At 49.7% G+C, this 57671-nt stretch carries 44 protein-coding genes (1 of these 44 running past the window's edge); 22 read left to right on the plus strand and 22 right to left on the minus strand.

The annotated features are described in order from the left end of the window. Positions 1-84: 84 nt before the first annotated feature. The 5 genes from BWI97_RS19490 to BWI97_RS19510 form a co-directional block, all read right to left on the minus strand. A complete protein-coding gene (locus BWI97_RS19490) occupies positions 85-831 on the minus strand; it encodes an SDR family NAD(P)-dependent oxidoreductase (RefSeq protein WP_102202418.1) in 747 nt (248 codons plus the stop codon). A 7-nt stretch (positions 832-838) separates the two neighbouring features. Beyond that, positions 839-1672 (minus strand): universal stress protein, encoded by an 834-nt coding sequence (locus BWI97_RS19495; protein WP_102202419.1) that lies wholly within the window; start codon positions 1670-1672, stop codon positions 839-841. A gap of 333 nt (positions 1673-2005) precedes the next feature. After that, positions 2006-2905, minus strand: coding sequence for a glycerophosphodiester phosphodiesterase family protein (locus BWI97_RS19500; protein ID WP_102202420.1), 900 nt, complete (start codon positions 2903-2905; stop codon positions 2006-2008). Between the two features lie 282 nt (positions 2906-3187). Further along, positions 3188-4018 carry an AraC family transcriptional regulator gene (locus tag BWI97_RS19505; protein ID WP_102202421.1) on the minus strand — a complete coding sequence of 277 codons (831 nt, stop codon included), beginning with the start codon at positions 4016-4018 and terminating at the stop codon, positions 3188-3190. Between the two features lie 22 nt (positions 4019-4040). Then, entirely contained in the window at positions 4041-5012 is a 972-nt protein-coding gene (locus BWI97_RS19510; RefSeq protein WP_102202422.1) for an aldo/keto reductase, read from the minus strand. A 1131-nt stretch (positions 5013-6143) separates the two neighbouring features. On the opposite strand from BWI97_RS19510, the gene BWI97_RS19515 reads away from it, so the two are divergent. The 7 genes from BWI97_RS19515 (at position 6144) to BWI97_RS19540 (ending at position 16521) form a co-directional block, all read left to right on the plus strand. Further along, positions 6144-6803: an RNA polymerase sigma-70 factor gene (locus BWI97_RS19515; RefSeq protein ID WP_102202423.1), complete on the plus strand. Its 660-nt coding sequence runs from the start codon at positions 6144-6146 to the stop codon at positions 6801-6803. A 45-nt stretch (positions 6804-6848) separates the two neighbouring features. Continuing rightward, positions 6849-7325, plus strand: a complete 477-nt coding sequence (locus tag BWI97_RS27725; RefSeq protein WP_158242798.1) for a hypothetical protein — start codon at positions 6849-6851, stop codon at positions 7323-7325. Beyond that, the gene (locus tag BWI97_RS19520) at positions 7304-7855 is read left to right on the plus strand and encodes a FecR family protein (protein ID WP_158242799.1); all 552 of its coding nucleotides are present in this window, start codon (positions 7304-7306) and stop codon (positions 7853-7855) included. The genes BWI97_RS27725 and BWI97_RS19520 overlap by 22 nt, the downstream gene beginning before the upstream one ends. Positions 7856-7870: 15 nt before the next feature. Next, on the plus strand, positions 7871-11302 hold the full coding sequence (locus BWI97_RS19525) for a SusC/RagA family TonB-linked outer membrane protein (protein ID WP_102202425.1): 3432 nt from the start codon (positions 7871-7873) through the stop codon (positions 11300-11302). 21 nt (positions 11303-11323) lie between these two features. Continuing rightward, positions 11324-12934, plus strand: a complete 1611-nt coding sequence (locus BWI97_RS19530) for a RagB/SusD family nutrient uptake outer membrane protein (RefSeq protein ID WP_102202426.1) — start codon at positions 11324-11326, stop codon at positions 12932-12934. Between the two features lie 174 nt (positions 12935-13108). Then, positions 13109-15319 (plus strand): alpha-N-acetylglucosaminidase, encoded by a 2211-nt coding sequence (locus tag BWI97_RS19535; RefSeq protein WP_102202427.1) that lies wholly within the window; start codon positions 13109-13111, stop codon positions 15317-15319. Positions 15320-15342: 23 nt separating this feature from the next. Beyond that, positions 15343-16521, plus strand: a complete 1179-nt coding sequence (locus BWI97_RS19540; protein ID WP_199182044.1) for an acyltransferase family protein — start codon at positions 15343-15345, stop codon at positions 16519-16521. Between the two features lie 262 nt (positions 16522-16783). On the opposite strand, the gene BWI97_RS19545 is transcribed toward BWI97_RS19540, so the two are convergent. The 4 genes from BWI97_RS19545 to BWI97_RS19560 form a co-directional block, all read right to left on the minus strand. Continuing rightward, positions 16784-17809, minus strand: a complete 1026-nt coding sequence (locus BWI97_RS19545) for a hypothetical protein (protein WP_102202428.1) — start codon at positions 17807-17809, stop codon at positions 16784-16786. A 327-nt stretch (positions 17810-18136) separates the two neighbouring features. Further along, complete coding sequence (locus BWI97_RS19550) at positions 18137-19360, minus strand: PQQ-dependent sugar dehydrogenase (protein WP_102202429.1); 1224 nt, start codon at positions 19358-19360, stop codon at positions 18137-18139. Positions 19361-19745: 385 nt separating this feature from the next. After that, entirely contained in the window at positions 19746-21617 is a 1872-nt protein-coding gene (locus BWI97_RS19555; RefSeq protein WP_102202430.1) for a RagB/SusD family nutrient uptake outer membrane protein, read from the minus strand. An 18-nt stretch (positions 21618-21635) separates the two neighbouring features. Then, positions 21636-24683: a TonB-dependent receptor gene (locus tag BWI97_RS19560; RefSeq protein ID WP_094815483.1), complete on the minus strand. Its 3048-nt coding sequence runs from the start codon at positions 24681-24683 to the stop codon at positions 21636-21638. Between the two features lie 1141 nt (positions 24684-25824). On the opposite strand from BWI97_RS19560, the gene BWI97_RS19565 reads away from it, so the two are divergent. Further along, entirely contained in the window at positions 25825-26685 is an 861-nt protein-coding gene (locus tag BWI97_RS19565; protein ID WP_094815481.1) for an AraC family transcriptional regulator, read from the plus strand. 147 nt (positions 26686-26832) lie between these two features. Here the strand turns inward: BWI97_RS19565 and BWI97_RS19570 are convergent, their stop codons facing one another. From BWI97_RS19570 to BWI97_RS19580, 3 genes are all read right to left on the minus strand, one after another. Continuing rightward, the gene (locus BWI97_RS19570; protein WP_102202431.1) at positions 26833-27969 is read right to left on the minus strand and encodes a PepSY domain-containing protein; all 1137 of its coding nucleotides are present in this window, start codon (positions 27967-27969) and stop codon (positions 26833-26835) included. A 94-nt stretch (positions 27970-28063) separates the two neighbouring features. Then, complete coding sequence (locus tag BWI97_RS19575) at positions 28064-30427, minus strand: TonB-dependent receptor (RefSeq protein WP_102202432.1); 2364 nt, start codon at positions 30425-30427, stop codon at positions 28064-28066. Positions 30428-30744: 317 nt separating this feature from the next. Next, positions 30745-31152 carry a hypothetical protein gene (locus BWI97_RS19580; RefSeq protein ID WP_102202433.1) on the minus strand — a complete coding sequence of 136 codons (408 nt, stop codon included), beginning with the start codon at positions 31150-31152 and terminating at the stop codon, positions 30745-30747. A gap of 305 nt (positions 31153-31457) precedes the next feature. Between BWI97_RS19580 and BWI97_RS19585 the strand changes: the two genes are divergently transcribed. Both BWI97_RS19585 and BWI97_RS19590 read left to right on the plus strand, forming a co-directional pair. Further along, the gene (locus tag BWI97_RS19585; RefSeq protein ID WP_102202663.1) at positions 31458-32258 is read left to right on the plus strand and encodes an SDR family oxidoreductase; all 801 of its coding nucleotides are present in this window, start codon (positions 31458-31460) and stop codon (positions 32256-32258) included. A 331-nt stretch (positions 32259-32589) separates the two neighbouring features. After that, positions 32590-33165, plus strand: a complete 576-nt coding sequence (locus BWI97_RS19590; RefSeq protein WP_146010981.1) for a hypothetical protein — start codon at positions 32590-32592, stop codon at positions 33163-33165. Positions 33166-33279: 114 nt separating this feature from the next. Here the strand turns inward: BWI97_RS19590 and BWI97_RS19595 are convergent, their stop codons facing one another. Further along, complete coding sequence (locus BWI97_RS19595; RefSeq protein ID WP_102202435.1) at positions 33280-34299, minus strand: glycosyl hydrolase 53 family protein; 1020 nt, start codon at positions 34297-34299, stop codon at positions 33280-33282. Positions 34300-34635: 336 nt separating this feature from the next. Between BWI97_RS19595 and gldJ the strand changes: the two genes are divergently transcribed. Next, on the plus strand, positions 34636-35871 hold the full coding sequence (gene gldJ / locus BWI97_RS19600) for a gliding motility lipoprotein GldJ (RefSeq protein WP_102202436.1): 1236 nt from the start codon (positions 34636-34638) through the stop codon (positions 35869-35871). Positions 35872-35949: 78 nt separating this feature from the next. Here gldJ and BWI97_RS19605 read toward each other — a convergent pair whose 3' ends face one another. The 4 genes from BWI97_RS19605 to BWI97_RS19620 all read right to left on the minus strand — a co-directional run bounded on the left by BWI97_RS19605 (position 35950) and on the right by BWI97_RS19620 (position 38321). Beyond that, complete coding sequence (locus BWI97_RS19605; protein ID WP_102202437.1) at positions 35950-36570, minus strand: NAD(P)-dependent oxidoreductase; 621 nt, start codon at positions 36568-36570, stop codon at positions 35950-35952. Next, on the minus strand, positions 36567-37382 hold the full coding sequence (locus BWI97_RS19610) for an inositol monophosphatase (protein WP_102202438.1): 816 nt from the start codon (positions 37380-37382) through the stop codon (positions 36567-36569). The genes BWI97_RS19605 and BWI97_RS19610 overlap by 4 nt, the downstream gene beginning before the upstream one ends. A gap of 77 nt (positions 37383-37459) precedes the next feature. Next, complete coding sequence (locus BWI97_RS19615; RefSeq protein ID WP_102202439.1) at positions 37460-37918, minus strand: AraC family transcriptional regulator; 459 nt, start codon at positions 37916-37918, stop codon at positions 37460-37462. A 22-nt stretch (positions 37919-37940) separates the two neighbouring features. Further along, positions 37941-38321: an AraC family ligand binding domain-containing protein gene (locus tag BWI97_RS19620; protein WP_102202440.1), complete on the minus strand. Its 381-nt coding sequence runs from the start codon at positions 38319-38321 to the stop codon at positions 37941-37943. Between the two features lie 389 nt (positions 38322-38710). On the opposite strand from BWI97_RS19620, the gene BWI97_RS19625 reads away from it, so the two are divergent. From BWI97_RS19625 to BWI97_RS19645, 5 genes are all read left to right on the plus strand, one after another. After that, complete coding sequence (locus tag BWI97_RS19625; RefSeq protein WP_102202441.1) at positions 38711-39709, plus strand: alpha/beta hydrolase; 999 nt, start codon at positions 38711-38713, stop codon at positions 39707-39709. A gap of 23 nt (positions 39710-39732) precedes the next feature. Continuing rightward, complete coding sequence (locus tag BWI97_RS19630; RefSeq protein ID WP_102202442.1) at positions 39733-40512, plus strand: alpha/beta fold hydrolase; 780 nt, start codon at positions 39733-39735, stop codon at positions 40510-40512. Between the two features lie 101 nt (positions 40513-40613). Then, complete coding sequence (locus tag BWI97_RS19635; RefSeq protein WP_102202664.1) at positions 40614-41555, plus strand: ring-cleaving dioxygenase; 942 nt, start codon at positions 40614-40616, stop codon at positions 41553-41555. Between the two features lie 74 nt (positions 41556-41629). Continuing rightward, on the plus strand, positions 41630-42631 hold the full coding sequence (locus tag BWI97_RS19640; protein ID WP_102202443.1) for a type I glyceraldehyde-3-phosphate dehydrogenase: 1002 nt from the start codon (positions 41630-41632) through the stop codon (positions 42629-42631). 373 nt (positions 42632-43004) lie between these two features. After that, positions 43005-45341: a sensor histidine kinase gene (locus tag BWI97_RS19645; RefSeq protein ID WP_102202444.1), complete on the plus strand. Its 2337-nt coding sequence runs from the start codon at positions 43005-43007 to the stop codon at positions 45339-45341. Here BWI97_RS19645 and BWI97_RS19650 read toward each other — a convergent pair. After that, positions 45338-47878 (minus strand): sigma 54-interacting transcriptional regulator, encoded by a 2541-nt coding sequence (locus BWI97_RS19650; protein ID WP_102202445.1) that lies wholly within the window; start codon positions 47876-47878, stop codon positions 45338-45340. The two genes, BWI97_RS19645 and BWI97_RS19650, sit on opposite strands and share 4 nt — an antisense overlap. A 231-nt stretch (positions 47879-48109) precedes the next feature. Here BWI97_RS19650 and BWI97_RS19655 point away from each other — a divergent pair, with 231 nt between their 5' ends. The 3 genes from BWI97_RS19655 (at position 48110) to BWI97_RS19665 (ending at position 50874) form a co-directional block, all read left to right on the plus strand. Continuing rightward, a complete protein-coding gene (locus BWI97_RS19655) occupies positions 48110-48952 on the plus strand; it encodes an AraC family transcriptional regulator (RefSeq protein WP_102202446.1) in 843 nt (280 codons plus the stop codon). Positions 48953-49116: 164 nt separating this feature from the next. Further along, positions 49117-49971, plus strand: coding sequence for a helix-turn-helix domain-containing protein (locus BWI97_RS19660; protein WP_102202447.1), 855 nt, complete (start codon positions 49117-49119; stop codon positions 49969-49971). Between the two features lie 72 nt (positions 49972-50043). Next, entirely contained in the window at positions 50044-50874 is an 831-nt protein-coding gene (locus BWI97_RS19665; RefSeq protein WP_102202448.1) for an NAD(P)-dependent oxidoreductase, read from the plus strand. A 24-nt stretch (positions 50875-50898) separates the two neighbouring features. On the opposite strand, the gene BWI97_RS19670 is transcribed toward BWI97_RS19665, so the two are convergent. Next, positions 50899-52368, minus strand: coding sequence for a S41 family peptidase (locus BWI97_RS19670; protein WP_102202449.1), 1470 nt, complete (start codon positions 52366-52368; stop codon positions 50899-50901). A gap of 247 nt (positions 52369-52615) precedes the next feature. Between BWI97_RS19670 and BWI97_RS19675 the strand changes: the two genes are divergently transcribed. Next, complete coding sequence (locus tag BWI97_RS19675; protein ID WP_102202450.1) at positions 52616-52963, plus strand: nuclear transport factor 2 family protein; 348 nt, start codon at positions 52616-52618, stop codon at positions 52961-52963. Positions 52964-53056: 93 nt separating this feature from the next. Here BWI97_RS19675 and BWI97_RS19680 read toward each other — a convergent pair whose 3' ends face one another. Both BWI97_RS19680 and BWI97_RS19685 read right to left on the minus strand, forming a co-directional pair. Further along, positions 53057-54457, minus strand: a complete 1401-nt coding sequence (locus BWI97_RS19680; RefSeq protein WP_102202451.1) for a Gfo/Idh/MocA family protein — start codon at positions 54455-54457, stop codon at positions 53057-53059. Between the two features lie 17 nt (positions 54458-54474). Then, a complete protein-coding gene (locus BWI97_RS19685; protein ID WP_233207916.1) occupies positions 54475-55356 on the minus strand; it encodes a transporter in 882 nt (293 codons plus the stop codon). A 211-nt stretch (positions 55357-55567) separates the two neighbouring features. On the opposite strand from BWI97_RS19685, the gene BWI97_RS19690 reads away from it, so the two are divergent. Beyond that, complete coding sequence (locus BWI97_RS19690; protein ID WP_102202452.1) at positions 55568-56302, plus strand: NUDIX domain-containing protein; 735 nt, start codon at positions 55568-55570, stop codon at positions 56300-56302. Positions 56303-56484: 182 nt separating this feature from the next. Next, positions 56485-56958 carry a DUF2911 domain-containing protein gene (locus BWI97_RS19695; RefSeq protein WP_233207917.1) on the plus strand — a complete coding sequence of 158 codons (474 nt, stop codon included), beginning with the start codon at positions 56485-56487 and terminating at the stop codon, positions 56956-56958. Positions 56959-57026: 68 nt separating this feature from the next. Here the strand turns inward: BWI97_RS19695 and BWI97_RS19700 are convergent, their stop codons facing one another. Continuing rightward, positions 57027-57671, minus strand: partial view of an SDR family NAD(P)-dependent oxidoreductase gene (locus tag BWI97_RS19700; RefSeq protein ID WP_102202454.1) — the 3' portion only. It continues 117 nt past the right edge of the window; 645 of the gene's 762 nt are visible here — the last part of the coding sequence; its start codon lies off the right edge, out of view — the gene reads right to left on this strand; the stop codon is at positions 57027-57029.

Consider the following 57671-nt stretch of genomic DNA (forward strand, 5'->3'; position numbering starts at 1 on the left):
TGAAAACTTCTTTCCGGGAAGTCTAGACAACAGTAGGGATTTTTTAAGGTGTAAGATTAGCTAATGCAAGAAAGACCGGTAGCCCTATTGAGCCAGGTAGCCGCCGTCTACGGGATAGTACGACCCAGTCACGAAGGAGGCTTTATCGGAAGAAAGCCAAATGACTAATTCAGCGACCTCTTCCGAACGCCCCAGTCTACCCATCGGATGCATTCCGATGAGCAACTGCCGGGCTTCGGCTGGTAAATTTTTGAGCAGGGGCGTATCAATGTAAGCCGGGCCAACGGTATTGATGCGGATGCCTTTGGGGGCGTATTCCAGGGCCGCCGTTTGCGTTAACCCTACTACGGCGTGTTTCGCCGCTACGTACCCGGGCGAGTGAGCGGTGGCCACCTGACTTAAAATCGAACCCATGTTTACGATCGATCCCGAGCCCTGGGTCAGCATTACTTCCAGCTCATATTTCATGCAGTAAAACACGCTGTTCAGGTTCACATCCATGATTTTTTGCCAGCCTTCCAGCGAATAATCGGCCGTAACATTCAATTCACCACCAATACCGGCATTGTTACAGGCAAAATCCAGCTTTTTAAACCGACGAACGGTCTCCTGTACCAGTTGCTGACACTGCCGGGGATCCGCTACGTCAGCCTGATAGAAATGAGCAATACCTCCGGCTGCGGTTATCTCTTCAACCACGGCCTGTCCATCGGCCAAATCAGATACCATAACCTGGGCTCCGTACTGGCTGTAGAGCAGGGCTACTGCTCTGCCGATGCCCGAAGCGGCACCGGTTACTAAAGCCGTTTTTCCTTGAAATAGCTTTTCCATAGGTAATTTAAGATAAATGAATGATCAAGACGGGTAACTCAGCCCGGTTTAGTACGGTTTCGGCCACACTACCGTAGAGGAAGTGTTGGATTCCTTTGCGGGCGTGTGTAAACAGGACCAGTACATCGGCGGATACTTCCGTCGCATATTCGAGAATGCCTTTGGCCGTGGACGAATGGCGGCCGATGTGCAAACGGTAGGAGTCCAGCTGCTGCTTTTGAGCCCAAAGGTTCATCAACTGCTGAATTTCTTCTTCCGAACGCGTATCGAAGGGTTTCATCACAAAAAGGTAATCGTCCCGTTCGCGGATATTCAGGAAAAAAGGTTTGGGTAGGATAGCGGGCACCCGGTTGTCTACATCCACGGCCGTTAGGATTCGTCTGGGATGAAAAGGTCTGATCGGTTCTTTCAGAATCAATACCGGACAATGGGCCTGCTGCATCACGGCTTCCGCGTGGGAGCCCCCAGCCAATTCCTTGAGGCCGGATGCTCCTTTCGAAGCCATAATGATCAGGTCGGGGTGATAATCGGAGAGGCACTCCAGGAATCCTTTCAACGTTTTTCCTGCTTCAATCTGAATGTCGATTCCCGCATAGAGCGGATGGCTGATCCAGGCTTCTAATTCAGCTTCGTCGCGGTAACGGGCTTTCTCGAAAGCAGGTTCTAATTCTTCCGAGAACTGTAACGCCGAATCGTTAGCAGATAAATAAGCCAGGTCTTCATCCAGAACCGTATGAAGCAGAAGGATGCGGGCTGGATGCGTTCGAGCCAGCTCAGCGGCCACTTCCAAAGCTTGTAAGGAAAAGGGACTTAGATCCGTCGGAACCAGAATCGTTTTCATGGCATCGCAGGTTGGTTTGACGGACCAAAGTACGTGGTTTTCCAGGACTCCTGAGCTGAGACAGGTCGGGGTTTTAACTGATTGAAATCACTTTTTACCAGTTGGTATCTTTTTAGATAAGGTATTGATTTATATCATTTTATAAGAGCTAAGTTGTTCATCTTATAGGGAAAGCCGAGATCTTTTTTTAAGCAGGAAGTTGATACGTTCCAGGTACAAAAATCAGTAGTTTAAGAAGACAAAAAAATCCGTTCGTCCTTCACTCGCTTGTAAGTCATATCACATGCGTTGAACTCCGATCGAAACGATCAAGCGGGTGCAAACCCAGAGAATTTAAGGGTGTAATCCCTTTTTGCGAAGGTAAGCCAGCAACTCCTGGGGTCGGTCGGTTTGAATGAGCGTGGCTCCGTGGGCAATCAGCCAGCCCCAACCCGCTTCAGGATCGTTTTCTTCGATACTTTTCTCATCATCGTGCCCGCCATTCAAACTAGCCCAAAGACTATTGAGCCAGAGTTTGGAGCCGCTTTTGCGAATGGATTGATAGTTGGAGTGAAGCAGAACGCTATCTGTTGCGAAGTTGAGTTCGTACGCCACGGGTTTTAGATGCTTTTCGTAGGATTCAATCACCGACTGAGCCTCGGGCTTCGCCAGATTTACAATCGGCATAAAAGCCAGCTTGCCGCCCAGCAGTTCCCCGTTTTCGGCTTTTACCGTCTCATAAGATTTACCGGCTTTGATGATGGCGTGATCCATCGTACCCGTTGCCTCCAGAATTTGGTGGGCTTCTTTAAAGTAATCGTACCCTTTATCGATGTTGATCATCACCCGGCCCTTGGCTCGTTTCATGCAGTCTTCGAAGGTCATGATCTTTTGGCGGGTCGGTCCACCGTGCTCATTTTTAAGCGTAAGCTGCTGGAGTTCAGCCCAGGTATACTCACTGGGTTTGCCATGGCCGGTAGTGGTACGATTGAGCGTAGCATCGTGTAAGAGAATCAGTACCCCGTCTTTGGTTTTCTTCAGATCAATTTCGACGATATCCACGCCCATTTGAATGGCGTGTTCGAGGCTAAGCACGGAGTTTTTGGGGGCATACCGCCAATCGCCCCGGTGAGCTACCACCAGTACTTCCGTAGATTTGGGATTGTGTAATTGACGAATAATGTCCTGAACGGGCCGGGTTTGCCCCTGAACCGAAAAAGCAAGGATCCAGAAAAGGAAGGTAAAACGAAGCATAGGGATGAAGCAACTATTGTTTCTTGGGATGATGGGATTCTATACACGCGGTTTTTACGCCGACTGGATACGTTCCCAACGGTTGCCCCGAAAATAGAGTTTAGCTACTCTACCTGCACGCTTCATCCGTATACTTCACAATATGATAACATCTTTCATGACAACTAGACAAGCCGTAAGATGCTCTACTAATTACGGGTATCGTCAATTACAAATACGCATGGACCGGAGTACCGTACTAGGTATGAAACAAAAGAAGTCTGATACATAGACTTCTGTGTATTAAAGGTACTCGTTCCCTTGTACACTCCATTCCGTAGGAGCCTTGCCGAATTTCTTTTTGAAGGCGTGAGAAAAATGCGAAAGGCTTTCAAAGCCCAGGTCAAGATAGATGGCCGAGGGTTTCCTGTGCTTGGATTCGATCAGATGCCGGGCTTCCGTCAGTCTGCGTTCCTGTAACCAGTGCCGGGGAGCCATCCCGAAGGTTTTCTGGAAATCACGCTTGAATCCGGCCAGGCTCCGCCCCGTCAGTCGGGCGAATTTTTCGACGGGAACGTTGTAGTGAAAGTTCGTAAGCATGAATTTTTCCAGGTCCATCTTGTAAGGTTCCGAAAAATCAAACAGCAACTCCCGGAGTTCGGGTAACGTGTAAAGGAGGAGGTGTACCGCCTCCTTTACTTTTAGCATACCCAGCGTGTGCGTTATTTTCTCCTCCGGGTGACGAACGTAGGGAATGATGGACTGAAAGAAAGCCCGCAGAAAATCGTTTCCCGGAATCAAGAGATTGGCCGGACCTGCGTACTTTCGGTTACTTTCCCATTGCTCTTCCAGGGCAATGGTACGAAGAACATCTTCCGGTAATCTGATTACAATGGTCTGATAATCTTCGCCTTCCAGGGGCATTTTTGTGATTTCTGCTAACTGATTTTTCTGAATCAGCAGCATTTCACCCCGACCCATCGTGATGTGCTGATGAGCCGTTTGCATGGAGAAATGACCCGAAACCACAAATACCAGGGTGTTGTGTTCAAGGAAGGCCACTTTCTCCTTCTTCAGCTTGGATAAATACGAGAAGAAAATCAGTCCTGGAAATAATTCAGTTGGATTCGTCACGGAGCAAAGCTACAAAATGGATCTATCGCTGCAGGTAGGTACTGCCCAGAATTGCACCCGGTGCAAACGTGGTGTTGAGGGTGTGCATTTCCTCGGGCGTAAATGTAATGGACATCGCCGCCAGGTTTTCGGGAAGCCGGGACCGTCGGCTCATACTTACCAGGGGCATAATAGATTCGCCCTGAGCATTGACCCAGGCAATCGCTAGCTGCGTGGGCGTACAGCCTTTGTCTCGAGCCAGTTGCTTGAGTACTTCCACTTTTTCCAGGTTTTTGATCAGATTTTCTCCCTGAAAACGCGAGAAGTGGTTGTGGTAATCGTCGGCAGGGAGGGGAGCTTGCATGGCTCCGGTAAGTAAGCCTTCCGCCGTATTGGCAAAAGCCACCACGCTGATGCCTAATTCCTTAGCCGTTGGGAGCAGGTCGCTTTCAATCTGACGATCCGCCAGGGAGTAACCAATTTCCAGAGCCGTGACCGGATATACGCTATGGACTTTGCGTAACTGATCCGCCGTAATTTCCGAAACACCCAGGTGGCGAACCTTGCCTTCTTTGATCAGGTCGGCCACAGTTCCAATCACGTCTTCTACCGGAACGCTGTCATCCAGCCGGCAGGGCTGGTAGAGATCGATGGTATCAATTCCCAGCCGTACTAACGAATAATTGATGAAATTTTTGATGGCAATGGGACGCAGATCCAGGCCAATCCATTGGCCGTTATAGAAAATCGCCCCGAATTTGACGCTAATGAAAGCCTGATCGCGTCGGCCTTTAATGGCTTTTCCTACCAGCATTTCGTTGTGACCGCTACCGTAAAAGTCTCCGGTGTTGAGAAAGTTAATACCGTTGTCCAAGGCCAGTTGAATGGTGGCCAGACTTTCAGTTTCGTCCGGAGTAGGGCTTCCCCACACCGACGACATACGCATACAGCCTAGGCCGAGTTTAGAAACCAAGGGACCCTCGTTACCAAGTTTGATTTGGGGTATCGTTGTCATCGTGTTTGTTTTTAGAGTTTGACGTGACAAAAGTCGGTACGGTTTCTAGTTGCTTTATTTCCTCTACGGCTCAAAAAACTTGTCTGTACGGATCAGTCCTTGCTGGCTCCCTTCCGAAAAGCCAGCGTGGTATAACCCGTATGCTTCTTGAAAAAGTTGTTGTAATAAGTAGGGTCAGCAAAGCCCAGACTATAGGCTAAAACAGGATTCAAACCAAAAAGTATCAATATCAAGTAAGGGGTGGTAGGGGGAGTTGTTTTACGTATTCGTTTCTCTTAACAGGATAAATAGGCTTCTGCAATGTTTTATAAAGTCAGTATTTCGTTCCGTAGGTACGGCTGGTCTTTTAGTACATATGCATCCATGCCGGGCATCGCATGCCGCTGACTTCATCCTGCTCAAGGCCACCGCATTGCGGAGGGAGCCACCATGGGATGGCCCCCATGGAATGGCCCCCATGGAATGGTAGGCGGCTTAAGCCCCAGAATGGAATTCCGACATGAAATGTGATAGAACGGGGTTCGGTTTTACGCAGTCCATGAAGAGGTTAGACCCTCTACTAATAACGATGAACGATCAACCAATAGCTTTTGCTTGAAGATGACCCCCTCACCCATAGAAAGCTCTTAGGTTACCAGCCGTATCAACGAATAACCTAAGCTTTTGCCGTCTTCAAGTTATAAAAGAAGAACTGATTAAAAATAGTATTATTCTAAGTTCGCTCCGTTAGGGAATCTTTCCAAAACGCTATATAGCGTATTATCTATCAATGCTGTTTTATAATTTTTTTCATAAAGGCCTAATACATTAGCCTTTTACAAGAGAACCATGAAGAATAAATATCTTTGAACTATAATTTCAAATGATCTAATGAAAAAGTGGTAGTAACCATTTTTACCTACCAATTATATGGAGCGACTTGCCAGGGATTTCTATTATATTTGTTCCTCCTTTTTGTAAAACGCCGCCACGATACCTTCTTTTTTGCTGGTTTTGAGCAGATTTTTAACTCTTACAGAAGGGGTTAAAAAAAAATATAAAAATTTTCCAGTTTGGCTTAAGGGATTTTTAGGGCTCCCGTGTCTTCCCCCTGAATTGTCACCACTTGGCATACCGATAATGTAAGATTCTATGCAGCTAGCTAGCACTTGGAACTCTTTTCTAACGACTGATCCCGTTTCTCCAGCCGATGAAACGGAGCATGAGCCGTTAAAAAGCTCTGATCAGGAGCTTTTTACCCGAAAAACCTTCGAGACCAATCCAAGGCTAGGTTGTGAAATACTCTTCCGTCGGCACTACGTGGAGCTGTGCAGTCATGCCGTGCGTTTTGTAGGGTCCAAGTCGGTTGCTGAGGATATGGTCGCTGAAGTGTTCTGCCAATTCTATGAAAAACAGGTTTTTTCGACCATCACCAGTTCGTACCGGGCTTACCTCTTTAAAACGGTACGCAACCGGGCTTACAACTACATTCGGCAGTCCTTTCAGCGAGACGTACCCATTGAAGAGGCAGAAGCTTATTTGAGCGAACATAGTCAGCAACCCGATGCACTCACTCAATACGATGAATTGTATCAGGATGTAGAAAAAGCCATTGATTCCCTGCCCGTACAACGCCGGAAGATTTACCTGATGTACCGTTTTGAAGGCAGAAAGTACGCAGAAATCGCTGCTGAGTTGGGCCTGTCCGTTCGTACCATCGAAGTACAAATTCGCCTGGCCAACCAGACCATTCGAGAAATGCTGAAATCCCGCTGGTTCCAGCTCCTTTTAGGAATATTCTTTATTCACTAAGGTTGCCTGACGTTCCTTTCTGCCTTGCTCAATAACATCCGTACCATGAATCCACTCATTAATAAACAGCTCATCTTTGATTTCTTTTCGGGCAAAGCGACGGTTTTGCAGCGAAAGCAAATCGAAGCGTGGAGCCAGGACCCACAAAACGAAGAATTGTTTTACGAATGGTTGCAGGAATGGGAACGCTCACACCTGCAATACCACCCGGATCAGGAGAAAGCGTATAGTCAGTTTAAGGATTTTCTGTACAATGATCAACGGCCTACGTTTTCAAACGTCGAACCCGAAAGTACAGATCGTTGGCGTAACTATCGGAAGTGGCTGCTTCCTTCGATTGCGGCATCCCTTCTGGTGCTACTGGGATACTTCTACCAGGATCGGTTACTGAATCAGCGTTACGCCACGGGCTATGGACAAGTGAAAGTGGTACAACTGACCGACGGAAGCCGCGTAACGCTGAACGCCAACTCCACGCTGCAGGTACCCCGTTTCGGATTTTGGGAAAGCGTCGGCAAGTGAAGCTCGAAGGGGAGGCCCTCTTTTCCATTACCCATACTCCGGATGATCAGCCTTTTGTGGTAAAAACGGATCACGGTTCGGAAGTAGTCGTATTGGGCACCGAGTTTAACCTTTTCACGCGTTCCCGGGCTACCGAAGTAGCTTTACTTCAGGGCAGCGTCGAATTTCATTACCAGAAACAGGGTAACAAAGGGGATGCCGTCCGACTTAAACCCGGCGATCTGGTAAAGCTTCCCTCGAAAGGCAACGTTCAGCTTAAAAAATGGGATCGGAGCCATCATTTTTCCAGCTGGCGTGAACACCGCTACGTGTTCAAGGAAACGTCCCTTCAGGAGCTGACGTACCTTTTTGAAGAAAATTTTGGGATCGTCCTGCGTATCCCTGAATCCCGGACCGCTGCCCTTACCTTGTCAGGAGCCTATCCGGCCGAAAGTGCCGAAGAGCTACTCAGCATTATTGCCGAAGTACTGAACTTACGCATCATCCATCAGGACAAAGAAATTATTTTACAATCTACTTCTCTCACATAATCCCTCTATCTCCGTATGTCTCTTTTTTTTACTAGCCTACACACGTGGGGGCTAGTGGTTTGCCTGGCTTTACCTGGCCAGCCCGCTAGTCCTTTGCTGTCACCGACGGAGTGGCAGTCCTCACTTCAGCTAAAAAATACTTCCCAACGGAAACTTAAAGACGTATTACATGAGCTAAAAGAGCGGTTTGGCGTTGATATTCTTTTCGGCGATCAGCTGGTGCAGGGTCTGACGGTGCCTAAAACGGCTCTTGATCCCAAAGCCAGCCTGGAAGAAAATCTGGACCGTGTGCTGAAAAACTCCGGTCTGCACTACCGCAAGGCGAAGGACGGAGCCTATCTGATTGTCGGACAACGTCTGGACAAAACGACGGAGCGGGAATTACCGCAAACGTCCGCCCGTTCCAGTAGCCCGGTGGCCTCGCAACAACCCAGTCTGGAAGTACAGGATCAGGTCATTACCGGTAAAGTAACCGATGAAAAAGGGGAAGGGCTACCGGGAGTGAACATCCTCCTGAAAGGTACCTCCCGGGGAAATACTACGGACGCGGAAGGGAATTTCAAATTGACCATTCCCGAGAATGCCGACAATACCCTGGTTTTCTCCCTGGTCGGGTATATGAGTCAGGAAGTAGCCGTAGGTACGCGTACGACCCTCGACGTTCAGCTGAAACAGGACATCAAAAGCCTGGAAGAAGTGGTCGTGATCGGTTACGGTACCGTGAAGAAATCAGACGTAACGGGTGCCGTTGCTTCCATCGATTCCAAAAACATTGAGAAAGTAAACCGTGTGGATGCGGCATCGGCTATTCAGGGACAAGTACCCGGGGTGATGGTGCAGCGGACGGATAACAAACCCGGTAGCGGTGGATTCAACATCCGGATTCGGGGAGCCAGTACCATTCACACGACCGAAACGGCGGCCAATGCTGGGTATACGCCCGGACAAAACCCTCTGTTTATCGTTGATGGTATCTTCGTGAACGATATTTCCTTTCTGAACCCCGCCGATATTGATCGGATGGACGTGCTGAAAGATGCCTCGGCGACGGCCATTTACGGTTCGCGGGGTACGAACGGGGTTGTTATCATCCAGACGAAAAAAGGGGAAAGTGGTAAACTCACCGTTCGGTATAACAACTACGTGGGTGTCAAAGAAGTGTATCACTTACCACCCATTTACAATACGACCGGATACGTGGATTACCTGAAAGATGTAGTCGTGGGCAATCAATACGCTTCCGGTAATTACAATTTTACCCGTAATGACGTCAACTTGCCCAATTACCTGAACGCGGAAGAGTTGAAGAACATCAACGACGGCGTTAGTACGAACTGGATCGACCTGATTACCCGGAAAGGTTTTCAAACCAACCATACCCTGGATTTAAGCGGTGGAAATAAATCTACCGTCTATGCGATCGGTTTTGGGTATACGCAGGATAAAGGTACGACGCGTGGCGAAGATTTTAACCGCTACACGCTGCGGGGCAACCTGAGCAGTGACCTGACGAGCTGGTTGAATTTGAGCTACAACAACTACGTCACGGTAGCCACGCAGAACGCGGGTAGTTTTGAAGCCTTCCGAAGTGCGTACCGCTTAAAACCAATTGGAAGAGCGTACAACGAAGATGGTAGTCTGAAATTCCTCCCGACGGCGAAGGAAACGCAGGTGACCAACCCCTTACTGGATATTGAGAACGAAATTCGGGAAACCAAGTATCTCAATTACCTGGGCGACATTGCCGTGCGACTGAAGCTGGTTCCCGGTATGACGTTCACGTCCAAGTTTTCACCCAACATCAAGTATACCCGTTACGGTGAGTACCGTGGAAAGTATACCAAAAGCTCCGTGGGTAATCAAAGCAGTACGCGGGCTCAGGTGGAAAACTACCTGGATTTCTCGTATACCTGGGACAATATTGTCAATTACGATACCAAGATTAACGACGATAATAAAATTAATGCGACGTTTGTTTATTCGCAGTACAACGCCCAAAACGAATCCTATGCCCTGCAAGTAAGAAACTTCTCCTCCGATGATTATCTGTTTTACAATCTGGGAGCGGGTTCTACGGTCAACAATTACTCCAGTCGCTACCTCAAGCAAACCCTTGAATCGTTCACGGGTCGGATCAATTACAGCCTGAAAGACAAGTACATCTTTACGGTAACGGGTCGTTACGATGGTTCCTCCATTCTGGCGGAAGGGAACAAGTGGGCCTTCTTCCCCTCGGCGGCTTTTGCCTGGCGTATGATTGATGAAGGATTCCTGAAATCTCAGAACCTGTTCTCCGATGCCAAACTTCGGCTTAGCTACGGTAAAACGGGTAACAATGGTGCCGGAGGCGGTCTGTCCCCGCTGGGTTCTTTGTCGCTGTTGTCACCGAGCTACACCAACATCAATGATCAGAGTATGAGTACCCTGTTCATCACGGGTCTTGCCAACAAAAACCTGACCTGGGAGCATACGGCTGAAATCAACGTAGGTCTTGACTTTGGTCTTTTCAAAAACCGTCTGACGGGTTCTTTGGACGTGTACGACCGGACGACGAACAACATCATTTTCTTCCGTCCGCTACCCCTGGCAACGGGCTTTCCCGGTACGTATGACAACATCGGAAAAGCGAGCAACCGGGGTGTGGAGCTGGGCTTGAATGCCGTCGTAATCGATGCAAACAAATTCCGCTGGTCGGTGAATCTGAACTTTGCTGCCAACCGTAACAAAGTGCTTAAACTCAACGGAAGCAGCGACGAAATCATCTTCGGTTCGCAGGGAGCGACGCTGATTCACAAAGTCGGCCAGCCGATGGGTTCCTTCTACTACTTCAAAGCGAATGGTATTTGGGGAAACGATCAGGTGGAAGAGGCGAGAAAATACGGTCAAAAGCCCGGACAGGTTCGCGTAGTTGACGTAGACGGCGACGGACAAATCACCGAAAGTCGTGACCGGATGATCATCGGTAACTCCGCTCCGAAATGGACGGGTGGTATGACGCATTCCTTCACGTACAAGAACTTCGATCTTTCCGTGTTTGCCTATACCAGTCAGGGAGCAATGGCTGCCAGTAACTTCCACCGGTCCTTTGCCTTTGCTTACGACAACGAGCCCGCCCGCCTCTGGAATGGCTACCGCACCGACTACTGGACGCCTGACAACCAGACCAGTAACTGGTTTCAGCCCGGTAACGGTGGTACTTATTCGAGTGCCTACAAGTACATGGACGTATCCTTTGTGAAAGTCGGTTACATGACCTTAGGATACCGCCTGCCCGCTGATCTGCTCAGTAAGGCCCGCATCGGCAGCCTTCGGGTGTATGCGACGGTTCAAAACCCCTTCACGTTTACCAAATACGACGGTTGGGATCCTGAAAATGCCTCGCGTAACGACTGGGGTGGAGCCTTTATGTCGCGGACTTACATGGCTGGTTTGAACTTAAGTTTTTAAAGCATCGAAACACGCATTCTGATGAAGATTAATAAATTATTACCCCTCGCAGTAGCGTTTTTAGGCATGTCCTGTCAGGGATTTCTGGATGAAACCAACCGGCAGTCGCAAACGCTGGAAGATGCCAGTAAGAACGCCGTAACGTTTAATCAGTTACTCGCTCGGGTTTACGAAGTTTCCCGGAACAATACGACCCGTTACGCTTCCGACATGTTATACGTGCTGGAAGATCTGGGAACGGATATTGTCACCCGCAGCAGTCCGCTCACGGGTACCGACCCGCTGAATGATTACGTGGACTTGAACCCCTCTACTTACGCCTTACAGGTATACTGGGGCAATCAGTACGCCAATATTGCGGCAGCGAATACCTTACTCGACAACGCGGACCTGATTCAGGGCGTTGAGGCAAACATGAAGACTTCGGGTATCGGACAGGCCAAGTTTTTCAGAGCCTGGGCGTATTTCAACCTGGTAGAAAACTACGGCGGAGTACCGCTGGTACTGAAGCAGGTCAATACGGCTCAGACGTCCTTTCCACGGGCTTCCGAAGAAGAAGTGTACAAGGCCATCGTAGCCGATCTGGAAGATGCTCTTAGTAAGGTAGAGGACAAACCCAGCGAATACGGCCGGGTTTCCAAAGACGCCGTACGTCACCTGTTATCGAAAGTACTGCTGACCAGAAGTTATAAAACCTTTGCCGTCAGTGAGGATGTAACCCGTTCGATTAGTCTGGCGGAAACGGTGGTAGCCAATCACCCGCTCGAATCCTCGTTTGCCCGTTTATTCTCAACGGAAAACGTAAGAAGCCAGGAGACGGTATTTTCCTACCTGTTCGGCAGCGTTACGTCCAGTCTGGGCTGGGGTAATACGCGTCACATGCTATACAAGTTCGAATACTTTAACTATCCCGGTATGACGCGGGGCACCCTGTACCAGAACGGAATTGGCCGTAACCCGACACCCTATTTCTACAGCTTGTTCGACGATAAAGACCAGCGGGCAGAAGCCACGTTCCGCCGGGCCCTGATTGCCGACAAGGTAAGTACGGATGGTTTAATCAAAATCGGCGATACGGCGATCTATTTCCCGAAAACCTCCTGGACGCAGGCTCAGATCAGTGCGAAACGCTACAAGGTCATCAACCCCGATCAGTACTTTACCAACGATGGGGTGACGAACGTGCATTATCCCATGTTCCGCAAGTTTGATAACCCCGGAGCACCGTTTGTGTACGCGGATCAGCCGGCCTTAGGTACTCGCGACATGATCATGATGCGGGCCGGTGAAGCGTATCTGCTGGCCGCCGAAGGTTATCTGAAATCCGGAAACACTACGAAAGCAGCCAGTTTAGTGAATACGCTCCGTTCGCGGTCCGGACTGACGACGGCTCTGACGCCCGCTCAGATCACGCTGGACTTTATTCTGGACGAGCGGGCCCGGGAATTAGTGGGTGAAGTAAACCGCTGGATGGATTTGAAACGGACCAACAAGCTCATCGAGCGTACGCTGGCGTACAATCCGCACGCGAAACTCAACAAGGCTCTGACGACCAAGCACTTATTACGCCCCATTCCTCAATACGAGATTGATGCTTCGGGCGGTACGGTCGTTCAGAATAGTAACTACTAGATTTCATACACTTCTGGTATCAAAACAAGTTTTCAACTGAAGGACGATCCGTCGTTCTTCGTTGAAAAACTTACCACACGATCTTTCTGCAGGGCAATAAAGGGCGTTTGAGATCCTTTGCATCGTTTGCTGTTCGAGGACCTGCAGTCCATTTTCCCGCTACATTTTTGAACCATGAATCTATCCCGTTCCTGCTCATCGCTGCTACTGGCTGGCGTACTAAGCATTTCGGCGGCCTGGGCCCAGCTGAATGTACAAGCCTCCCGCCAATTGATCCAGCGGGTCATTCCCAATCACCATTCCGCTTTTACAGTGGAGGCTTTACCCAGTGCTTCCGATGAAAATGTTTTTGAAGTAGAAAGTGCCCAAGGGAAAATCGTTCTCCGGGGAAATAACGGCGTAGCCGTAGCCTCGGCCCTGTATCACTACCTGACGGAATACGCTCATTGCCAGGTTACCTGGAACGGCACAAATCTCAATCTGCCCTCGCCCTTACCCAAAGTCCCTACGAAAGTAAGCAAAAGCTCACCGTACCAGTACCGCTATTACCTCAACTATTGTACGTTTAACTACAGCATGAGCTGGTGGGACTGGCCCCGCTGGCAACGCGAAATTGACTGGATGGCTTTGCACGGGATTAATATGCCGCTGGCCATTACCGGAGAGGAGTATACCTGGAATGAAGTCTATAAAGACATGGGCTTCACGAAAGAAGATTTACAGGATTTCTTCAGCGGCCCGGCGTATTTTTCGTGGTTCTGGATGGGAAACCTGGACGGCTGGGGTGGACCCCTGCCGCAAAGCTGGATGGATAGTCACAAAACGCTTCAGGAACAGATTGTAAAACGGGAACGGGAATTGGGAATGAAACCCGTACTGCCCGCCTTTACAGGACACGTACCCGCCGCTTTCCGCAAGAAATATCCTCAGGCGAAACTCAAGGCCACCAACTGGACCAACGGATTTGCCGATACGTACATTCTGGATTCGGAAGACCCATTGTTTGCCGAAATCGGTAAGAAATTCCTTGAAAAACAGACGAAGCTTTTTGGTACGGATCACCTCTATTCTGCCGATACCTTTAACGAAAACGAACCGCCTACCGACGACCCCGCGTACCTCTCCGAGTTGAGCAAACGGATTTACGAAGGGATGCGTCAGGCCGATCCCAAAGCGGTTTGGGTCATGCAGGGCTGGTTGTTTTACAGTGACCGGAAATTCTGGAAAGCTCCGCAAATTGAAGCTCTGCTTAAGGCTCTACCCGACGATGGGATGATTCTGCTGGATCTGGCCGCTGAAATCGAGCCCGTCTGGAAGCGTACGGAGGCCTTTCACGGCAAGCCCTGGATCTGGAATATGCTCAATAACTTTGGCGGTAATGTCAACCTCTTTGGTCGTATGGAAGGCGTAGCGGCGAATCCAGCGAAGGATTTGAATGATCCGAAAGCGGGCAAGCTGGTGGGTATTGGTTTGACGATGGAGGCCATTGAGCAAAACCCCGTCATTTATGAGCTGATGATGCAGCATACCTGGCAGCGGGACGCGATTGAACTGGATTCCTGGCTGGCTAAGTACGCCCGAAATCGCTACCGGTCCACGAATCCTAAACTGCTCGAAGCCTGGCAGGTGTTACGCCGCACAGTATACAATGGCAAAGACATTCGCGATGGAGCCGAATCGATTGTTACGGGACGACCTACGTTTGATTCCACAACGATTTGGACGCGTACCAAACTCAACTATCCACCCGCTGAGCTATTACCCGCCTGGGATTTATTCACTGAAGCCGCTCAGCAGGGCGTGGACAGTGACGGGTTCCGGTATGATCTGGTCGATGTAACCCGGCAGGTGCTGGCAAACTACGCCCTGATTGTTCAGAAGCAATGGAAAACGGCTTACCAAAAGAAAGACCAGGCGGCCTTTGCCCGGTATAGCCAGGATTTTCTGGACCTGATTAGTGATATGGACCAGCTACTGGCTTCCCGTAAGGATTTTATGCTGGGACCCTGGCTGAAAGATGCCCGGAGCTGGGGAACGAATGCCGAGGAAAAAGCCCTCTACGAACAAAATGCCCGGGATTTGATTACGCTGTGGGGAGATGCCAATAGTCCCTTACACGAATACTCAAATCGGCAGTGGAGCGGTCTGCTGAACGATTTTTACAAACCCCGCTGGGAACAGTTTTTCCAGCTGTTGACGAAATCGCTTCAGTCCAATCAACAGCCGGACCTTCAGGCCTTCGATCAGCACATCCGGCAATGGGAGTGGCAATGGGTGAAAAAACAGAATCCGTTTCCGGCTACGGAGAAAGGGAACTCGATTCAGCTTTCCGTATCGATGCACAAAAAGTACCGGGAGCGTTTATCGCAAGCCTATCGTCCTTAATCTCCAGTCCGTTTTTAGTTGTTATGAAATCATCTCCCGCCCTGACGGCCCCTGGTACCCCGGTTGCTCCGATCGCAACCGGGCGACTGGTTTCGCTGGATGCCTTACGCGGCTTTGATATGTTCTGGATCATGAGCGGCGAGCACATCATCCATGCTCTAGCTAAAGCCACCGGGTGGCCGGTATTGCTCTGGATGTCGTCTCAGTTACATCACGTGGATTGGAACGGGTGTACCTTTTATGATATGATCTTCCCGCTTTTCTTATTTATTGCGGGTGTATCCATGCCGTATTCGTTGCAGGGAAAACTCAAGCGAGCGGGACTTGATTCGGCTGAGCAATTGTCCTTCGCCGACAAGAGGCCCATTTATCAATCCATGCTCCGACGGACCCTGATCCTGATTTTTCTGGGGATGGTCGTTAATGGCCTCTTTGCTTTTAAAGGGTACGAACAAACCCGCTTTGCCAGTGTACTGGGACGAATTGGCCTGGCCTGGCTGGGGGCAGGTATCATTTTCCTGAATACCTCTACGCGTGGACAAATTATAGCAGCACTTTTAATTTTATTGGGATACTGGGCTGCTTTGATATTGATCCCCGTACCCGGTTTTGGAGCGGGCGTGTTGACTCCGGAAGGCTCGCTAACCTCGTATATTGACCGACTATTTTTGCCTGGGAAACTCCACCGGACGGTGTATGATCCGGAAGGCTTGTTTTCGACTGTACCAGCCATCGCGACGGCTCTGCTAGGTATGCTGACGGGTACGTTGCTGAAAGACGTCCGTCGATCCATGCAGCAGAAAACGTTGATGATGCTAGGACTTGGGATAGGACTGATTTTGCTTGGCTTGCTTTGGGACCAGGTATTTCCGATCAACAAACGACTGTGGACCAGCTCATTTACCGTCTATGTGGGCGGCTGGAGTCTGATATTTCTTGCTGTATTCTACTACATCATTGATGTGCAGGGCTTTCAGAAATGGGCATTTCCGTTCGTGCTGATCGGGACCAATTCCATTTTAATCTACCTGGCTTCCGATGGTATCGTGGATTTTGCCCATACCGCCCATTTCCTATTCGATGGATTTAGCCAGTTTTTTATCCTGCCCTGGCAACCCGTTATTCAGGCACTGGCCGTAACCGCTGTTCAACTCTCGTTACTATACGTTCTGTATCGGAATAAGCTCTTTTTGAAAATCTGATTCCTGCATCCGCGACGGATTTCAATCAACACTTTCAAAAAAGCAAAACATTCCCTGGTTCGAATGAGTACGCATTGCTGAATGCATTCAACCAGGCCTCAGCGGGTGATTGTGAAACCTAACTTCCTCTGAACGATCAAGAGTAAACACCTAATAATTACTTCAAAAAAGGCTGGCCGCTCATCCCTGCCGGGTTAAATACCCGGTAGGGGAGCGGCCCTGCCATTCATCCGATTATAAGGCAAGGGGTACTTTTTAACTATTAAACCGATCGGCGGTACGCCGCCAGATTTTCCGTCGAGGCTGCACCCAGTTTCGCACCGATACTGGCGGCAACAATACCCAACAGTAATCCGAAAAATCCGAAAATAGCTCCTTTCGACGCGGCTGAAGCGGCTGCATCAGCGGCCTGACGGGCTTTTGCTTCGGCCTCCTGCTTCGTCTGTTCAAATTTGACTACGGCCTGTTTGTAGGTATTAATCCAGTTGTCAACAATCTGCTCAGACTCTGCCCGGCTTTTACCCGTACGTTTCATAACCACGTTTACGGCATCTTCCCGGTCTACCTGACTGACGGTGGCCTGACCTTGTTTAAACAGACGACCAAACAACCGATTGGCTTCTTCATTGGCTGACTGGGGGTCTTCCGCTGCCCGTTCGGCAGCAGCTTCTGCCTGATTACCCGCCTGTTTGGCCTTTTGCTCCAATCGATTCGGATTCAAAGCGGGGTTGCCGGTTTGCCGAAGAATCGTATTGACTTCGTTGCGTAAATCACCTAAATCGAGATTTTTTACATCAACTCCATTTTCAGCCAGTTTATCTTTCACGGCCTGCCCTAACTCCGGACCCGCCGCACTGGCTACGGTACCCGCTGCCGAGCCCGCCGTACGAACGACTGCACCCATGAGGCGACCAGCTCCTCCGATGATACTACCGATCGTGGTTGTTAAAAAATAAATCGTTAGCAACGTAACCAGGCACCAGGTTAGCACCCCGTGAATGATACCATCAAATTGAAGGGCAGTGCCAGACAGCCGTCCGGCGATCCAGCCTCCGGCCACCAGTGAAAGCAAACTGCTGATGATATACCAGATGGCAGTGCCCGTACCCAGGCCTGCGGTAGGGTTTTGTTCTTCGACAGGGTTGATGGTTGATAAACCAATGCCCAGGCCTAACAAGCTGAGCAGCATCTGCGTAACGATAGCCACTAATACACCCGCAAATACAGCACTCCAGGAAATACGCTTGATGAAACCGGGTTGGTTAGAATACATAAGTTCACGTTCCATAAATCATGATTTTTAGTTTAAGTTTTATTGTGAGTACTCAATAATCGAGTAATGGGTTAGGTAAAAACTCTATACCAGTTTTAGTAGGAATCCGACGTATATTCATAGATGTTAAAAAGGTAGAGCGTGCGTATGTGGAATGGAGCCTTCCATACTTTACAAACTGAAGCGAGAGATAAGTACTAGGCAGGAATGAAGGGGTAGCTGGATTAGTACAGAGGTACGAGAACTCGATTTACGAATGATACAAGGATATAAACAGCGATCCCGCAGTCAGAGCATTTTAGCTGACTGCGGGATCGCTAAATTAAGGATTCAGAATTTGAATTACTTCCGATCAATGCGGTACAAACGACCCTCATCAGTGATCGCGTACAGGGCACCATCCGTTCCCTGGGTAATATCACGGAACCGTTGTCCTTCACCCGCCAGTAAACGTTCCTCGCCAACGACCCGATTATCGGTAATGGCCAGACGAACAATATGCTTGCTACTAAGCGAGGTGATGAACAGGTTGTTTTGCCACTCAGCAATCCGGTTTCCCGTATAGAACGTCATACCGCTGGGCGACACGACGGGGTCCCAGTAATAAACGGGCTGTTCCATGCCTTGTTGCTGCTGAATGCCGGAGCCAATGGTTTGGCCACTGTATTCGATACCATAAGTGATCGTGGGCCAGCCGTAATTGGCTCCCGGCTGAATGCGGTTGATTTCATCGCCGCCCCGGGGACCATGTTCGCCTTGCCAGAGATCGTTGGTTACTGGGTGCAAGGCCAGTCCCTGCGGATTTCGGTGGCCGTACGAATACAGTTCCGGACGGGCTCCCGATTGTCCGGTCAAGGGGTTACCTGTGGCGGCCTGACCTTCTTTCGTAATTCGGATGAGTTTGCCCAAACTGGAATTCAATTGCTGAGCCTGGGGCCGCGTGGCCAGATCCGACCGCTCACCGGTACTGATGATCAGGTGACCCGTCCGGTCAAACAGAATCCGACCGCCGTAGTGCAGGTTGCCATTGTACGCCGGAGTAGCCCGGTAAATGACCTGAGCGTTGAGAATGCGGGTATCATCCGCGGATAATTCGCCTTTGGCGACGGACGTCACGTTACCACCGGAAACGGCCTCCGAGAATACCCAGTATATCAGTCGATTGGTGGCAAAATCCGGATCAACCCGTACGCCCAGTAGGCCTCCCTGACCCGCCGGATTTACCTGAGGAATGCCGGTAATGGCCTGGCTTACCTGACCCGCCGTGGTTACTATCCGCATGGACCCGGCTTTTTCGGTAATGAGTAACCGGCCATCGGGTAGCGAAGTAATTCCCCAGGGAGCCCGAAGCGATTGCGTAAGGATTCGGCTTTCGTAACCGACGGAAGTTTGCAGGCCCGCAATCCGGGTCTGGCCTTCAAATGCGGGTCGGTAGGAAGTGTTGGCCGGAAGGGTCTCCACGGGAGCTAAATCACCAACCGGATCGGATTCTTCGTGATCAGTGGTTTTACAGGCGGAAAAAGCGACTACGCTGAGAGCCAGAACGAAATGAATGGATGGTTTCATAGATGTCAAGAGTAATTCGTGAGCGAAGTGGGAATGGTTACAAGTACGAGCGGAGCGTGAACGGAGCATTCTCAAAGGATAGTAGTTGGGGAATTTCAACCAGTTCAGCTTCGCTACTTATCCCTAGAAAAAATGAATTCCACCCCAGAGGCGTAGGCCGAGCCTGGAGCTACTCATCAGGCTATCTTTTATTCCGTTGCGTTAGCCAGTTATTCCTGGGGTTGTTGAATGAATAGTAGCAGACCTTTTAAAACATCTTTCGGAACCTGTACAGGTTAAAGGAACAACTACTCTTCCTGGTAAATAAAAACGGCGAGACTCACTAACGTGTGTTGTCCCGATTACACACATCAGCGAGTCTCGCCAATAAAAAGAATTACTAAAATTACCAGCCGTAATTCTGCACCAGTTCACGGTTGACGTCCATTTCCGAAATCGGTATGGGCATCAGGTAATGGCGGTACTGGAAAACCCGGGTTTGCAGGGGTACGGGTTTATAGAATACCGCCAGACCGGCCTCCTGACTATTGATGTCCAGTCCCGTGGCCCGTAGTTCTTCCGCCATGGGCCGGGAATTGAGTCCGTGCACGGGGCCATTGTTTACGGTTTCTGCAATCAGCCAGCGGCGAACATCCCAGAAACGGTGGGCTTCAAACGCAAATTCTACGCGATTTTCGTTTTGGACCCGTTTACGGAAACCTTCCAGCGTCTGATCCGCCGCCAGAATGGGCAGGGCTGGCATGGAGACCCGAGCCCGAACGGTGTTGATTGCCTGGTAAGCTTCGGGCGTCGGTTTGCCATTGTATTCATTCAGGGCTTCGGCGTAGGCCAGGTAAAACTCGGCCAGTCGGAAAATCGGGTAATTACGGCGAGCCTCGGGTGACGTATTCCAGTTTCCAATATCCACGGCAGGATCGAGCCACTTGCGAATGGTATAGCCACTGATGGACGTTGTACCGCCCCCCTGCATGGGCCATCCGTTGGAACCGTTGGCCTGTCCATTCCCCCACCAGGCCAGTCGAATGGGTACTCGCGTACGAGCGGCCGCCCACATACTGTTTTGGTAGGAAATCGTTGCATAAAATCGCGGATCGCGGTCTTTGTAACGGTTGGAAATATTGGTGAGCGTCACCGAATTCGTCGTACCATCGGCTCCTACCATCGCTCCCGTCCAGGTGCCCGTTTCGGTATAACCCGAGGTAGGGTCAGTAATGGGCTTGCCATTTTTCATTTCATAGCTGTTGATCAGTTCTTCGAGCGGACTAAAATGCGACCACCCCCGAAACGCACCTCCATAGGGCAGGTGGTACTGTTCCATCATTCTGGTATTGGGGTGATTATAAGGCAGAATAGTTTCCTGCCATTCCCGGGTATAAAACAGCTTTTCGTAGCTATTGATCGGGTCGGTGGATGTGTAGAGTTTATAATCCAGATCCAGTACCTTTTTGGCCGCTTCGGCCGCCCGCAGCCATTTATCCCGGTTATACGTTTGGGAAAACAGAGCCTTGCCGTCCTTGTTAACCACACCCGCGTACTTGGTATTTCCGTTGAATAAGGGGCTTGCTGCATACAGCAGGGTCCGGGCCGCCAGGGCCAGGGCTGCTCCCTTGTTGGCCCGTCCGAGTTCACCGTCTGGATGATGGTCGGGTAATTTGCCCGCTACCTCATTGCATTCACTAACGATGAAATTTACGATTTCATCCGTTGAATTCCGGGCCACATAATATTCATTCTGATTGGTATAATCCAGCGAACGGGTAATCAGTGGTACAGCCCCGTAGCGTTTGAAAAGCTCAAAGTAAAACATCGCCCGAAGGAAGCGGGCTTCCGCCACGTACTGTGGAATCAGGACCGAGTATTTCGAACTTTGTTCGGCAGGAATGGGTACGGATTCAATTTTTTCCAGGAAGATATTTGCCTTGCGGATGTCCTGGTAGCGAGCTTCCCAGTTGCCGTAAGGATTATTTCCCGAATTCCAGGCACCCAGGTTATACTGTTCAGGTCCGGAGCCCGCGTACCAGTGAAAAATGGCTTCATCCGTCGCACAGGCTTCATCACTAATGTACTCGCCATTGTTACCAAATCCCGTAGGTAACTTGCTGTACAGGTGAGCCAGTACGTTATTGGCACTGTTGATGTTTGCCCAGACTTTATCTTCTGTAACCAGTTCCGAAGGCACTACGTCGAGATACTTCGTACAGGAAACGAACTGAGTCGCGGCAGCCAGGAAAAGGATTTTAATATATTTCTTTTTCATTTGTTCCGTGCTAAAGACTTATAAACCAATTGTTAAACCACCGTTGAAGACTTTTTGCTGGGGATAATTCCGCGAGTCGTTCGGAATTTCCGGATCGAAAATTTTCAACTTATCCCAGGTGATCAGGTTAATACCATTCACGAACAGGCGAGCCGTTTTAACGCCAATTTTGCTAAGGAGCGTTTTGGGCAGCGAGTAACCAATTTCTACGTTTTTCAGACGGACGTAATCGCGGGAAGTCATCCAGTAGGTCGAAATCTGATTGTTGTTAACGTTTTTGGAAGAGGACAAGCGGGGGTATTTGGCATTGGGATTTTCGGGCGTCCAGTAGTTATCTTTTACGTCCGCCATCACCCCTACATCACCGTCGAAAGGCCATATGGCATCCCCCGTCAACCAGACGTTACCACCGAATCCGCCCTGGAACAACACACTCACGTCCAGATTCCCGGTATTAACGCCGAAAGCAAAACCGGCCATCGTCGTGGGTACCGTGAGCTTCCCGTTGTAGGCCCGATCCAGTTCGTTGATGACGTTGTCACCGTTCATATCCTTGAACTTGATGTCCCCCGGAATGATGCGTCCGTACTGCGACTGGTCGGGACTGGCGTCAATCTCTTCCTGATTCTGAAACAGTCCCACCGCAATCATCGAATACTGTTCGTTGATGCTGCGTCCGGTGCGTTTGATGTAGGGACGATCCTGGTAACTCGGTTCATCCATTTGCAGGATCTTATTCTGGGCGTATGATACGTTACCCTTGATGAAGTAAGTGATGTTCCGGAAGCGTTTCCGCAACTGAGCTTCGAGTTCGAAACCTTTGTTTTCTACTTCACCCAGATTCAGGTACGGCAAGCTGGTAATACCCAGGGTGGCAGGAACCGTACCCGGCTGAGCCAGAATGTTATTCCGACGCTCGTAGAAGGCATCGCCCGTAAAGGTCAACGCATCGTTGAAAAAGCCCAGGTCCATACCCAGGTTGTATTTGAGGGCCTTCTCCCAGGTCACATTCGTCGCTCCCAGCATATCTTCTGCCGCACCGCCATACCCTACACCGTTGAAGTCTCTGCCGAACTGATACCCTCCGGCACTGAGTGACCAGGTACTTTGGTAGAGGAAGCGTCGCTGACCAATTTTATCGTTGCCTACGGTACCTACCGAACCCCGCCATTTAAAGAGGCTGACGAAGGACAATTCTTTCATGAAAGCTTCATTGGACATAATCCAGGCGGCGGACATGGAAGGAAACAGATCATACCGCCGACCCGCCGGGAAGTTTTCCGACCCGTTATAACCAAAGTTGACCTCAGCAAAATACGTATCGTTGTAGGCATACGTTCCTCGCCCCACAAAGCCGTTGTATTTGAACGGTAAGCCGCCAATGGCGTTGTTGTTGCCCACCTGGTCGAAATAGCTCTGCTGATTGTACAAAAGCATACCCGTCACGGCGTGTTTCTGGGCAAAAATCCGGTTGTAGTTGGCGTATAACTCCAGCCAGGTACGGCGGTTGCTATTCGCGGCTACATCGTAGGTAAGCGTATTGGTACCTTCCCAGATGCGGCGATACGTTCCTTTGGTCAGATCCGTCTCATTTTCATTGGCGAGTGAATACTGGTAGGTCCAGAGGTTTTTAATCCGACGCACATTCCGGTAACCATAGGAATCGAACGAAAGCCGACCCCGTACGCTCAGGCCCTGCGTAACGAAGGGAAGTTGCAGCGTAAAACCGCTGGTAGCCTGTAAGGTGTTCTCGAAATTCCGCTGGTACCCGCCCTGCGTCATCCGACCGTAGGGATTCGTGGCCTTGGAATCCAGCCCGGAAATACTGCCGTCCGGGTTAGTCATCGGATACAACCAGGGTTGCATGGATTGCAGGGCACCAAAAATATCCCCCGCACCAATGGGCGGAAAATTGTTATCCCGAATGATGCTCCCCAGGTTCAGTTCCATCACCAGGTATTTGTTGATGTCCAGGTCGATGTTCGAACGGAAGTTGTAGCGATTGGAACGAGCCTGAATATCGTAATCCTTGATCTGGTCGGCGAAATTGTAAAGGCCATTCTGACGCAGGTAGGAGAGGGAAACAAAGTGCCGTACGGAGCTGGTACCGCCCGAAACGTTGATATTGGCCTGCATCATCGTGGCGGAAGGTCGCAGCATTTCATCGAGCCAGTTGACGTTCGGATACAAATATTCGTACGCAGGCTTGCTGCGATCTCGGAATTTGTTGAGGTACTCGTCCGTATACATGGCTGAATTTTTGCCATCGTTATTCAGTGCCGTGCGGTACAGGGTCAGGGCATCGTAGGAATCCAGATATTTTGGTAAGCGGGTGGGCATCTGCACCCCCTGCTGTACGGTCGCCGTAATGCTGGATCGGCCTTCCGTACCCCGACGGGTGGTTACCAGTACCACCCCGTTGGCTCCCCTGACCCCGTACACAGCCGTAGAAGCCGCATCTTTCAGGATGGATACCGTGGCAACTTCATTGGCATCAATACTCCCAAACGACCGTTCGACCCCATCTACCAGAATCAGCGGACTCTGATTTCCGGTAAAGGTTGCCATCCCCCGAATCCAGAGTTGCGAGCCATCGTAGCCGGGTTCACCGCTGGTTTGCAGGGTGGTCAGACCGGGCAATCGTCCCGCCAGGGCGTTACTGAGGTTGGCAACCGGACTTTGCGTCAATTCTTTCGTTCCTACCGACGAAATCGCACCCGTAAGAGCCAGCTTTTTCTGCTCACCAAACCCAACCACGACGACTTCATTGAGGTCCTGTTGTTTATCAATCAGGGTAATGATATTCCGGATTCCCAATACCACCGCTATTTCGGCCGGCTGGTAACCTATGGCACTGACCTGTAGGGTATCGCGATCGTTGGCCCGTAGTGTAAAATCACCATTGGCATCAGAGATAGAGCCCCGGGTTGTTCCCTTGACCCGAATGGTAGCTCCGATGACGGGCGTCTTCGTGCTTGAAATCACGTGTCCCCTTAGCTCAGCAGTCTGAGCGGAACCAAATTGGGCACTCAACAAAAGGAGTGTAACAAACAGTAGATTTTTCATTCATTAGAAATTTGTTGAGGTGTGCATGCGATCGTGTTTAAGCTCGCACGGTTTGAATGGGCAATAGGTGGACACGCTCATTCCTGAACCTGAATGAGTCAATGAATCAGTCATTCGTTTCCTGTGCCGTCCGATGGCTATCGGCGGATGCGTTTTAGAAAACCAATGCTGTATTTCCTGCCGCCTGTTTAAAAAGCGGACATTTAAACTGAAATTCTAAAGGGAAGAATGTACTATCGTTCGGTTAGGTACTGTTCCGCTGTAGCGACCAAAGGCGGCCCAGGCTGATGTACATTTTTGGAAAAGTGTGCTGGGATACGGGGGCCTACTGACTCGTTGTTGAAAAAGTGTGCATAGGTATAGTAAAGTGAATGGTTTGGTGTTTGAATGGATAAATCGTACGGCTCTATAACGAAGCTTAAGTCAAATATAGAGGACGCCTTACCGTTTGATGCGTAGCGTTTTTATGGCTTTTGATACAATTTTCACTTCTTGGGGTAGCAGGCCATTTTTGTATCAATTTGAATAAGAATTATGCAGAAATTCTCAGATTTAAAACAGGTACTCTTTTACTTCTCCGCTCAAATTCGCTTCTCTTATTTGAATTAAAATAGCTCTTTCGAATATTTAGCCATACAGTATTTTGTGAATAGGTGTATACTCCAAAGGATATAAGTATCTTTTGACTTCTCAGTATAGGTTAGAATTGTATTAGTATTAGTGAATCTTTGAGATAGAGGCTTATCATCTTTCCACGAATTTTACCCTAAGGCTGTGCTGGGAAATTTAATTTGCTAGTAAAAGCGAACCTAAGGTTGGCTCATTTAAAGGCTCGGCGATGCATGAAATCAGGAGACTCGGGTAACGTAGATACATACACGGCCCGGCAGAAGTCGCTGATATTTATAACGTATTATTGTATACGTTATAGTGCTTAGCTGGCAAAACCAGTTTGGTTGCTTTGGATGTTTGATGGATTATCGCTGGAATGCCTGACTGTCGTAGAAAGGTGTCCAGCCAGATGAAGGCAAACTACTAAAACACCCTGAAATCTCCCGGTTACCAATCGCATTCCAGCTGATGAACAGCCTGCATCCAGTACACTTGCTCTATTCCTTCACATTCTATTCTTTTCATAGGTATGAAACCACTACTGTTTCGGGTACCCAGTGTGGATCAGCGGTCCTTCCGCATTCAGGTAGATGATGGCTCTGCCTTTTATGCTCAGTTGCATTTTCATCCCGAAGTACAATTGACTTTGATTGAGCGAGGCGAAGGAACGCTGATCGTGGGCGATCGGATTGATCATTTTCAGCCCTACGATGTGCTCCTGCTGGGCAGCAACCTGCCCCACGTACTTCGGAGTATTCCATCCGGCGGCCAGGAGCAGGATCGGGTTACGTCAACCAATCTCTTTTTTCTGGCTGATGCCATTGAGGAACACTGGATGCAATTTCCGGAAGTCATGCATTTGCAGCAACTCCTCCACGAGGCCAAATACGGGGTGCGACTTCGCTGTCAGGAAGATAATGCCCTGCTGGAAGAGTTTCGGAAGTTGCCCCAGCAACGGCCCTTCCATCAGTTTTTGTTTCTACTGAAGATTCTTGATAAACTGGTTAACGACGAAGGACGGGAAATTTTATCCCGGACCTCGTACGGTCGTCCCAGTCGTCCGAACGATCATTTCCGGCTGGAGCGGGTGTTTTCGTTTCTGTTACAAAACTACGCTTCACCCATTACCCTGGAAGACGTGGCGAACGTAGCCAACCTGACACCGGGTGCGTTTTGTCGCTTTTTCCGCCAGCATACCCGAAAAACCTTCTCTCATTTGCTCAACGAAATCCGGATTGAAAATGTATGCCGCCTGCTACGGGAGTCGAGCGAATCCATGAGTCAGATTGCGGAGTCCTGCGGGTATACGAATATGTCGAATTTCAATCGGCAATTTAAACAAATCGTCGGTATGCCGCCGAGTCAGTACGTTCGTACGTATCGGATGTAATGGGGTTTATGGAAAGATGATTTATCAGAAAGTCCGCTAATGCAAAAGGAGTGTGACAACTAGCACACTCCTTTTGCATTTCAAACAGACTTATAAACGTGAAAACTTATTAAACCTGGCTTTCCATGGCCAGTAACTTCTGTTCATCTAACGGATGGACTGAGCTTGAAAGGTAGGTGAACGCCTGGTGGGCTTTCGAATTCTTCGCCACGCCAGTAAAAAGCCCGTTACGGACAGTAAACCCGGCGTTAAGCCAATGATCACGTATAGGATTTTCACGGGCCAGCCGCCGTAATTGCCCACGTGCAGAGGGAAAAAAGTAGCCTCTATCCGCTCTCCCAGTGGTTTTTCTGACAGGCGATTCAGCGAAATCAGCTTGCCCGTCTGCTGATTGATTTTTACGGAATTCCCGCTGCCCCAGCCTTTCCATTGATCCTGCGTGTAGCCCCGAACTTCAAATGTTCGGGTGGGTTGCGTTGGCAAATACACGTAGGTCGGATCCAGGCCGGGAAAAGCCAGTAGGGCCTGCTGCAACATCCGGTCGGGGGATACCGAGAGAAGCGTGTTCGGTTTCGTGGGAATCGTTTCTGACCGCCAGCTTTTAGCCTGAAACGCAAACAAATTCATCCAGAAGCCCGTAAAGAAAATGACCACGTTGAGCAGTAAGGACCAGACCCCAACCACGCGATGGAGGTCTGAGCTGATCGTACGCCAGTTTTTTCGGTTGATTTTTACTCGAAAAGTCAGGACTCTCCAGATCATTTTTCGGTACACCACCAGACCCGTCAGCAGGGATACCAGCATGGTGAGACCAAAAACCGCCGTTAGAGCCGCTCCCGGTACGCCCAGCTGAAAGCTGAAGTGGAACTGCAATAGCCATTCGATGAAACTGGGCGTGAAATTAGCCGATGGCCCTTCCCGCAGGATGGCCCCGGTGTAGGGATCGAAAGAGATCAGGGCCAGATCGTAGGTAAAGAGACGTGTATCATTGAAATAGAGTCTGAAATTATACGCCTCGGTGGGGCCTGCATCGGGGTTGAGCCAGGCAATCCCGTCCAGATTGGGATACCGACGGGTGATCGTGTCGTAACACTGCTGCAAGGGCGAGGAGCGAGTACCCTGAGGCGTCACCTGCAACAACTCCCGATTAGCCCAGGCGTCCAGTTCGTGTCGGAATACCAGAATCGAACCGCTTAGTCCCAATACAAGTAGAAAAAGACCACTGATCAGTCCCAGCCAGCTGTGGACTTTAAAGAGCCTTCGCGTCAAATTTACTTTTCCCATAACTGGTAAAATTCAAAAATAGGGTTGCTCGTTTTTTTAAGCCAACAAGTATGCATAGATCCGGGCTTCTGGATGGAAGCCCGGATGGATACGTTTACCACAACTGATAACCAAGGCCGATCCGTACGTTGAATGGATCACCTAATCCACCCGTGGTGGTACTCGACCGACTTCCGATGAAGTAGTGTTTGTTCGTCAGATTATAGGCATTGATTTGAAGTGAATACCGACTTTTTTGGTACGAAAGAGCAGCGTCGAAAACGGTGTAGTCTGGGAAAATGAAGTTCTGGTTGCTTAACAGGCCCACCTGATCGCTTACGTAGCGAACCCCCGCCGCAATCCCCCATCCTTTCAGTACGGGAATCGATGGCGTGTACTTCGCCCAGAAATTGGCAAGGTGTCGGGGGGCGTTGGCAAAACGGTCCCCCTTTTTTCCGTAGCTACTCGTACTGATTAACACGTGGTCATTGAAGGCGTACCCGGCAATCAGACTCAGGTTTTTTAAATGACCAGCTAAAGAAACTTCCGCCCCCCGACTGCGGGTGCCGTCAATGGCTGCCTGACGGTGAGAGTTTTCTTCCGTTGGAGCCGCCGTCAGAATATTGGCATAATTGATCTGATAGAGGGAAAGGGTAGCCGAAAGCCGCTTATTGAACAAATCCGCTTTTGACCCGAGTTCGTACTGCGTCGCTTTTCGGGTGGGAAAGGGACCGCCGGCCCGTACGTTATTCGACGTCTGGGGATTGAACGACTTGACGTACGTCCCGTAGAGGGATACCTGGGGTAGCGGCAGGTACACCAGACCTACTCGCGGAATCCAGCCCGAAGCCTGTAGGGCATCGCCCTGCTTGTTGTCGCGATCCGAAAGCGGGGTTTCTTTGCCGTTATAGCTATCGTACCGTAAAGAGAGTAGAACCTTGAGCTTTTCCCCCAAACTAAACTGATCCTGTAGGTAGGCACCCACTAAATTAGTCACGCGTCGGTTATCGTCGGATTCTTCGGCGGGTGTTGAAGCGGCAGGTACGCTATTCGAATAATCCGGGTTGAAAATAGAAATGCGGGTGGAAAGTTTGTATTGATAGTCATTCTGCGTCCAGCCGTAGCGGTTGTAATCCGTACCGCCCATGAGTTGATGGCCGATAGCCCCCGTTTTTGCCGTATAGCTAACAAAAGCTGTGGTTTGCAGACTGAATCGATCCGTTTCCCAATCCTGATACGCCCGGCTGATTGAATCATTTCTGATTCTTCCCAGCGGAATGTGGTCGGTATAATCGAGCACATTCCGAACGGCCCGTTCAACCACGGTCAGTTTGAGTTTGTTGCTGAATTGGTGGTTGAAGGTTAAAGTCGCGGAGGCGTTATCGGTGCGGCCGTAATCCGTCGGGCTTTGAATGGTCAGATGATTCGGGTAGCGGTTGAAATCAAAAGTACCGTCTGGTCGCGTATAGATATAACTACCGTTGTCGTATTGCTGGACGGCCTTCTGGTGAGCGTAGTTGAGCTCTAACGCTAACGAAGTCTGATCGCTGAAAAAGTAGGTCAGGGAAGGAGCGATGAAAAGATTCTCTTTGTCCTGGTAATCCCGAAAACTCTTCGATCGATCGTAGCCGACAATGGCCCGGTATAAAAGCTTTTGATTCCGGGACAACGGACCCGTGAAGTCAACCGAGGCTCGCCGAAACGCCCAGCTGCCCAGGGATACATCCACACTCGCCCGTTTCTCGGCCAGGGGTTGCTTCGTGATAAAGTTGATGACGCCACCCGGCGAGCCTTCGCTAAACAAGGCTCCTGAAGGACCGCGAAGCAGTTCGACCGATTCGATATTGTACAAAAGTGGTTGCTGACTCCAGAGGAACAGGTTACCACGAACGCCGTTATAGAGCAAAAAGCTGGCATCATTGGGCGAATAGGCCGTAAAGCCCCGGATTTGAAAGGACCCGTTGCCATTGTTGGCTTTCATCCCTGTAAAGACACTGGAAATTTCATTGAGTGTAAAGGCCTGTCGGTCCCGCAGAACCGCCGAAGAAACCACCTGTATGGACTGCGGCGTTTCCAGCAACGGCACATCCATTCGCGTAGCCGTAGTGGATTTGAGTACCTGATACGCATTTCGGGAGGTGCTGATCACGACTTCCTTCAGTTCCTGTCGGCTTTCGGAGAGCTGAAGGTTTAGAAAGGGATTTTTTCCGGCGACGATCCGAATGTGCTGGGTGTAAGCCGTGTAGCCAACGTTGGATACCACGAGTACATACGTTCCCGCCGGAATGGAGGAGAGGTTGAACAGCCCTTCCGCATCGGTAAGGGTACCGAATCCCGTGTTTTGTAAGGTAACCGAAGCCCCGGCGACAGCTTCATGCTGGAAGGTGACGATACGACCTTTGAGATTTCCCTGGTCCGACTGGCCATGGGACGTAACGCTTAGAAACAGGCACAGAAAAAGAAGGATATATGTTTTCATGAATAGATAAGAAAGGGGATCGATCCATTCGACGTGCGTGCGAATGAAATCCTCCCGTAGAATTCAAAGGGAGAGTAAAAGAAGGAACTTACCTTACACAGATACAGGAAGCTCCGAAGCTTCTTCGACAAAGGCATCGACCAGCGTAGAATCGTCGGTTTTGAGAAAAACCGTGAATCCTCTACAGCCATTCCAAGCTGTACTACAACATGATCGTTCTAAAGACGACTAGTGAACGAATCATCAGTGAATTACAATCCAATCGAAAGCGTTGGACTGAAAACTAAAAACCGACAACAGCAAACTAAAAAAAGCCCTTATGCGAAGAAAGAGACAAGCTTGGGAGGGCGAAAGATGTCCGTGGGTAGACTGGAAGGGAAGAAACTCGTGTACGCCGGAGCGGGCACTACCTGCCAGAAAACGTAAGCGGAGGGTTTGAATGAAATGACGAGCTCGGAAAGTTCCGCGGGCATTTCAAGCAGTTGGGATAAAAAGCGTTGGCTGGCCTGTTTTTCCTCGGAATCCTGCGTAGCCTTTAATTTTTTAGCCAGATAACAGGTACCATCGCAGTGCAATTCCGGACGAGATCGGTTCTCGCACAGGTACGTTTTGATGTACTCCTGACGCAGACTGAAATCCAGAAAAACCATCGGCACCACCAACGTCCTCACCAGCAAAAGGCCGGTCAGAAAGACAACGCTAATGGATTTGATGAAAGGAGGCATGGCGGCAAAGGTAAGGCCCGCGTTCGGCTTATTTCCAAAAAAAAGGGTCCGACTTTTGAAAATTTTGCTCGAAACGTACCTGACGGTCTAGCCTAAACGTGTAATACGTACTTAGAGAATGAGACTTTGAAATCCGTAATCCAGCCTGAACCTGCCGCTTACCCACGGCCTTTATTCCAGTCTTCAAAACGGATGGTTGATGAAAATAACCCGTCTTTGGATACAAACCGGCAAGGACTGCCCTACATTTAATCCATGATTCATACCTTTTGGATCGTCCGTTTACGAATTTTCCTCCGTTTCAAATGTCTAAGGTTATATTAATTACAGGGGCTTCTTCGGGCTTAGGGGAGCAAATCGCAACGTATTTGGCTGGTAAAGGATATCAGGTCTATGGCACGTCCCGATCCATTGAACGTCAGACCAAGCCGTTCAAAACACTGAATATGGACGTTTGCGATTCGACCAGTATTCAAAACGCCCTGGAGCGGATTTTGAAGGAATCGGGTCGCCTGGATGTGCTCATCAATAATGCCGGACTGGGCATTGCCGCTCCCCTGGAGTACTTGCCCATCGATGAATTTCAACGCGTGATGGATACAAACTTGATGGGAAGTTTACGTACCATCCAGGCCGTTCTGCCTACCATGCGAAAGCAGCAAAAAGGGTACATTATCAACATCTCATCCATCGCCGCCGAAGCGGGTCTGCCCTTTCGAGGGGGTTACAGTGCTTCGAAATCGGCTCTGGATCGACTGACTGAAACGTTACGGCTGGAGCTGACTACGTATGGCGTACAGGTTTGTTCCATCCAGCCCGGCGGCGTGAAGACCGATATCAACAAGAATCGAGTCAAGGCAAAACTGGCGGATGACAATATTTACAAACAGGATTTTGATCGTACGTACCAGATGATTGACGAAAGTGTCGATCAGGGCATTAGTGCCGACGTGTTTGGACCCTTGGTAGGTTCTATCATTGAAAGTCCAAACGTAAAGCGAATCTACCGGATTGGAAAACCGCTTGAAAAACTCTCGGTCCTGCTGAAACGAATCCTACCCGAATCGACCTACGAACGGATGATACGGAATCATTATAAACTTTAGGTTCGTATGCCGAAGGACTACGTGTTAGCGTAGCGTTAGTAGTAGCGTATAGAAATGGGCTAAAGATTCCCTCTCAGTTGTATACGCTTACTATTTTGCTTTACAGAAAAGCCATTCGGTTTGAAGGGTTGTATCTTGTGCTGTTCAATGGGATACTTTGGTTCAGTAGAAGGCGAACAAGGAGCGTATTACAAGTTAAACGCCAGATACTTACTAGCTTGAACAAATCATGAGCACAATCTTACATATCGCAGAATGCATCGGTTTTCCAGCAGGTCTGATCGCTTATGAAGCACAACAAACGGTTTGATACACGCCTGAGTGGTTTGAAATGAGAAGATATACATACGGATTATTCACCCTTTTTTGCCTGTTATCCACGTCCGCCTACAGTCAGTTCGGGCTGTATGTGCACGGGGTGGGTACGAAGTCCTCGTGGCAGGATGAAAAGTTCAGCTACGGCGTCGGAGCTGCTGCGAAAGTACAATTAGGCAAAGTAGCCATTGGTGCCGCGGCCAAATACCTGACGATGCCCAGCATCAGCTCTACCCAGTCATCCTTCCAGCAAAAAAATACAGTGGTTCCGTTGACGGGTTTAATCGAGTACTCGTTTACCCGGGGAGTCATTCGCCCGTACCTGGGTGTGGAGGCGGGTAAGTACCAAATCAAAAGCCGGATTACCAGCCAGAATGAGCGTGAACTCACCTATGGCAGTGATCGGTTTGGCGTGGCCCCGAAACTGGGAATTGTTGTATCGCTGATCGGAATTGGGGTGTTTGCCGAAGGTAGCTATCACCGCATTATGGGCAGTGAGCAGGAGGTAATTAGCCCTGGTTCTACGGTTGTCTGGGTAAACCCAAACGCATTCTGGACCGTTAATATTGGCCTTAAGTTTGGATTGCTTTAAAGGAAAACATCTAAGGGCAACAGTTCATCGGAAAGGTGTACCCATCGCATCAGTCTTTTTGCCATAAAACGCACGAAATGCCATGCGATGGGTACCGTTCTTTTCTACCCGTTCTTACTTCAGGAAAGCTTTCAGGGCTTTTGTGGGTTTGCCATCGGCTCCCCAGGCACTCAACGCGTAGTGACTCCAGCTTTTTGCTCCCTGCGGTTCCCAGTAAAAAACGCCTAATCCTTTTCCATTCGGTACGGCTCGAACCGTATCCAGTACGGCAACCAGCATAGCGTAGGTGTTATCAACGGCCGTATCTTCACCACCCACTTCAGTAATCATCACCTCCTTGCCGTACCGGGTTACCAGATCCGTTAGGTTTTCCTGTAGATTCTGAATGGATTCGGTATAGTCCTGTTTTAGCCAGTAGGGGTAATAAGACAGGCCAATGACATCGTACTTCGCTCCATAGGCGTTGATGCCATCAAAAAATTGCTTAAAGTAGGCTTTATCATTCCCCCGATCCAGGTGGACGATGACTTTGGAAGAAGGACTCACCTTTTTTACCGCCTGGTAGCCACGGGTAATGAAACTGGCCAATTGCGGATAATGATCCGTACTGCCTTCGGGCCGCAGCATGCCTCCCCGAATTTCGTTACCGATCTGTACCCATTCCGGACGCACCCCTGCTTGTCGCAAGGCCTGCATCACATCCAGGGTGTGGTCGTAGACATCCTGCTTTAGCTGCTCGACGGAATGATTAGCCCAGGCTGCGGGTTTCACCTGTTTGCCCGGATCTGCCCAGGAATCGCTATAATGAAAGTCAATCATAATCCGAAAGCCCATGTTCTGGGCTCGTTTCGACATCGCTACCACTTCTTCCTTCCGGCAATGGCCGTTGATCTTATCGTCATTGGGATTCACAAACACGCGTAAACGAATGGAATTAATCCCGTGATCCCGAAGAATTTCCAGGCAATCCTGAGGCTTTCCCTGCTCATTGTAAAAAACATAACCCGTGGCTTCCATCTGCTGAAGCCAGCCCACATCAGCCCCTTTCGCAAAAGATTGAGCCTGTAGGCTACCCGCAGCAAACAGCGAAAACACCAGGTAAAAGAAGAAAAGCGGATTGAGATAACGGTTCATACGTAGCGAGAAAAGGAAGCGTAATTGGCTACAAGGATGATTAAAATTTTTTAAACTCTGCTCGTCTGGAGAGGTTATTTCTACATATATAAAGAAGTGCTACCAAAGAAAGGGTAGCCGTATGCCTGACTGATTTTTACGAATGCGTACGAACGACATCTTACGATATACCACCGCAGTTTATACAAAAAGTGAAGTCTGAAGGTACGCTTCGTCGCATTATTTTTTTGCAAATTACCGGAACGCTTTGCCTGTAACTAATTACCGCGGGTTAACGCCAGTTTGGTACTAACGCACCCGCAGATCCAGATCCGTATACACCCTAATACATAAGCTATGATGAAAACGAAAACGCTTTTTTATTGGCTGGGAGCATTGATGCTACTCACCACGTCCTGTAAGAAAAACAAGCGGCCGGATAGTGTGCATATTGGTAAGAACAGTACCGCCACGGGTATCGCTTACAACGCAAAAGAAGGTTTCTCGACGCCCAAAAGCTTTAAAGGCCAGCCGACCGGACCGAACCTGGTGTATATCGAAGGCGGTCGCTTTGTGATGGGTTCGCTGGAAGAAGATGTCGCGGGGGTTCACAACAATGTGGATCGGACTGTAACGGTACAGTCGTTCTTCATGGATGAAACCGAAATCGCTAACGTGCACTACCTGGAATACCTCTACGCGATTCAGCGGGATTCTTCGCAGGAATTTTACGAAGCCGCTCTGCCGGATACCACGGTTTGGGCCAGCGAAATGGCCTTCAACGATACGTATGTAGAGCAATACCTGCGGTACCCCGGTTTTCGGATGTATCCAGTCGTAGGCGTATCGTGGGTGCAGGCTCAGGATTATTCGGCCTGGCGTACGGGAGCCGTCAATAATGATCTGGCTCGTAAGGCAACTGGTGGTGGTAAAAAAGGAAAGAAAGGAGCCGAGGCACTGGCCGAAGCTACCGCTCAGCAGTATTCGGGCGGGCGAGCGGCCATCGAAACCGGGTATGTCTTACCGAACTATCGCCTGCCCACGGAAGCCGAGTGGGAGTACGCGGCCAAAGCCCTGATCGGAACGCAGTACGTGGATGAGAACCAAACTCACCAGCGGGTTTATCCCTGGGATGGATCTTCCCTGCGAAAAAGCTCAGGCCGGAACAAAGGGACGATGCTGGCGAACTATAAACGCGGTCGCGGCGATTACGCGGGTATTGCCGGGAGAAGCAACGATGGGGCCATCATTACGGATGAAGTGTACTCGTATCCCCCCAACGATTTTGGTCTGTACAACATGGCGGGCAACGTTAACGAATGGGTATGGGATGTGTACCGTCCGAGCTCGTTCCAGGTGTTTAGCGATCTGAATCCTGTTCGTCGCGATGGGTATCTGGACCAGGCAAAAAACTACGATACAGAAGATTTCAATTCGCTCATTTCGAATCGCTCGCGGGTGTACAAAGGGGGTTCCTGGGCGGACATCGCGTACTGGCTGGCTCCGGGTACGCGTCGTTATCTGGACCAGGATTCTTCGACGGCTACGATTGGTTTTCGCTGCTCGATGATTGCGGTAGGAAAGAAGCATTAACGTCTGTGCACCGGATATAAACGATACACTGAATGACCCGATGACTTTAGCAAGTCCGTTGGGTCATTCAGTGTATCGTCAGTTGCTTAACGCTACGGCGTGGTGCAGGAATTGGGGATTTTCAGCCTCTTTAATCAAAAAATCCGCTACACTGGCTCGGGAAATGGGGCCGACCCGCATGCCTGCTTCCAGCTGCGGATAGAAGCGATAAGAGGGGTTCAGATCCTGATTGGTGAGCATGCCGGGTCGGACGATCTCCCAGGACAGGGAGCTTTGCTGCAAGTGTTGTTCTGCTTGTCCTTTATCCTCGTATTCGTTCCGGAGAAAAAAATGGATTACCAGCTTCATCCACCAGCTCAGGTAAGGTTTGCTGGTACCCGCCCCAAAGCCCGTAACCCACAAAATCGGTACTTTGATAGAGTCTGGCAGGCTTAGCAAAGCCCGAGCCGTATCCGTGAATAGCGTACCCGCGTTTTTCTTTTTTGTACCAATGGTGATTAGAATGGCTTCGGCCTGCTGAACCGCTTTCTGTAAGTCCTGCGGAACGGTAGCATTGCCCTGAATCTTGGTTAACAGGGGATGATCGGGTAGGGGAATTTCGCTACGAGCCAGGGCCGTTACGGTATGCCCTTTGCGAAGGGCCTGTTGCGTAGTCAACAACCCGATTCCCGACGAAGCACCAATAATTGCAATTTTCATACGCGTTCGTGAGTTTTTGACTGGGCCTGTAGATACTGGTCGGCAACGCCGGGAGCGGTTACCAGCAAACTGCCTTCGCCCCAGTGCCATTGACGTCCGTCCGTCGTCCGAACATCGGCTCCGGCTTCCTGAGCAATGAGCAGGCCCGGTAACCAGTTGTACGTATCGAAACCTTCTTCGTAAAAAAGATCAATGCGTCCGGCTCCCACGTAGGCCAGTTGCAGAGCGTGGGGACCATAGTTACGCAGCACGCCCACGTGCGTAAGCAAATCCGTTACGGCCTGACCGGTTTTCTGGTTTAAGACGGGTTGGGTAGCGGACCCCTGCGGGTATTCAAAAACAGCCAGCATAAGCTGTAAATCCGTTTTCTGACTGGGTTTGATCGGCGAGCCGTTCAGGAAGGCACCTTTACCCTGTTCAGCCCAGAACAACTCATCATGCATTGGATCGTAGATAGCCGCAAAGTAGGGCTGACCCTGGCGGATCAATACCAGATTGATGGTCCAGCCGTCGATGTGCTGCAAGTACTGAATGGCTCCATCCATAGTGTCGCACTGCCAGTATTCATCGATCGCCAGCGGTTGATTCTGAAGGTCGTAACTAAACTCTTCTTCGTGCCAGGGAATAGCTGGGAAATGGGCAGTCAGGGCCTCTTTGAGAATCGTTAAACACTGCTGGTCAATGCGATTCATCTCCTGCCAGAAAGCATCATTCGTTTGTGGAATCGGAATGGTCCGGAAATCTGTTTTGAAAGCATTTCCAGCTTTCTGGATTGCGTTCAGTATAACGGGTACGTTGAGTTCGCTTTGCATGACATCGTTGATTGTGTGATGCAAAACACGCCTTTTTTGCAGGGAGGTAGGTAGTAGGAAAAAAGGCAAAACTAGTCCTAATCGCGGAATTGCTTCCGAAAGGCCAGCGGAGTAAGTCCCGTTGTCTTCCGAAAGAGCTTGCCAAAATAAACGGGTTCTTCGTAGCCGACCTGATAGCTGATTTCTTTGACACTGAGGGAAGTCGTGTACAGCAGGCGTTTGGCTTCCAGCATAGATCGTTGCTGAATGTGCGAGGAGACCGAATACCCCGTAAGGCCCTTGACCGTATCGTTTAAATGAGCTACGGTAATAGCCAGTTCCGCCGCGTACTGAGCGGGTTGTTTCCAGGTTTTGAAGTGACGCTGGAGTAAGACCCGAAAGGCTTGCTCGATTTGCGAGCCCCGGTTTTCGGGCGGCTTATCCGTATGGCTTATTGTACTTACCTGACTCGTCAGCAGACTTAGTAAAGCAGCCAGCAGATAGTGTACCGATCGATTGGAGGACTCCAGAGTCGCATCCGACTGCAGGTCGTTCATGAGCTGAATCAGCGTCAGGGATCTATGGTAAAAGTCGGACTTCGTCGAGTACGAGCGGGCGGCGGGAGGAATTGTTCCAGTAGAAAAGAGAACGAAGGGTCAACCAGGGAAGCATCAAATTCAATGGCCCAGCCTGGGCCTGGTACGCTTCCCGCAGGTAATGAACCTGACCCGGAAACACCAACAGAAAAGCCGGAGCGGCAAGGGATAAATCCTCAAAATCAAGAGTAACGAGGTACTCTCCCTGGGTAACCAGTACAAACAGGTAATGATCATCCTGATGAGCCTGCGTGACCCCATGAGCGGTAGTCGTCGAAACGGGGTCCAGGCGATTCACCCAGATGCCCGCCTGAGCATCCGGCGAGAGTTCAAATTGTAAGAAGGGGGACGATTGTTTTTTCAAGGGAGAGTCGCCTGGTCTGGATTCAAAGGTACTTATCCTTTTAATCGATCAGTGCTTCCATTGCATCAAGTATTCCTTTTCCCGCTCAGGGGGTTAAAACAAAGAAGTCCGATTTAAGGGTACTCCTATTCAATGACGAAAAGTTTTGGGGAAGCTCCTGAGGTAAAAGAAAATTCCTTTTCGAACGCTCACAAGGCATTCGTACTATCTCTTGCCAGCATTCGGGTCTGCTGGCCGTGAAAACCCTGTCAAAGTACCGCATTACCGTCGATTCTTACCGTTTCCGAGAGCTATTCAAGCCGTAGGTTTGTCCTGTCCATTCGCAGTACTTAACACCCGTACTACGCTGGGCCGCCTACTTGATTTATCACCTAAATCCATCGAATCGTATGAACCGTGCAACTACGCTTGAGGAACTCAAACCCGTTCCCTATGCACAGGATCCTCATTTGTCGCAGGGGGTAAAAGCCTTTTTGAAAATCCTGAATTCGGCCGGAGGGCCACCGCTGGAAACCCTGTCACCTCAGGAGGCCCGGCAAGTACTGATCGACGCCCAGGCTTCCGTACCCGTGGACCTGTCGGGAATCGACGAATCGGAACGGATGATCACGGCGGATGGCTACACCATTAAGCTCAACATCGTACGGCCCGCGGGAGTAGCGGAAAAACTGCCCGTATTCATCTATATTCATGGGGGCGGCTGGGTACTGGGCGATTTCCCCACGCACAAGCGGTTGGTACGCGATTTAGTGGTGGCGTCCGGATTTGTAGCTGTCTTCGTCAACTATACGCCCAGTCCGGAAGCTCAGTACCCCCAGGCCACCAATGAAATCTACGCCGCTACCAAATGGGTGGCTGAACACGGCGATGAAATCAACGTAGACGCCACCAAGCTGGCGGTGGTAGGCAATAGCGTCGGTGGTAATATGACTGCCGTAACCTGCCTGAAAGCCAAAGAAAACGGCGGTCCGGATATTAAATGTCAGGTACTGTTCTGGCCCATTGTCGATGCGGATTTTGAAACCGATTCGTATAAACTCTTTGGAGAGGACCGTTTCCTGACTACCCCGCTGATGAAGTGGCTGTACGATCAGTACACCACCGATCCGGCGGAACGCAAACAGATGTACGCTTCTCCCTTACAGGCTACCGTCGAACAACTCCAGGGATTGCCACCGGCCCTGATTCAAATCGCCGAAAACGATATTCTACGCGATGAAGGAGAAGCCTACGGACGAAAACTGGACGAAGCGGGCGTCAGCGTCACGACCATCCGGTACAACGGAATGATTCACGATTTCGGCTTGCTCAACGGCTTAGCCGATCTCCCTCCGGTACGCTCGCTCTTTTTGCACGCGGCGGCTGAACTCAAAAAATACCTGCGTTAATCCAACCCATTCCTCTTCTACGCATGGGAACTCTCAAACGCGTCGGTTTCGGCGTACTAATCACTTTACTTATGGCCGCAACGGAAGAATCGATGGCTCAATCAGCCACCACTGGCGTTAAAAATGTCGTACTGGTGCACGGTACCTGGGCCGATGGCTCCAGCTGGTCGAAAGTGATTCCGCTCCTGGAAGCCAGGGGCTTGCACGTGGTGGCGGTACAAAACCCCCTGACTTCGCTCGGCGAAGACGTAGCGGCAACCAAACGGGCCATTGAGCTACAGGAGGGACCCGTACTATTGGTAGGCCATTCCTGGGGCGGCGGCGTAATCACCGAAGCAGGTAATCACGATCAGGTGGCCGGACTCGTCTACGTAGCGGCGGCGGCTCCCGATGAAGGACAGTCCTTTCTGGAACTGGTCCAAACGGCTCCGGCTACGCCCGGCAATGATGAGATTCGACCCGATAAGTACGGCTTTGTCAGCATGTCGCCGAAGGGTATTTTCGAAGATTTTGCCCAGGATCTACCCGAATCCGAGCGAAAACTGATTCTGGCTACGCAGGGACCGCAGGCGTTTGCCGCCCTCAAGGAGAAGATTTCGAAAGCGGCCTGGAAAACGAAGCCCTCCTGGTACGTGGTGGCGGCTAACGACCGGATGATCAACCCTGATCTCGAACGGACGCTGGCGAAGAAGCTCAAGGCTACTACGGTGGAAGTGCCCACGAGTCACGTCGCGATGCTGGCTCAACCGGAAAAAATTGCTTCGGTTATTGTTGAAGCAGCCAGCAAAGTCAAAAACAAATAAGGACTAGAACGCAGCGGGGGTCGATGGCTACACCCGCTGCGTTTTATTTATTTTTTTATGCCAGAGAAGCCTTGCCGACTTCTCTGTTTACCTCTTACCTTATGAATAGCTCCATTTTAGGTCTGCATCACATTACGGCCATTGCCAATAGTGCAAAACGCAACTATGATTTCTATACCCAGGTTTTGGGCTTACGCATGGTCAAAAAAACGGTCAATTTTGATGACCCGACGACCTATCATTTTTATTACGGCGATGAAAAGGGTACGCCCGGTACCCTTCTGACTTTTTTTCCCTGGGAAGGAATCGGACCGGGTCGAAACGGCATTGGGATGGCTACGGAAATCGGATATTCCGTTCCAAAAGGTAGTCTGGATCAATGGGCCGAGCGTTTTCGGAAGCTGGATGTATCCATGGGGGAACGGACCGAACGTTTTAACGAAACCATATTGCCATTTTCAGATCCTGATGGTCTAGCCCTTACCCTGTTAGCTACGAATCAAGCGGAGAATCCGGCAGTCTGGGAAACGGCAGAAGTAAAGCGGGATATGGCAACGCAAGGTTTTCATAGTGTAACGCTCACCCTGCAAAACATAGAGGCTACGGCTAAAATCCTGACCGACGTATTGGGGTATCGTCAGCTTGCTCAGGAAGGGAATCGATACCGATTCCAGACCGATGCCGTATCTACTGCGTCGATTGTGGATTTGCTGGAAGAACCGGAAGGTATACTCGGACGCAACGCCGCCGGAACCAATCATCACGTAGCCTTCCGGGTCACTAACGAAGCGATTCAAATGGAATTCAGGGAGAAAATCCTGGAGAGTGGCTTACAAATCACCTCCAAAATCAACCGGGATTATTTCTTCTCCCTGTACTTCCGCGAACCCGGAGGCGTCCTGTTTGAAATTGCAACGGATAATCCCGGTTTCATGGTCGACGAACCGCTGGCCGAACTCGGGAGTCAGCTAAAACTTCCCAGACAATACGAAAGCTCGCGGTCGAAAATAGAACAAGGGTTACCGCCGCTGGATACGAACTAAACGAGTTTGGATGTTCCACCTACCGCTCCGGATTTGGTAAATAGTTTGTCAATCAACCGTATTCTTACCTTCTTATGAAAACGATTGGACTTTGTGGATTTGGCCGAATTGGCCGGCAATTTCTACGAATCGCTCTACAGCATCAGTGGTTTGTACCCACCGCTATTGCGGATATTCGGGATGAACCAACCCTGGCCGCTTTGTTTGCCGTTGATACCAATTACGGTCGATGGCCGGAGCCCGTTTCGGGCAGTGAAGGTTTACTTACCATCGGCGACCGGAACATTCCCTACTACAATTCCGCGAAGGAAGTACCGGACTGGTCCGCCCTGGGCGTGGATCTGGTGGTGGACTGTACAGGCCGGGCTACAACGCAGGCCGGAGCCCAGGTTCATCTAAATCGGGGAGCGAAGTACGTACTGGTGAGTGCTCCCAGCAAAACGCTGGCCGATTGTGATGCAGTACTGCTAAAAGGGATCAATCTGAATACGTTTGACGCGGCAAATCACCGGATCATTAGCATGGGGAGCTGTACAACCAATGCTCTGGCCGCCGTGGTCAAAGTGATCCTGGAAAACTTTGGCATCCAATACGGACTTTTCTCAACGGTTCACTCGTATACCAATTCCCAGTCACTTACCGACCAGCCCATGAAAGATCGACGGGACTCCTGGGCGGCGGCGGAGAACATTATACCCTCGTCGTCGGGGGCCGCTCGGGCTCTTCAGTTTATCTGGAAAGACCTTCAGATCACGGGTAAGGCGTACCGCGTTCCCACCCGCACGGGGAGTATTGCCGAACTGAATCTCATTACTGAAAAGGATTGTACGGTAGCGGAAGTCAATGATGCGTTCCGTAAAGCGGCCACCGATGGACCTTTGCAAGGGGTAATGGATGTACTGGAAGATCAGTGGGCGTCCTCCCGAATCGTTGCCGACCCGCATTCGTCCATCGTCGACTTACCCCTGACGGCCAAAGAGGGCAAACTATTATCAGTAGCCGCCTGGTACGATAACGAGTGGGGTTTTTCCAATCGTTTGGCCGAAGTCGCCGCTTTTCTGCTGGAACGAATCTAGAAATGATCCTTGTAAGGGCTTGATAATTAGAGCTGTGAAGGCTCTGCAAAAAAGAGATTACTACTCCTTTGCAGAGCTTTCACAGATTCGCAGTGGGCCGGATTATAGGTGCGAATATTAAGGTTGTACAGCAAGTGGTTCAGTTAGTAAGTAGGTGTCTATTATGGTAAGTTCAAGGCTTGTCGCTAGGTGTGGTTCGTTCTCTTTCCAAATCACGTATAAGAGACCCGGAAGTAACCCCTAAGCTTTTAGATCAAGAACCATAAGCCCTGGCTAATCCCTAACCTAATTGGCGTGGAAGCTCGTATCTTTATTGTGAGCTATTTTTGTTTGTGGCCACTTCTAACGAGCAGTGCTACTGCCGCCTAAACAAATGCATAACGATTGGCAAGCCATTCAGCGAATCAGTACGGGAAAACCTACGCGTGTAGTTCTTCTTTTGGGTCTGATTTTGTTCAGCTTATCGGCGATTGGGCAGAACATCAACCGACCCATGGTCAATCAGTTGTTGCTTCAGTTACACCACAGTAAAGCGGACGAAAACCGGGTGCATGTGTTGATGGAACTGGGCAAGTTTCATATCTATAAGCCGGGGGAGGCTAAAATTGATTTAGATAGTGGACGAACGTATCTGAATCGGGCTAAAAAATTAAGTGACTCCCTGCACTTGTTAAGCTGGTACCATGATGCAGAAAGTATGCTGGTAGTAGCAGATCTGGAAGAAAGAAATACCCAAAATGGACAAGCTCGATTGATGCGGTTGATCCGTGATTGTCAACGAACCGGCGATCGGCTGGGGGAGGCCAATACCCGCTTCAGGTGGGCCGTTTGGTTGCGGAATAGTAGTGAGGATTACCAACCGGTCTTTGCTAATTTCCGTCAGGCGGCCGCCATCTATCGGTCTTTACCCAATCCTGAAAAGGAAATCAGTGCCCTGAAAGAAATGGCCGATACCTATCTCTATCAGGGGGATCTGGACAGTGCGGAGGCGGGTTTGAACCAGGCATTACATCGCTACAAAGCCATTAAATACCCAAAGCTCCATTACACCTATAATTCCTTATCCAGTGTAGGTATCCTGAAGGGCGATTATGAAAAGGGCTTACGCTACGCTCTTCTTGGCATTGAAAATATGCACCAAACGGGCGATACGGCTTCCGCAGCCGCCTATTACAGTGACTTGGGGCGTATTTATGAGGAGACGGGCAACCATCCGAAAGCCTTGGAATGGTACAAAAAATCACTGGCGAAGTGGCGACAGGAAAAGTTAGCCAACTTTGCCATGTTTAACACCGCCGGTTTTATTACCAAAGACCTGATTGCCCAACATAAACCGAAGGAAGCTCTTCAGTTACTGAATAAACTGATTCAGGAAATCCCCACCAATACATTCATTCAAAAAGCCTGTGTGGCTCAAAATTTAGCCTATTGTTACGATGCCTTGCATCAATACCCCATAGCCGAACACTACTACAAAGAAGCCTTGGCTTGGTACCAAAAGAATAAACTTGATTTTGAGGCTTCTCAAAAGGCCGAGCAGGACATTGGGACTTTTTATTTGAAGCAAAAAGACTTCGTAAAAGCCGAATTTCATCTTCGCAAAGCACTGCGTTTTTCTCCGCAAAAAAACGCCCGTTCCACCATCAAAGATATTCACCTACTGTTATTCAAAGTGGATTCGGCCCGGGGGAATTACGTGTCGGCCATTCAACATTTCCGGCTACACAAAGCGTTAAGTGATTCGCTGTTTAATGAAAAGAAAAGTAAGCAGATCGCCAGTTTGCAAATCAAATACGATACCCGAAAGAAAGAGCAGGACATCGCCTTGCTTCGGGAACAAAGCCGACTCCAGCAAATTGAGCTTAGCCACGAACGAACAACCCGTAACGGCATCATCTTCGGGGCCGTTCTTCTGGCCGGATTATTAGGGGTGAGTTACCAGCAGTACCGGCTCAAGCAGCGGAGTAATCAGCTTTTACAAACGAAGCAGCTCGAAATCAATCGTAAAAATGATTCGCTGGGGCAAATTCTACTGGAGAAGGAAAATCTGCTGGAAGAAAAAGAATGGATGCTCAAAGAAATCCATCACCGGGTAAAAAACAACCTGCAGATTATTTCCAGTATGCTCAATACTCAGTTGAATTTTCTACAGGATTCTAACGCCCGCACGGCCATCAAGGATAGCCAGAACCGGGTACATGCCATGGCTTTGATCCACCAGAAACTATATCAGTCAGAACATCTGGCTTTGGTAAACATGGCCGAGTTTATCCATGAAATCGTTGATTACCTGATGGAATCCTTCCCGCAAACGGAGCGTATCCGAACCAAACTGGATGTGTCGGGAATTCAGATGGATGTTGCCCAGGCCATTCCCATTGGGCTGATCATCAACGAAGCCGTAACCAACTCACTTAAATACGCTTTTCCCCACAATCGTCCGGGATTAATTGGGATACAGCTACAGTGGGTACAACCACATCAGTACCGCCTGAGGATTTGCGATGATGGCGTAGGATTTCCCCAGGAGCTAAACCTTGAAGATGTCCCCACGCTTGGACTCACCATGATTCGGGGCCTGAGTCGACAAATCGGAGCCGATCTGGTGATTAACCAAGCCAATGGGGTGGAGATTTGTTTAGAATTTGGCGGTATACCCAAAACGGACCGAGCCAAAGAAAGGCAGGTTGTACTGGATAGGCCGCTTTAGCTGTTGGTCGGTTTAGTATACCCGCTGATGTTTAATTTCTTCATCCGGGCTTCGAGCGTGGTGGGTTTCAAATTCAGTAGTTCCGCCGCACCGCCGTTCCCCCGAATGCGATTGTCTGATTTAGCCAAAGCCGCCAGAATAGCCGCCCGCATGGTTTTTTCAATGGGCTGTACCTGATCTGCCGAAGGGCTGGAAAAAACCGGTACGCCCGATAACGGACTCGTTCGTAGGGGTTCCGCCAGCTCCAGCGTAGCGGTAGGAGATAAGATGGCGGCTCGTTCCAGGACGTGTTCCAGTTCACGGATATTCCCCGGCCAGTCGTAAGTAAGCAGTTGTTGCAGGGAAGTATTGGCGATGCTCGTTAGCGGCTTGCCTAATTTCTTACTGAGACGCCGGAGAAAATGCATGGCTAAGGGGCGAATATCCTCGGGTCGCTCACGGAGGGGCGGTACGACAATGGGGAATACAGCCAGACGGTAGTATAAATCGGAACGAAATCGCCCTTGGGCTACTTCCTGCTGCAGGTTCCGATTCGTAGCGGCAATGATTCGGGTGTCGATCTTGATCGGACCTTTACCCCCCAGCCGCTCAATTTCTCGTTCCTGAATGGCCCGTAGTAATTTGGCCTGTAATTCGAGTGGAAGCTCCCCGATTTCATCGAGAAACAGGGTACCGCCATTCGCTAGTTCAAACTTGCCAACCCGCTTTTCAGTGGCCCCGGTAAAGCTTCCCCGCTCGTGCCCGAACAATTCTGATTCGATGAGTTGGGCCGGTAAGGCGGCACAATTGACTTTAACAACCGTTCGGCCTTGCCGCGTAGATCGGTTGTGGATGGCTCGGGCTACCAGCTCTTTACCCGTTCCGGTTTCACCTAGAATCAGTACCGTTGCGTCGGTTCGGGCTACCTGGCTAATGTTGGTGAATACGGCTTGTAAGGCAGAGCTGGAACCAATAATCTCCTCGAAATTATGGCTGGTCTTGATCTCTTCGGTGAGGTAGGTTTTTTCGAGTTCGAGCTGCTCACTCAGGGTTTTGATGCGTTCAAAGGCCAACAGGTTTTCCAGGGCCATTCCCATCTGAACGCTAATATCCTGTAAGGTGCTGAGGTCTTTGTAGGTGAACGCATAAGGGGCCCGACTGGCCAGTACCAGCGAGGCCATGGCCTGATCTTTGATAAAAATGGGCACGTACATGACCGAAGGCAAACCCAGTTTCTGGTAGAGATCACTCACGGCATTACCGGATGGGCCATCCGTAAACTGGCTGCCGACGCAAAGGGTGGGTTTCATAAGCCAGTAGGGCATATCGGCTAAGGACTGTTGCCAGTCGGCGGGCTGAAGGCCGTGCCGTTGCCCGAGTTCCTGCTCGGTTACGGTCACAAAAACACCGGCTTCTTTCTGAGCCATACTCGTCACGGAAACCGTTTCCGGAGCTGGACCAACCCGGTACAGAGCGACCAGATCCACGGGCATTCGTTCATTGATACTACCCGCCACCTGGGCCAAAACCGATCGTACATCGCTACCATTTCGAAAGGCATTGACAATCGTTAGTTCGATGGCTTTCAGTTGGCGGCGAGCTTCTAATTCTTCGTAAGCCAGTAAATTATCCAGAGCCAGGGCAATCTGGGGCGTAATCAGACTAACGGCCTGGTACTCTTTCGGCGTAAAACCTTCCAGGCACGTACTGGATACAATAATCGTAGTTCTGGAATTACGCTTGAGCTCAATGGGAAAGAGCATCAGCGATTGTACCTGAAAATGATCCCGGCAGGAGCGGGCGGTGATGTAATGCTCACAGAGTTGCTGAAAGTCTTCACCGACAAAGATTCCGCTTTGTTCACCCAGTCGATCCGGAGCTTCCCGATCCAGTTTGTCCAGCATTTGTCCATCCGTTTGACTGGGCAACAGAGCGGTTGGATTGATCCGTACAAACGTATTTTCTGACGTTTTTTCCAGCATCAGCCAGTAAAAAGAGGATTCATCTGGTAAGCCAATCCGCAGGTTAAGAAAGGAAAAGGGGACGAGTTGATTAATCTGCTGGGCAATGGCCAGACACAGTTGATCCCGATCCTGAATGGTAACAATAGCGTTGTTGACGGCAATCTGAATGGCCTGTTGTTGCCGGAGCTTGGCTTCTTCACTGTGAGCGTGACGATAGCGGGCTAGTTCCAGCGTGGTTAGTACGTCTTTTTCGCGAAACGGCTTGGTCAGAAAGCCGAAGGGCTGCGTGCGTTTGGCCGCTTCGAGCAGCTCGTTGCTAAGATTAGCCGACAGGAAAACGAAGGGTATGGCCTGTTCTTTCAGCCATTCGGCCAGATCAATACCCGTTTCGGGCCCAATGAGTAAAATGTCCAGTAAGACAATATCCGGTGTTCGCTGGGCCATGCGTTCCTTGGCTTCCTGTACCGATGCCGCCAAACCTAATACATCATACCCCGCGTTAGTTAGTATCCGTCGAAGATCGTGGGCAATCAGAAACTCGTCCTCCACCACCAGTAGGGAAGGGAGTCTGTTCAGTTCACCGTAGTAAGCCATAGCCGTTTTGTGAATTTAATACGGAGTAAAGATACAAGAGGCGATTTACGCACAAACGAAGCTCCAATATATTGGAGGCTCTATTCTATTGGAGATGAATGTTACTAACGCGAGAATGTTAAATTTCTGATTATCAGTAGATAGAGTTTTGGAAGTGGTTCTTTATGGCCTTTGGCATTGTGTTGGCTAACGTATCACAAGTTGATGCTCTACCTTTAAAAATCCAGGACTATGAAACGCTTCCTTTCTAACGAGTCTCTTCGTGCCCAGCAATTTGAGGTCAACCATTGGCCTGTATCAGGTAGTCGGGATACGTCCTACGAAATTGTGCTGATTCAGGCCGGTAGTGGCTCCTATCAGGTGAATGGAAATCAATCTAGGTACCAGGCCGGGGATGTGTTTTTTCTGGGACCATCGGATAAATACAGTTTCAAGATTTCTCAAAAGACCTGCTTTTATAGTCTGTTGTTCACCATTCCTTACGTAGCCAGTCTGGTGCCGACAGGGGGTCAGGGGTGGCCACACGTCGTCGACTATAACGTACCGTTATCGGGTACGCTCATCAGTAACCCCAGTGAACAACGAAGTCTGCGGGCCTTAGTAGAAATTATTCTGACGGAACAACAATTGCACGGCGTACCAGCTAATTCGGTCGTTGAATCACTGATGAAGACCATTTTGAATCTATTAGATCGGTATCTTGCTCAACATTCGGTTAGCGAATCTGCCCGGTTGGTAAGCCCTTCGGCGTTTATCCAACGCGTATTGACGTACATCGGTCAGCACATTACAGAACCTCAGTTGTTGCGAATGGAAAACATGGCGGAAGTATTCAACTATTCTGCCAGTCACCTGGCGGCCCTATTTAAGCAACAGGTGGGCGAGTCCATTCAGCAATACATCATTCAGTATAAGCTCAATCGGGTAGCCACTCGGTTAAGTCTGAGTACCCTGACCATTTCTCAAATCGCGGATGAATTCGGTTTCTCCGATGTTTGCCATTTAAATAAACTTTTCAAACGACATTACCAGTACACCCCCACGGACTATCGCCGGAGTTTAGCGGTGTCTTAACCAGACGCATTTTTTCTTCCTGAAGAACGTTTCTGTAGCAGTTGAACTTTGGAGTAGTCTACCGTCGTTCCTGGTTGGACAGACTAATAGTACTTCTGTTCCAGGTTTGTCTTTTCGCAGGGAAGCGTGTATGTTTAACCGTATCACTTTTATAAACAGCAGGTATGCCTACGATCCATTCATTACCGGAGGGCTTCAGCCAAAACGATCAGCTACCAATCCGGATCGTTTCGCCGGATTTTGGTCATTTATCGCCGGAGGTCGCGGATCAATACGGACTTACGCATCGCTTGCCGTATTACTTTTTTCTTTTTGTAGTCGAGGGTTCGAGCCAGTACGGCGTAGATCTGGATACAATCGAGGTTGAAAAACACGAGGTCCTGTTCTGCTTACCGCATCAGATTCAGCAGCTTCCCCTTCACATTCACGCGAAGGATTACTATAAACTGGGCTTTGATGAAGCCTGCCTGGCCCAACTACCGAAGCCTTATCCGTTCTTACTGAATCCGCTGAACCAGCAGAAAATCCGATTTTCACCCGCTGCTGCTGGTCGGGTACAATCCATTTTCGAAATGCTCCAGACGCTATTACGCAGCCCGGATACGGAACCTGAATTGATTCTGGCCCATCTGAATAGCCTGCTTACGGAGTTAAATACAGCCTATTTTGCAGCGGACAAGAAACCGACGGATGACCGACTCGCTAAATTCATTGGCTTTAAAGTATTTGTTGAAAACAACCTGATCGACCATCCGAGTATCAAAGCGATTGCCGAGGAACTGGCCGTGAGTACCGACAGCCTGTGCCAGATTGTCAAACACTATTCCGGTCGATCGCCCAAGGAATTCATTACCAACCGTCTTATTTTGGAAGCCAGACGTCGGCTGTACTACGGTGAACGCTCGTCCGTAAAGGAACTGGCCTTTGAACTGGGCTTTAATGACCCGGATTACTTCTCCCGCGTATTCAAAAAGGAAACGGGGAAAACGGTTGCCACGTTTTTTCAGGATTTGTCCTGAACCCATCGGTTTTCGTCCGGCTCCGCTAAGCGTACACGCCCGAATTTTGTTCCGTATTTAAATCATACGTAGATGAACAAGCCATTCGGAAAAATACTGTTAACGGGTGTAACCGGTCTGGTGGGAGCACGCCTGCTCCCCCGTCTCATGGAAGCGGGCTGGGATTGTCGGGCACTGGTACGTGCGGGCAAAGACGTACCGACCGGTGTGTCGATCATGGAGGGCAATTTGTTTGACCAGGCCTCGCTTGCTCAGGCCGTACAGGGGGTGGAGGCCATCATCCACCTGGCCGCTGTCTTCCGTACACCAGACCTGGATTTGATCTGGAAAAGTAACCTCGAAGGTACGCGGAACCTGATCGCTGCCGCTAAAATCCACGCTCCCAATGCCCGCTTTATTTTCGCCAGTACCACGCACGTCTACGATGCCGGCAATTTGCATCCCGGTCGCGAGGACGATCCTGTTCATCCGGAGCATCCGTACCCCGCCAGCAAAGTGGCCGCCGAAAAGGAAATACAGGAGAGCGGTTTGAACTGGTCGATTCTGCGATTTCCATTCGTGTACGGTGATGGCGATGGGCATCTGGAAACGCTGCCCCAGCTTTTGCGGGCTAGAAAATTACATTCCGCCATGCGAATGAGTACTGTTCACCACCGCGACATCGCTACGGCCATGCACCTGAGTCTGGCCGGTGCTTTCGATGGTCGCATAGTCAATATTGCCGATGAGGGTCCGGTTTCGATTTACGAACTGGTGCAGTTAGTAGGTGAAACTCTGGAGGACTCCGCGGAGCCACTTCTCAATCCCTGGTACCTGCATTCCGATGCTTCACTGGCCCGTAGTCTGGGTTTTCAGCCCGTCGTCAGAACGGTCTACCAGGCTGTAAAGGAAAGGTTACTGTAAGGCAGGTTTGAAGCTTGAAAGTGATCAGGGCGTACCCAATTCTTGCCGGGCAAACTCAATCCAGCTCGTTTGAGCAGGGACCTTACGCATGGGAGGGATGCCCGTATACTCGTACTGAACCAGAGCCGGATTTCGGGTCGTGGAGCTTTCCAGTACATAGGCTGAATTCGGAACCGGTATCGTCATGATGTTCCCGTAGCCAATGTATCCCCCGGAGTTTTCTCCGACGGTAACTACTTTTTTACTCCGCATACCCGCTAACACGAACGTTTCGCAGGAGCTGCCGCAGTTACGGTTATACAGAATCACCACTTTTCTGGGCTTTTCCAGGCGGATTTTAGAGGGGGTATCCGCTTTCGGCTGATCCTGACGCAGACGTATAAACGTTCCTTCCGGCACTTGTTTCATTTGCTGAATCAGATCCTTTCGGTAGTTGGTCAGGGCTGGATTGGGACTGTTTTTTAGCAAGTTTTCGTACCGTTCGATGATGCCCGACGTAGCCAAATATTCCGTAAACGAATCATCGGTGGACGGGTGGGTATACAGCAAGGGAAGCAAACGTTGATAAGCCAGCGAACTACCCCCGCCATTGTCGCGGACGTCAATGAGCAGATACGGCGTTCGTTGCAGAACGGGCGTCAATGCCTGAAAGGTAGAATCCAGAGCGGAAAGGTACTCCCGACTGAAGGTACTGATGCTTAGGTAAGCGGTACTCTCATCCAGTAGTTTAAAGGTAGTCAAAGCCGTAGGAATGGTATCCTTAACATGTTTAGAAGCAGTTGTAGCGACGGGATAGCGTTTCGTCCACTCGCCAATCCGGGTGACGGGCTGATCGATGGTTAACATTTCCAGAGCTAAAGAATGGTCCTGCAGATACCCCTGATACTGGTAGGTGTCTGCGGCCATTTTTTTGAGTTCAAGCTTTACCTGGCCGGGCTTCCAGGTCGGACTTTTGGTTTGTAGTAAGACGCCATAATAATCCCGATAGGCGTTCTTGTTTTTCTGAATTAGCACCTGATAGGAGCCATACAGGTCATAAATACCTTCCACCGGATCGTTTGAATGTTTGACATAGTCGTAAGCCTTTGCCGAATCCACAGCTACGGTTTCGGTGTTGCGAAAGGCGGCTGAGGCCAGGAATGCTTTGAGTTGATCGGGATCACTGACATCGAGGGTACTCGCCGCGTGCACCTGCGAGTGATGATCCTTGAAATAAGCCATGTACTGATGTAAAAACAAACTACAACGGCGTTTCCCCTCTTTCTGTATTTGCCGGCGAATGCCCCGTTTGAACGTTTCATACGTGGGTCGTTGATCAGCGGTTACGACATGCCGGAAAGAAGCCTGATTTTTCTCTACGTAATTCGAAATGAAGGTAAACGCTTCCAGACAATCGCAATCTGCCTTTGGGGTTGTTTGGGCAAAAACCGTTGGGTCGGAGACTAAACTACCAAGCAGAAAAATCAGATAGAAAAACGGGTGTTTAACGATCATTTTCAGTTGATTATACTGATGAAAGATACAAAATAAGAAATATATGCTTATTGAATGATCGTTCAGGGAAATTTTGTTTTCCTAACGTATGCTTCTAAACGGTACTGATGAGCTAGGAGGAACAGTACATAAGACCCGCCTTCCTCAAGAAAATCCGCTACAATCTCAATCAATACCGACGCTCAGAATCGAGGTGCCGAGTCTAGTTTTGACTTACGAAACAGTTGGTCAAAACCCTTTCTCCATCATGGATTATTCATCCCTACTCCGTCAGTTGTATCAGGATTTCAACGCCCGTCAGATTGACCGCGTTCTGGCCCACATGCACCACGATGTATCCTGGCCCAATGGCTGGGAAGGCGGCTACGTGTCTGGTCACGACGAAGTACGAGCGTATTGGCTTCGACAATGGCAAGAAATCGACCCCCACGTGGAACCGCTTGCGGTAGAAACCCGACCCGACGGTCAACTCGCCGTTCACGTACATCAGGTGATCAGGGATTTAAACGGTCAGGTCGTAAACGATACGCAACTGTATCATGTTTACCGTTTTGAAGCGGATAAAATCCAAACGATGGTCATTGAACACGAATAGATGGTCTAGGCAAACTTTCGGGTATTGATACCAATAAAAAGGAAGCGATCGCATGGATCGCTTCCTTTTTATTGGTACCATAACAATTACCTACTACACCAGTTTCATCTTAACGGGATCCCAGTGGATGATTTTCTTACTGAAATAACTTTCGTTACAGGCCAGGGCGGGAGCCGCGGCACGGAAACCGAATTCGGCGTCTTCCACTACGGGTTTGTTAGATCGGATGGCTTCGAAGAAATTCGTGAAGTGGTCTAAATGATCGTCGTAGCCCTGCGGTGCTTTGAAAACGATGTCTTCCTTTACTTTTCGCTTGCGTTGCTGGGGCGTCCATTTGGCGTCGTACTCTTTCTGCATTTCCTCCTGCATTTGTTTGGAGAAGGTAAAGACGGAATCATAGCCACCAAAACCGGGAGCTTCGGGCAACAGACTGTGCTTGACGGTAATGCTGTTGCCCACCACATCAATCACACCTTCGGATCCTACCAGCCGAATCACTTCCTGACCACCCGTGCCGCTGATGAAATTCACCTGTAAAGTCAGCTGGAAGGCGGCGTGCTCTTTGGTTTCGGGATACTGCATGACGCCCGACATCACATCGGGCATATTCCGGCCGTCTTTCCAGTAGCTGAATTGTCCGGTACTGTAAATGCTTTCCGGACCTTTGGAATTGGTAATCAGGTGCGTACCGCTCAGCAGGTGAATGAACAAATCACCAGCCACGCCCGTACCTACTTCTTTAAACGCCCGCCACCAGAAAAACTTCTTGGCATCAAAGGGCATTTTATCCGTTACGGCAATGAAGCGTTCCCAGTCGGTGGTACTGGCACTAGCATCTTTCGGAATGGTATATTCCCAGGCCCCAATGGAGCTTTGGCGATCATACACGGCGTTTACCATGTTGAGCTTGCCAATCTCTCCGGCGGCCAGTAATTCCTTGGCTTTGGCATAGCCGATACTACTGACCCGCTGACTGCCTACCTGCAACACCTTGCCTGATTTTTTAGCCGCCGCAATCACCGAAGGACCTTCGCTAATTTTATACACCATCGGTTTTTCGCAGTACACGTGCTTGCCCTTGGCTAAAGCGTCCAAAGTCATGCGGGAGTGCCAGACGTCGTGCGTAGCAATGATAACGGCGTCGATGTCTTTCCGGTCCAACAGCTCGTGGTAGTTTCGGGTCGTGAAGAGTTCTTTGCCGTACTTTTCCTTCGCGTTTTCAATTCTTCCGGTGTACAGGTCGCAGATACCGGCCAGTTCGACACCCGGTACTTTAAGGGCCGTATTTAAGTCAAAGTGGCCCTGCACTCCGTACCCAATCACTCCCAGGCGAATGGTGTCATTGGCAGAAATTCTCTTTTCAAACTGAAGCATGCGTTCTTCCGCCTTGGCTTGTGCAGCTAGGGAAGAAAGGGGCGAAGAGGCCGCTGCCAGACTGGTAGCCGCGATTTTTTGCAGAAATTGTCTTCTTGATTTAGAGGAATGTTGATCCATGAGGTGATGACGTTAAATTACTTGACGGCGTAGCTGACAAAGGCAATCTTCCGACTGTCGGGACTCCACGAAGGTACATTGATGGTACCCTGCCCACCGTAAAAAACGGGTGTAATATCCTGAATAGTTTTGGTTTTCAGATTCATCAGGCGAAGTTTTACGTTTTTGCCGAATAAATGATTCTGTTTTTCATCGGAAGTATACGCGATGTAAACGAGCCACTGATTATCGGGCGAGGGATGAGGAAACCAGTTGGAATACTGGTCAGAGGTTAACTGCTCGGGATTGGACCCGTCGGGCCGCATCCGCCAAATCTGCATGTGACCCGTGCGGTAGGAATTAAAATAAATGTATTTGCCATCGCTGGAGTATTCCGGACCGTCGTCGAGTCCCTCCGTATGAGTGAGTCGCTTTTCCAAACCTCCCTCCGTACTTATTGCGTAAATATCAAAATTGCCGTTTCGTTCGCCGCAGTAAACCAGGGTTTTTCCGTCCGGACTCCAGCCGTGCCAAAAAGAAGGAACTTCCCGAGTGATTTTTCGAGGTTCCCCGCCCTGAATGGGGAGAATATAAAGGGCCGATTTGTACGATTTAGGCGAGGGGTCCTGTTTATCATTGTGACTGATCGCCAGCCATTTTCGATCCGGCGAAATGCCGTGATCGTTATTACACTGGTTGGCAAATCCGGTATTCAGTTCCTGAAGGGTTGGGGACTTCAGGGGAAGCGTAAAGAGTTTCCCTTTGCTATTGACGATCAGATACTGATCCGGGTGCCAGTTGGGAGCTTCGAGGTGTTTTTGAATCCGGAAGATGGTATCGATTTTCCCCGTACCAATAGCAACGGTATGAACGAAACTCGTCGTGTCTTTCTGGGCGATACTCTTTACTGATAAAGCCATCAACGAAAGACATAGAAGGGACGTAACAAGTGTCCACTTAGAAGCTGTGTTTTGCGTTTCCATAAAAAATAGAGCGGATAAAATAAGAGGTTTCTATCAAAAATGAGTAATTGAATCGTCATCAATCAAAGGAGATAAGGATCAAAAATGGTAATTAAAATGGAAATAATAATACTTTTACAGGTCTATTCATGGGCAGATTTGAAGAACGATGCAAGAATTGGGTGATGAAAAGTATATCTCACATTTGTCCATTGACTGTGTGATTTTCGGTTACGAAGCAAAGGCATTGAAAGTACTGATTGCCAAATTCAAGTTTGGGGAAGGCGTGTTTGCATTGCCCGGCGGTTATGTCCGTAAGACGGAAGGAATCGATCAGGCGGCCAGCCGGATTCTTCGGGAAAGAACGGGACTGACGGATATATACCTGGAACAGTACCGCGTGTTTGGGGATGAAAACCGTATTATCAAGAGTAAGTACCGGGAAACCATCAAGTCTCAGTTGCAACGATTTGATCACCAGCGATTCGATACTGGAGTAGTGGAATGGTTGACCAGCCGCTTTATCAGTATTGGCTACTATGCCTTGGTAGATATTACGAAGGTAAATCCGCAATGTGGCGAGTTTGATGAATACCTCGAATGGCGAAACATTGAGGACATTCCTGAAATGATTCACGATCACGAAGAAATTCTGGAATACGGATGGCAGGCACTTCGCCAGAACCTGGATCAAAAGCTGATTGCCTTTAATCTTCTACCGGAAACCTTTACGATGCGGGAAGTACAGGAGCTTTACGAAGCCGTCTACCATCGCTCGTTTCCCATCAATAACTTCCAGAAAAAAATCCTGGATCTGGGGGTTCTGGAACGCCTTCACAAAAAGTACACCGGTGCGGCTAATACGGCACCGTATCTTTATCGATTTAAAAAAAGCAGTCAATAACAGGTGTTGTATGCATAATAATTAAAAGACTGAAATTAAAAAGGTTACTGTAAAACTGGTAACTTGGCAGAAGCGGGAAGTCGTACCCGTACCTTTTTCATCCTCTAACATTGAACCTTATGAAATCGAGTTTCTGCTCTGCATTAACACTACTTTTCGTTTTCAGTATTTCATCATTGACTATGGCTCAGGCAGACAAAAGTCAACGACCCAGCCCACCGGCCACGGCTACGGGAAAAATTGGTACGGCAACCGTAACCATTCAATACAATAGTCCTTCGGTGAAAGGTCGTACTGTTTGGGGCGAACTGGTTCCCTACGGTAAAGTATGGCGGGCGGGAGCCAACGAGGCCACCACCTTTGAAACGGACCAAGCGATTCAGGTTGGAGGAAAAAGCCTGCCCGCGGGTAAATACACGCTGTTTGCCATTCCCGAAGAAAAACAGTGGACGTTTATCTTTAACTCACAAACGGGCCAGTGGGGAGTGAAACGGACGGGGGAAGCGAACCTGGACCGGGCAAATGACGTACTGACCGTGACGGCGAAACCCAAAGCAATGGCCTCTGCCAGTGAACGTCTGATGTATGAAGTGACACCCCAAGGATTTACCTTGAAATGGGCCACGCTGGAAGTACCGGTTTCTCTGAAAAAGTAAGCTTCATAACGAAGCCGCGGCAGCCCAATGGAGTTTGCCGCGGCTTGGCTTTAATTACGGCGGAGAATTTACAGTTGCAGACCTCCCGACACCTCAATCCGTTGAGCATTGACCCACTTGGCTTCGGGTGTACACAGAAAAGCAACGACACCGCCAATGTCTTCGGGCTGACCGATCCGGGGAATCGCAGTAACACTTTTCAGGTGCTCTTGTAGTTGCGGGGTATTTTTAAGTCGCCCGCCGCTGAAGTCCGTCGCAATGGCTCCCGGAGCCACCACATTGACATTGATTCCTCTGGGACCCAGCTCTTTTGCCAAGTAACGGGTCAGTACTTCAATACCCGCTTTCATACTGGCATACGTGGCAGAGCCCGGGAAGGTCAGGCGAGTTAAACCCGTCGAAATATTGACAATACCGCCGTTATCATTGAGGAAGGGCAGGAGTTTTTGCGTTAAGAAAAATACGCCCTTAAAGTGGATATTGAGAAGGGTATCGAATTGATCTTCTGTAGTTTCGGCGAAGCTGGGAATGACCAGATTCATACCGGCGTTGTTGACCAGAAAATCAAATTTGTCTTTAGCGAAAGTTTCTTGCAGAGTTGTTTGTAGGGCCGAGACAAACGTACCCAATTCGCTAATCGCTCCGACATTAAAAGGTAAGACAGCGGCTTTTTGCCCCAATGTCTCGATCTCAGCGGCTACGGATACTGCTTT

Origin of the sequence: Siphonobacter sp. BAB-5405, from assembly GCF_002872335.1 — a bacterium.
Taxonomy (GTDB): domain Bacteria; phylum Bacteroidota; class Bacteroidia; order Cytophagales; family Spirosomataceae; genus Siphonobacter.

Excerpts from the sequence above, each read along its gene's own strand:
- BWI97_RS19490 (WP_102202418.1), bottom strand. The coding sequence starts at position 831 with ATGGAAAAGCTATTTCAAGGAAAAACGGCTTTAGTAACCGGTGCCGCT.
- BWI97_RS19495 (WP_102202419.1), bottom strand. The coding sequence starts at position 1,672 with ATGAAAACGATTCTGGTTCCGACGGATCTAAGTCCCTTTTCCTTACAA.
- BWI97_RS19500 (WP_102202420.1), bottom strand. The coding sequence starts at position 2,905 with ATGCTTCGTTTTACCTTCCTTTTCTGGATCCTTGCTTTTTCGGTTCAG.
- BWI97_RS19510 (WP_102202422.1), bottom strand. The coding sequence starts at position 5,012 with ATGACAACGATACCCCAAATCAAACTTGGTAACGAGGGTCCCTTGGTT.
- BWI97_RS19515 (WP_102202423.1), top strand. The coding sequence starts at position 6,144 with ATGCAGCTAGCTAGCACTTGGAACTCTTTTCTAACGACTGATCCCGTT.
- BWI97_RS27725 (WP_158242798.1), top strand. The coding sequence starts at position 6,849 with ATGAATCCACTCATTAATAAACAGCTCATCTTTGATTTCTTTTCGGGC.
- BWI97_RS19525 (WP_102202425.1), top strand. The coding sequence starts at position 7,871 with ATGTCTCTTTTTTTTACTAGCCTACACACGTGGGGGCTAGTGGTTTGC.
- BWI97_RS19530 (WP_102202426.1), top strand. The coding sequence starts at position 11,324 with ATGAAGATTAATAAATTATTACCCCTCGCAGTAGCGTTTTTAGGCATG.
- BWI97_RS19535 (WP_102202427.1), top strand. The coding sequence starts at position 13,109 with ATGAATCTATCCCGTTCCTGCTCATCGCTGCTACTGGCTGGCGTACTA.
- BWI97_RS19540 (WP_199182044.1), top strand. The coding sequence starts at position 15,343 with ATGAAATCATCTCCCGCCCTGACGGCCCCTGGTACCCCGGTTGCTCCG.
- BWI97_RS19545 (WP_102202428.1), bottom strand. The coding sequence starts at position 17,809 with ATGGAACGTGAACTTATGTATTCTAACCAACCCGGTTTCATCAAGCGT.
- BWI97_RS19550 (WP_102202429.1), bottom strand. The coding sequence starts at position 19,360 with ATGAAACCATCCATTCATTTCGTTCTGGCTCTCAGCGTAGTCGCTTTT.
- BWI97_RS19555 (WP_102202430.1), bottom strand. The coding sequence starts at position 21,617 with ATGAAAAAGAAATATATTAAAATCCTTTTCCTGGCTGCCGCGACTCAG.
- BWI97_RS19560 (WP_094815483.1), bottom strand. The coding sequence starts at position 24,683 with ATGAAAAATCTACTGTTTGTTACACTCCTTTTGTTGAGTGCCCAATTT.
- BWI97_RS19565 (WP_094815481.1), top strand. The coding sequence starts at position 25,825 with ATGAAACCACTACTGTTTCGGGTACCCAGTGTGGATCAGCGGTCCTTC.
- BWI97_RS19570 (WP_102202431.1), bottom strand. The coding sequence starts at position 27,969 with ATGGGAAAAGTAAATTTGACGCGAAGGCTCTTTAAAGTCCACAGCTGG.
- BWI97_RS19575 (WP_102202432.1), bottom strand. The coding sequence starts at position 30,427 with ATGAAAACATATATCCTTCTTTTTCTGTGCCTGTTTCTAAGCGTTACG.
- BWI97_RS19580 (WP_102202433.1), bottom strand. The coding sequence starts at position 31,152 with ATGCCTCCTTTCATCAAATCCATTAGCGTTGTCTTTCTGACCGGCCTT.
- BWI97_RS19585 (WP_102202663.1), top strand. The coding sequence starts at position 31,458 with ATGTCTAAGGTTATATTAATTACAGGGGCTTCTTCGGGCTTAGGGGAG.
- BWI97_RS19590 (WP_146010981.1), top strand. The coding sequence starts at position 32,590 with ATGAGAAGATATACATACGGATTATTCACCCTTTTTTGCCTGTTATCC.
- BWI97_RS19595 (WP_102202435.1), bottom strand. The coding sequence starts at position 34,299 with ATGAACCGTTATCTCAATCCGCTTTTCTTCTTTTACCTGGTGTTTTCG.
- gldJ (WP_102202436.1), top strand. The coding sequence starts at position 34,636 with ATGATGAAAACGAAAACGCTTTTTTATTGGCTGGGAGCATTGATGCTA.
- BWI97_RS19605 (WP_102202437.1), bottom strand. The coding sequence starts at position 36,570 with ATGAAAATTGCAATTATTGGTGCTTCGTCGGGAATCGGGTTGTTGACT.
- BWI97_RS19610 (WP_102202438.1), bottom strand. The coding sequence starts at position 37,382 with ATGCAAAGCGAACTCAACGTACCCGTTATACTGAACGCAATCCAGAAA.
- BWI97_RS19615 (WP_102202439.1), bottom strand. The coding sequence starts at position 37,918 with ATGAACGACCTGCAGTCGGATGCGACTCTGGAGTCCTCCAATCGATCG.
- BWI97_RS19625 (WP_102202441.1), top strand. The coding sequence starts at position 38,711 with ATGAACCGTGCAACTACGCTTGAGGAACTCAAACCCGTTCCCTATGCA.
- BWI97_RS19630 (WP_102202442.1), top strand. The coding sequence starts at position 39,733 with ATGGGAACTCTCAAACGCGTCGGTTTCGGCGTACTAATCACTTTACTT.
- BWI97_RS19635 (WP_102202664.1), top strand. The coding sequence starts at position 40,614 with ATGAATAGCTCCATTTTAGGTCTGCATCACATTACGGCCATTGCCAAT.
- BWI97_RS19640 (WP_102202443.1), top strand. The coding sequence starts at position 41,630 with ATGAAAACGATTGGACTTTGTGGATTTGGCCGAATTGGCCGGCAATTT.
- BWI97_RS19645 (WP_102202444.1), top strand. The coding sequence starts at position 43,005 with ATGCATAACGATTGGCAAGCCATTCAGCGAATCAGTACGGGAAAACCT.
- BWI97_RS19650 (WP_102202445.1), bottom strand. The coding sequence starts at position 47,878 with ATGGCTTACTACGGTGAACTGAACAGACTCCCTTCCCTACTGGTGGTG.
- BWI97_RS19655 (WP_102202446.1), top strand. The coding sequence starts at position 48,110 with ATGAAACGCTTCCTTTCTAACGAGTCTCTTCGTGCCCAGCAATTTGAG.
- BWI97_RS19660 (WP_102202447.1), top strand. The coding sequence starts at position 49,117 with ATGCCTACGATCCATTCATTACCGGAGGGCTTCAGCCAAAACGATCAG.
- BWI97_RS19665 (WP_102202448.1), top strand. The coding sequence starts at position 50,044 with ATGAACAAGCCATTCGGAAAAATACTGTTAACGGGTGTAACCGGTCTG.
- BWI97_RS19670 (WP_102202449.1), bottom strand. The coding sequence starts at position 52,368 with ATGATCGTTAAACACCCGTTTTTCTATCTGATTTTTCTGCTTGGTAGT.
- BWI97_RS19675 (WP_102202450.1), top strand. The coding sequence starts at position 52,616 with ATGGATTATTCATCCCTACTCCGTCAGTTGTATCAGGATTTCAACGCC.
- BWI97_RS19680 (WP_102202451.1), bottom strand. The coding sequence starts at position 54,457 with ATGGATCAACATTCCTCTAAATCAAGAAGACAATTTCTGCAAAAAATC.
- BWI97_RS19685 (WP_233207916.1), bottom strand. The coding sequence starts at position 55,356 with ATGGCTTTATCAGTAAAGAGTATCGCCCAGAAAGACACGACGAGTTTC.
- BWI97_RS19690 (WP_102202452.1), top strand. The coding sequence starts at position 55,568 with ATGCAAGAATTGGGTGATGAAAAGTATATCTCACATTTGTCCATTGAC.
- BWI97_RS19695 (WP_233207917.1), top strand. The coding sequence starts at position 56,485 with ATGGCTCAGGCAGACAAAAGTCAACGACCCAGCCCACCGGCCACGGCT.